The 57,671-nt window shown below is 43.2% G+C and carries 52 protein-coding genes and 1 tRNA gene (1 of these 53 running past the window's edge); 29 read left to right on the forward strand and 24 right to left on the reverse strand.

Annotated features, from left to right (window positions below):
* Positions 1–345: 345 nt before the first annotated feature.
* The 3 genes from FKN05_RS12750 to FKN05_RS12760 form a co-directional block, all read right to left on the reverse strand.
* The gene (locus FKN05_RS12750; protein ID WP_170887706.1) at positions 346–1,608 is read right to left on the reverse strand and encodes a DUF3391 domain-containing protein; all 1,263 of its coding nucleotides are present in this window, start codon (positions 1,606–1,608) and stop codon (positions 346–348) included.
* An 80-nt stretch (positions 1,609–1,688) separates the two neighbouring features.
* A complete protein-coding gene (locus tag FKN05_RS12755) occupies positions 1,689–4,151 on the reverse strand; it encodes an EAL domain-containing protein (protein WP_170887707.1) in 2,463 nt (820 codons plus the stop codon).
* Positions 4,152–4,368: 217 nt separating this feature from the next.
* Positions 4,369–6,273 carry an ATP phosphoribosyltransferase regulatory subunit gene (locus FKN05_RS12760; protein WP_170887708.1) on the reverse strand — a complete coding sequence of 635 codons (1,905 nt, stop codon included), beginning with the start codon at positions 6,271–6,273 and terminating at the stop codon, positions 4,369–4,371.
* Between the two features lie 336 nt (positions 6,274–6,609).
* Between FKN05_RS12760 and hdcC the strand changes: the two genes are divergently transcribed.
* From hdcC to hisS, 4 genes are all read left to right on the forward strand, one after another.
* Positions 6,610–7,953 carry a histidine-histamine antiporter gene (gene hdcC / locus FKN05_RS12765; protein ID WP_099610400.1) on the forward strand — a complete coding sequence of 448 codons (1,344 nt, stop codon included), beginning with the start codon at positions 6,610–6,612 and terminating at the stop codon, positions 7,951–7,953.
* Positions 7,954–8,001: 48 nt separating this feature from the next.
* Positions 8,002–9,138, forward strand: a complete 1,137-nt coding sequence (locus tag FKN05_RS12770; RefSeq protein WP_099610401.1) for a histidine decarboxylase — start codon at positions 8,002–8,004, stop codon at positions 9,136–9,138.
* Positions 9,139–9,287: 149 nt separating this feature from the next.
* Positions 9,288–10,637, forward strand: coding sequence for an amino acid permease (locus FKN05_RS12775; protein WP_212752290.1), 1,350 nt, complete (start codon positions 9,288–9,290; stop codon positions 10,635–10,637).
* 72 nt (positions 10,638–10,709) lie between these two features.
* A complete protein-coding gene (hisS, locus tag FKN05_RS12780; protein ID WP_170887709.1) occupies positions 10,710–11,966 on the forward strand; it encodes a histidine--tRNA ligase in 1,257 nt (418 codons plus the stop codon).
* A gap of 620 nt (positions 11,967–12,586) precedes the next feature.
* On the opposite strand, the gene FKN05_RS12785 is transcribed toward hisS, so the two are convergent.
* A tRNA-Leu gene (locus FKN05_RS12785) sits at positions 12,587–12,671 on the reverse strand.
* 188 nt (positions 12,672–12,859) lie between these two features.
* On the opposite strand from FKN05_RS12785, the gene FKN05_RS12790 reads away from it, so the two are divergent.
* Positions 12,860–13,333 (forward strand): RDD family protein, encoded by a 474-nt coding sequence (locus FKN05_RS12790; protein WP_099610403.1) that lies wholly within the window; start codon positions 12,860–12,862, stop codon positions 13,331–13,333.
* 70 nt (positions 13,334–13,403) lie between these two features.
* On the opposite strand, the gene lptG is transcribed toward FKN05_RS12790, so the two are convergent.
* Together lptG and lptF are read right to left on the reverse strand one after the other, a co-directional pair.
* Positions 13,404–14,474: an LPS export ABC transporter permease LptG gene (gene lptG, locus FKN05_RS12795; protein WP_161426967.1), complete on the reverse strand. Its 1,071-nt coding sequence runs from the start codon at positions 14,472–14,474 to the stop codon at positions 13,404–13,406.
* Positions 14,475–14,477: 3 nt separating this feature from the next.
* Complete coding sequence (gene lptF / locus FKN05_RS12800; RefSeq protein ID WP_161426966.1) at positions 14,478–15,581, reverse strand: LPS export ABC transporter permease LptF; 1,104 nt, start codon at positions 15,579–15,581, stop codon at positions 14,478–14,480.
* Between the two features lie 192 nt (positions 15,582–15,773).
* Between lptF and pepA the strand changes: the two genes are divergently transcribed.
* The 3 genes from pepA to FKN05_RS12815 all read left to right on the forward strand — a co-directional run bounded on the left by pepA (position 15,774) and on the right by FKN05_RS12815 (position 20,744).
* On the forward strand, positions 15,774–17,282 hold the full coding sequence (gene pepA, locus FKN05_RS12805) for a leucyl aminopeptidase (RefSeq protein WP_099610405.1): 1,509 nt from the start codon (positions 15,774–15,776) through the stop codon (positions 17,280–17,282).
* A gap of 51 nt (positions 17,283–17,333) precedes the next feature.
* Positions 17,334–17,783: a DNA polymerase III subunit chi gene (locus FKN05_RS12810; protein ID WP_099610406.1), complete on the forward strand. Its 450-nt coding sequence runs from the start codon at positions 17,334–17,336 to the stop codon at positions 17,781–17,783.
* 99 nt (positions 17,784–17,882) lie between these two features.
* A complete protein-coding gene (locus tag FKN05_RS12815; protein ID WP_170887710.1) occupies positions 17,883–20,744 on the forward strand; it encodes a valine--tRNA ligase in 2,862 nt (953 codons plus the stop codon).
* A 112-nt stretch (positions 20,745–20,856) separates the two neighbouring features.
* Here FKN05_RS12815 and rluA read toward each other — a convergent pair whose 3' ends face one another.
* A complete protein-coding gene (gene rluA, locus FKN05_RS12820) occupies positions 20,857–21,594 on the reverse strand; it encodes a bifunctional tRNA pseudouridine(32) synthase/23S rRNA pseudouridine(746) synthase RluA (protein WP_170887711.1) in 738 nt (245 codons plus the stop codon).
* A gap of 433 nt (positions 21,595–22,027) precedes the next feature.
* On the opposite strand from rluA, the gene FKN05_RS12825 reads away from it, so the two are divergent.
* Positions 22,028–23,299 (forward strand): Nramp family divalent metal transporter, encoded by a 1,272-nt coding sequence (locus FKN05_RS12825; protein WP_099610409.1) that lies wholly within the window; start codon positions 22,028–22,030, stop codon positions 23,297–23,299.
* 71 nt (positions 23,300–23,370) lie between these two features.
* On the opposite strand, the gene rapA is transcribed toward FKN05_RS12825, so the two are convergent.
* Positions 23,371–26,280: an RNA polymerase-associated protein RapA gene (rapA, locus tag FKN05_RS12830; RefSeq protein WP_170887712.1), complete on the reverse strand. Its 2,910-nt coding sequence runs from the start codon at positions 26,278–26,280 to the stop codon at positions 23,371–23,373.
* Between the two features lie 266 nt (positions 26,281–26,546).
* Between rapA and FKN05_RS12835 the strand changes: the two genes are divergently transcribed.
* The 5 genes from FKN05_RS12835 to FKN05_RS12855 all read left to right on the forward strand — a co-directional run bounded on the left by FKN05_RS12835 (position 26,547) and on the right by FKN05_RS12855 (position 31,260).
* Positions 26,547–27,923: a PhoH family protein gene (locus FKN05_RS12835; RefSeq protein WP_170887713.1), complete on the forward strand. Its 1,377-nt coding sequence runs from the start codon at positions 26,547–26,549 to the stop codon at positions 27,921–27,923.
* Positions 27,924–28,039: 116 nt separating this feature from the next.
* On the forward strand, positions 28,040–29,044 hold the full coding sequence (locus FKN05_RS12840) for an ornithine carbamoyltransferase (protein ID WP_170887714.1): 1,005 nt from the start codon (positions 28,040–28,042) through the stop codon (positions 29,042–29,044).
* 279 nt (positions 29,045–29,323) lie between these two features.
* Positions 29,324–30,253 (forward strand): aspartate carbamoyltransferase, encoded by a 930-nt coding sequence (gene pyrB / locus FKN05_RS12845; RefSeq protein ID WP_161426959.1) that lies wholly within the window; start codon positions 29,324–29,326, stop codon positions 30,251–30,253.
* 12 nt (positions 30,254–30,265) lie between these two features.
* Positions 30,266–30,733, forward strand: a complete 468-nt coding sequence (gene pyrI / locus FKN05_RS12850; protein ID WP_099610413.1) for an aspartate carbamoyltransferase regulatory subunit — start codon at positions 30,266–30,268, stop codon at positions 30,731–30,733.
* Between the two features lie 137 nt (positions 30,734–30,870).
* Positions 30,871–31,260: a RidA family protein gene (locus FKN05_RS12855; RefSeq protein ID WP_170887715.1), complete on the forward strand. Its 390-nt coding sequence runs from the start codon at positions 30,871–30,873 to the stop codon at positions 31,258–31,260.
* Between the two features lie 72 nt (positions 31,261–31,332).
* Here FKN05_RS12855 and FKN05_RS12860 read toward each other — a convergent pair whose 3' ends face one another.
* From FKN05_RS12860 to mlaF, 8 genes are all read right to left on the reverse strand, one after another.
* Entirely contained in the window at positions 31,333–32,076 is a 744-nt protein-coding gene (locus tag FKN05_RS12860) for a 1-acylglycerol-3-phosphate O-acyltransferase (RefSeq protein ID WP_170887716.1), read from the reverse strand.
* A 71-nt stretch (positions 32,077–32,147) separates the two neighbouring features.
* Positions 32,148–33,413 (reverse strand): UDP-N-acetylglucosamine 1-carboxyvinyltransferase, encoded by a 1,266-nt coding sequence (gene murA / locus FKN05_RS12865; protein WP_170887717.1) that lies wholly within the window; start codon positions 33,411–33,413, stop codon positions 32,148–32,150.
* A gap of 9 nt (positions 33,414–33,422) precedes the next feature.
* Positions 33,423–33,677: a BolA family iron metabolism protein IbaG gene (ibaG, locus tag FKN05_RS12870; RefSeq protein ID WP_099610417.1), complete on the reverse strand. Its 255-nt coding sequence runs from the start codon at positions 33,675–33,677 to the stop codon at positions 33,423–33,425.
* A gap of 3 nt (positions 33,678–33,680) precedes the next feature.
* Positions 33,681–33,998 (reverse strand): STAS domain-containing protein, encoded by a 318-nt coding sequence (locus tag FKN05_RS12875; RefSeq protein WP_170887718.1) that lies wholly within the window; start codon positions 33,996–33,998, stop codon positions 33,681–33,683.
* Positions 33,998–34,636, reverse strand: coding sequence for an MlaC/ttg2D family ABC transporter substrate-binding protein (locus FKN05_RS12880; protein WP_099610419.1), 639 nt, complete (start codon positions 34,634–34,636; stop codon positions 33,998–34,000). The genes FKN05_RS12875 and FKN05_RS12880 overlap by 1 nt, the downstream gene beginning before the upstream one ends.
* Before the next feature lie 2 nt (positions 34,637–34,638).
* Complete coding sequence (mlaD, locus tag FKN05_RS12885) at positions 34,639–35,133, reverse strand: outer membrane lipid asymmetry maintenance protein MlaD (RefSeq protein WP_099610420.1); 495 nt, start codon at positions 35,131–35,133, stop codon at positions 34,639–34,641.
* A gap of 2 nt (positions 35,134–35,135) precedes the next feature.
* On the reverse strand, positions 35,136–35,927 hold the full coding sequence (gene mlaE, locus FKN05_RS12890; protein WP_099610421.1) for a lipid asymmetry maintenance ABC transporter permease subunit MlaE: 792 nt from the start codon (positions 35,925–35,927) through the stop codon (positions 35,136–35,138).
* Positions 35,917–36,720 (reverse strand): phospholipid ABC transporter ATP-binding protein MlaF, encoded by an 804-nt coding sequence (gene mlaF / locus FKN05_RS12895; RefSeq protein WP_161427717.1) that lies wholly within the window; start codon positions 36,718–36,720, stop codon positions 35,917–35,919. Before mlaF ends, mlaE begins: the two co-directional genes overlap by 11 nt.
* A gap of 347 nt (positions 36,721–37,067) precedes the next feature.
* Between mlaF and FKN05_RS12900 the strand changes: the two genes are divergently transcribed.
* From FKN05_RS12900 to mgtE, 12 genes are all read left to right on the forward strand, one after another.
* Complete coding sequence (locus tag FKN05_RS12900; protein ID WP_099610422.1) at positions 37,068–38,033, forward strand: calcium/sodium antiporter; 966 nt, start codon at positions 37,068–37,070, stop codon at positions 38,031–38,033.
* Positions 38,034–38,050: 17 nt separating this feature from the next.
* The gene (locus tag FKN05_RS12905) at positions 38,051–39,025 is read left to right on the forward strand and encodes a KpsF/GutQ family sugar-phosphate isomerase (protein ID WP_170887719.1); all 975 of its coding nucleotides are present in this window, start codon (positions 38,051–38,053) and stop codon (positions 39,023–39,025) included.
* Positions 39,025–39,582: a 3-deoxy-manno-octulosonate-8-phosphatase KdsC gene (kdsC, locus tag FKN05_RS12910; protein ID WP_099610423.1), complete on the forward strand. Its 558-nt coding sequence runs from the start codon at positions 39,025–39,027 to the stop codon at positions 39,580–39,582. The genes FKN05_RS12905 and kdsC overlap by 1 nt, the downstream gene beginning before the upstream one ends.
* Complete coding sequence (gene lptC, locus FKN05_RS12915) at positions 39,579–40,142, forward strand: LPS export ABC transporter periplasmic protein LptC (RefSeq protein WP_099610424.1); 564 nt, start codon at positions 39,579–39,581, stop codon at positions 40,140–40,142. Before kdsC ends, lptC begins: the two co-directional genes overlap by 4 nt.
* Positions 40,123–40,620: a lipopolysaccharide transport periplasmic protein LptA gene (lptA, locus tag FKN05_RS12920; RefSeq protein ID WP_170887720.1), complete on the forward strand. Its 498-nt coding sequence runs from the start codon at positions 40,123–40,125 to the stop codon at positions 40,618–40,620. The genes lptC and lptA overlap by 20 nt, the downstream gene beginning before the upstream one ends.
* Before the next feature lie 2 nt (positions 40,621–40,622).
* The gene (gene lptB / locus FKN05_RS12925; RefSeq protein ID WP_099610426.1) at positions 40,623–41,348 is read left to right on the forward strand and encodes an LPS export ABC transporter ATP-binding protein; all 726 of its coding nucleotides are present in this window, start codon (positions 40,623–40,625) and stop codon (positions 41,346–41,348) included.
* 160 nt (positions 41,349–41,508) lie between these two features.
* On the forward strand, positions 41,509–42,969 hold the full coding sequence (locus FKN05_RS12930; RefSeq protein ID WP_170887721.1) for an RNA polymerase factor sigma-54: 1,461 nt from the start codon (positions 41,509–41,511) through the stop codon (positions 42,967–42,969).
* 23 nt (positions 42,970–42,992) lie between these two features.
* Positions 42,993–43,280, forward strand: coding sequence for a ribosome hibernation promoting factor (gene hpf / locus FKN05_RS12935; RefSeq protein WP_099610428.1), 288 nt, complete (start codon positions 42,993–42,995; stop codon positions 43,278–43,280).
* 1 nt (position 43,281) lies between these two features.
* Positions 43,282–43,734 carry a PTS IIA-like nitrogen regulatory protein PtsN gene (gene ptsN, locus FKN05_RS12940; RefSeq protein ID WP_099610429.1) on the forward strand — a complete coding sequence of 151 codons (453 nt, stop codon included), beginning with the start codon at positions 43,282–43,284 and terminating at the stop codon, positions 43,732–43,734.
* Positions 43,735–43,742: 8 nt separating this feature from the next.
* A complete protein-coding gene (rapZ, locus tag FKN05_RS12945; RefSeq protein ID WP_099610430.1) occupies positions 43,743–44,600 on the forward strand; it encodes an RNase adapter RapZ in 858 nt (285 codons plus the stop codon).
* A gap of 8 nt (positions 44,601–44,608) precedes the next feature.
* Positions 44,609–44,887: an HPr family phosphocarrier protein gene (locus tag FKN05_RS12950; RefSeq protein WP_170887722.1), complete on the forward strand. Its 279-nt coding sequence runs from the start codon at positions 44,609–44,611 to the stop codon at positions 44,885–44,887.
* Positions 44,888–45,043: 156 nt separating this feature from the next.
* Positions 45,044–46,399 carry a magnesium transporter gene (mgtE, locus tag FKN05_RS12955; RefSeq protein WP_170887723.1) on the forward strand — a complete coding sequence of 452 codons (1,356 nt, stop codon included), beginning with the start codon at positions 45,044–45,046 and terminating at the stop codon, positions 46,397–46,399.
* 89 nt (positions 46,400–46,488) lie between these two features.
* Here the strand turns inward: mgtE and pmbA are convergent, their stop codons facing one another.
* The gene (gene pmbA, locus FKN05_RS12960) at positions 46,489–47,832 is read right to left on the reverse strand and encodes a metalloprotease PmbA (protein WP_170887724.1); all 1,344 of its coding nucleotides are present in this window, start codon (positions 47,830–47,832) and stop codon (positions 46,489–46,491) included.
* A gap of 109 nt (positions 47,833–47,941) precedes the next feature.
* Here pmbA and yjgA point away from each other — a divergent pair, with 109 nt between their 5' ends.
* Positions 47,942–48,469, forward strand: coding sequence for a ribosome biogenesis factor YjgA (yjgA, locus tag FKN05_RS12965; protein ID WP_099610432.1), 528 nt, complete (start codon positions 47,942–47,944; stop codon positions 48,467–48,469).
* A gap of 110 nt (positions 48,470–48,579) precedes the next feature.
* Here yjgA and thiQ read toward each other — a convergent pair whose 3' ends face one another.
* From thiQ to mpl, 5 genes are all read right to left on the reverse strand, one after another.
* Entirely contained in the window at positions 48,580–49,284 is a 705-nt protein-coding gene (gene thiQ / locus FKN05_RS12970; protein ID WP_170887778.1) for a thiamine ABC transporter ATP-binding protein, read from the reverse strand.
* Positions 49,284–50,876: a thiamine/thiamine pyrophosphate ABC transporter permease ThiP gene (gene thiP / locus FKN05_RS12975; RefSeq protein ID WP_170887725.1), complete on the reverse strand. Its 1,593-nt coding sequence runs from the start codon at positions 50,874–50,876 to the stop codon at positions 49,284–49,286. Before thiP ends, thiQ begins: the two co-directional genes overlap by 1 nt.
* Positions 50,877–50,882: 6 nt before the next feature.
* Complete coding sequence (gene thiB / locus FKN05_RS12980) at positions 50,883–51,935, reverse strand: thiamine ABC transporter substrate binding subunit (RefSeq protein ID WP_099610435.1); 1,053 nt, start codon at positions 51,933–51,935, stop codon at positions 50,883–50,885.
* A gap of 167 nt (positions 51,936–52,102) precedes the next feature.
* Positions 52,103–52,735, reverse strand: a complete 633-nt coding sequence (locus tag FKN05_RS12985) for a flavin prenyltransferase UbiX (protein ID WP_170887726.1) — start codon at positions 52,733–52,735, stop codon at positions 52,103–52,105.
* Complete coding sequence (mpl, locus tag FKN05_RS12990) at positions 52,732–54,120, reverse strand: UDP-N-acetylmuramate:L-alanyl-gamma-D-glutamyl-meso-diaminopimelate ligase (RefSeq protein WP_170887727.1); 1,389 nt, start codon at positions 54,118–54,120, stop codon at positions 52,732–52,734. The genes FKN05_RS12985 and mpl overlap by 4 nt, the downstream gene beginning before the upstream one ends.
* Before the next feature lie 263 nt (positions 54,121–54,383).
* Between mpl and fbp the strand changes: the two genes are divergently transcribed.
* The gene (gene fbp, locus FKN05_RS12995) at positions 54,384–55,397 is read left to right on the forward strand and encodes a class 1 fructose-bisphosphatase (protein ID WP_099610438.1); all 1,014 of its coding nucleotides are present in this window, start codon (positions 54,384–54,386) and stop codon (positions 55,395–55,397) included.
* Between the two features lie 253 nt (positions 55,398–55,650).
* A complete protein-coding gene (gene ppa, locus FKN05_RS13000) occupies positions 55,651–56,181 on the forward strand; it encodes an inorganic diphosphatase (protein ID WP_099610439.1) in 531 nt (176 codons plus the stop codon).
* Positions 56,182–56,249: 68 nt separating this feature from the next.
* Here the strand turns inward: ppa and FKN05_RS13005 are convergent, their stop codons facing one another.
* A complete protein-coding gene (locus FKN05_RS13005) occupies positions 56,250–56,594 on the reverse strand; it encodes a gamma-glutamylcyclotransferase family protein (protein WP_099610440.1) in 345 nt (114 codons plus the stop codon).
* Positions 56,595–56,604: 10 nt separating this feature from the next.
* Positions 56,605–57,671, reverse strand: the final stretch of a protein-coding gene (tamB, locus tag FKN05_RS13010; RefSeq protein WP_170887728.1) for an autotransporter assembly complex protein TamB. 2,689 nt of this gene lie beyond the right edge of the window; only the last 1,067 of its 3,756 coding nucleotides appear in the window; its start codon lies beyond the right edge, outside the window; its stop codon occupies positions 56,605–56,607.

Raw genomic sequence — 57,671 nt, forward strand, 5'->3', positions numbered from 1 at the left:
ACGAGTGCCCACACAGATTGATTGGTTTAAATTGTTAAAGAGCGTTGCTTGGAAGGCTCATTGAGCTTCAAAGCGGAGGTGAATTCTAACGAGTTAATTTGAAGAGTCAAACACTTTTTCAAATTTTATTTTTTAGAAGCTTTCCCTCCACTAACACTGTCTGAAGCCTTGCGGCGTCTGCCGTGTCAGTGAGGCGGCATTATAGGGAGTTGAACTTTTTTGGCAAGTCGAATTTGCATTTTTTCTCAAAAAAAAACTCGTTAGACCAAATTATCAGCATCTTTTATTTTACCCATAGGTTTTCAGTATTCAGCTAACAGATTACTCACAAAACACTGTGGATAACTAATCATCGCTATCAAAGAAATAGCTAATTCTTGCTCTAGGATTAAGATAGTCTCGAACTTTATCCGGCAATTTAGTCGGTAAAATAGCGCTGACGATTTTTATCTCTTTATCTGCTAAGTCAATGATTGGTGCTTGTGTTCTGGGCACAGCTGGATCGTAGATCAGTACATTAGGAGAAAGTAAGTGTTCAGCATTAACAGAAATAACTAATCCAACAGTATTGTTAGAAAGTTGCACGACCGTGCCAGGAGGGAAAACCCCCATAAATTTCACTAAAATACTCAAGTTCTGATGGTTATAAAGATGCTTGCAATTCTTGTACAAATGAGAGAGTGCTATGTAAGGTATTTTTTGTTCTTCCGCTATCGCGGGATGACATAAATTATCAAAAGCATTGGCAACAGAGACAACTTGAGTAATCTCATCAATATCTTGCTCTTTCAATCCAAGAGGATACCCAGAACCATCATTAAGTTCGTGGTGCTGCTCAATCACTATTTTAGCACTCTCAGGAAACCCATCGATATCACTGACAAGATCAATGCCATAGCGAGTGTGCAATTTTAGATAATTATTTTCCGGCTCAGTCAATGGCGTTACTTTACGTACAATTGCACTCGGCACTCGCATTTTACCAATGTCGTGAAATAAGGAGGCGAAAGCAACCTCTTTAATTTGCTGTTCCGTGAATCCTCTTGCTTTCGCAATCATCATCGCCAGAACGGATACATTTAAAGAATGAAAATAAACATCCTCAAACTCACTTTTGCTATTAATCAGATGTAAGGTAACACTTTCATTACTGAGTAATTTTTCAACAACGTCATCGATAAGCTGTAAAGCTTCTTCAACCGCATCCGCAGGGCGACTACGAATTTTATTCATTACCGCCCTCATACGAGCTAACGATCGTTCGAATTCTTTTTCACAATGCATCACCCGCCGCCGATAGCGGTTAAGTTTTTCTATCCGATGTTGTTTTTCTTGCCAAAGCTGATTAACTTCGTCTTCTAATTGCTGAGAGTCAGCCGTTTCTTCTGTGTCTTGGTTTTCTATTTGGCGAACAGGTAGCGGCGCGGTATCACTTTGTGCTGGGTTGAGAAAAACATGTTGGATGCCAAGATGTTTGATCAATTGAATTTGATCGGTCGATTTGATCTTAAAACTATTAAACAAAAAGGGATGCTCATTCCATTTCAGCGGTAATCGAATATGCAATCCTGGTTGCAACCTATCTACGGTTATCTTAATGTTTGCCACAGTTAGCTCAATATTTCACTCGTCATGCTATTATTTTAGAAGAACTCCTTTTCGAGATCTCCTTCCATTACCATTACCATTCATTGCTCTGATGAAGCACCAAACTGAGTTTGCGATATTAACGCTGTTTGTCGCTGTGCAAGGTAGCTAATGATAATTTGTTGGGTCAAAATCCCCTTAAACTTGTTACCATCAACCAACACCCAAGGAAAAGTTAATTTCTGCTCACAAATTAGCTCGGTCACTAGCCGAACATCAGTGTATGCATCTAACTTAGTAAAAGAAAGCATCATGATCTGATTGACGGGTCGGTGCCATCGTTCAGCTTCTCTCATCGTTTCTAATTCTGTCCCCATTGTTGGGGTTAAATACAGGTTCAACGTTTGACGATCGATAATTCCTACACATTCATGCTGGTTAATCACCGGCAAAACGTCTATATCAGATACTTGAAAATATTGAAAAGCCAATGAAAGCGGATCACCAGGATCAAGACGCGGTGCATAAGCATGATGAAGCCCTACTAAATGAGCCGGTTGCTTGCTTTCATGATGGTTCTTCAACAATGGTTTTATTTTTTGAGCAATTTGACGATTAACGATTTTTAAATGAGCAGCCGAGGATGGCGCTGAAAAGAGCAAGCCTTGCATAAAATCAACGCCTGTATCAGTCAATAAAGAGGCTTCTTCTAATGACTCAACGCCATCAGCTATCACTTTTACGCCTAAAGAATGACAAAGCTCAACTAGCATTTTGATCACTTTATAACGGTTGATCTTGCTTTTTATCGCATCCAAGCAATGTCGACTAATTTTTAGATAATCAAACTCAGATAAAGGTAAATGCTCTAATAAAGAGTAATCCAACCCCATGTCATCAATCGTGACTTGCACACCCTTGGCCCGTAGCACTTTCAATTCAGCTGATTGAACAATCCCAGTGACATGAGCATTGGCTTGAATCAGATCAATAATAAGATGCTCTGCCCCGAACGACTTCTGTTGAATCAATGTAATTAAATAACCAAGTAACTCAGAGAAGCCTTGTTTAGTATCCGCTGACACATTAACCGCTAAGCGAACCGGGTAATCATGTAATGCTTGTAATTTAGAAAGTTGTTCCAGCGCTGAATGTAGAATGTGTAGATCGAGCTCAGACACTAATCCGAGATCTTCCGCGATAGCTATCAACTCACGATTATCGGCTTGTAATGAAGTGGGGAGAGAAAAACGACAGCAGGCTTCGTAACCAATCACTTGCCAGGTTTGTGTTTCAATAATTGGCTGATAAAACACAGATAAAGACTGGTTTTTAATCGCGTCATGCACAAACTCTTCTAACAATCGCCGCCTTTGAATCTGTCGATGAAGCTGTGAATCAAAAAAACGGATTTTCTGAAAACCAGATTCGGATTCTTGTTCTAAAATCGCTTGAACAGAATGAGTAACCGCTATTTTTGTACTGCGTGCGTCTAAACCTAGGATAGAGACGCCCACTTTTCCTGACGTACAAAGTTTATGCAGGTGACGATCCATCTGACGCAACTCATGAAAAAAAGCTCGAATACTGGCGTGAACATACCGATATGACTCTCCAGAAGATGGTAAAGGGCAAGTCACACAAACCAAGTATAAGCCTTCTTTTATTTGCCCAAATAAACGGCTCTCCTTCAAACGCATCATCACATCATGTAATACAATCTGCTGCTTTGCAGACAGCGATTGCTCGATACTTAACGTCATCACGATATAAAGTTGCTCAACCAGCCGCTGCTGATATAGCCGTTCAAACTGTTCAAGAAACCATTGTTTATTAGCAATAGAACTATTTATTCTTTGCTCATATTCCTCTAACTGGGGTGAATAAAAACTAAGGTAGATCGCCTGCCCCTCAACCGGCATCAATGATACACAGCACTGATAATGATGCTGCTGACCACTTGCGCAAATAATGGTTACTTTTTGTGGCGTATTATCGACATAATCATTTAAAGGTAAGGCTTCATCTGTAAACAAAAACTCACTATGAAGCCCCTGTAAATCAGTAGAATGAAAGCCTGTAAGCTGCTCAAAAGTATGATTACAACCCAAAATTTTATTATTCTGATCAGAAATAAGTATTCCCCATGGTGCACAACTTAACAAATGCTCTAGCCAGATCGCCTGTTGAGCGGTTTTAGCTAATTGAACAATAGGTCGGATTTCACCTTGTAAAACATAGTTAGAGAATTGTTCCACAGAAAAGAGCGCGTAACAAAAACGTCTGGAATTTACTAGCAAAATATTAATCGAACGCTTATCGCCACTGCGAAGCAACTCCTGAAGCAACTTTTCAACCTTTTGCTGACTCGTCACATTCATTAATGCAAGCCAATCATCTAACGTTTGAGCGCAAAATGAAGCAGTATGCTTATCCGAAAATGACTCAGTGACGCAAGTAAATCGTTGACTCTTAATATCTAGAGTCCACCGAACAGGCACAAATACGCTTGACGCTGTCAATTCTAACTCTCGAGTACCTAGGGGCTGATAACTATCTTGCATTTAATCACCTTCGGCGATAGAGCACTCTATCAATCAATGAAAAATTTCACCTAAACCTAGATTATCAAAGAGAAGAGCAAGCAGAGATCCTTTTTCAAAGGAGGAAAACAAAAGAGAGAGTTTGGTCACGTATTGTGTCCAAGACAAAACAGCAGCACTCATTTGATCTACAGCGCTGCTGTCACTATTATGATATTAATGATGAAATAGCTGATAATTACATCATTATTTGTTCAAAAGATGATTGGCTATAACGTACTAAATGATTAACTAACTTCGATAACGTCAAGGTGGATTGTACATTTTGAGTTCCGTCATACAGAGTTAACACCTCTTCACTTTCTGTATCGACAATAATGGTAAATCTACAACCATATTTAATAGCATCTTTCTTTGCTCTAGCCGTTGAAAAACACGAGCCTTCATATATTACTTTAAAATCTGGGAAAACCATCCTCAAATGACGGCAGCAACTTAGGGCCGAGTAAGTTGATATTTTATTTTTAGGTATAACCAATATATTAACTGATTCAAAAGACCAAGATTTAACGTTAACCGTTTTTAATAATTTTAAAATAGGTTCTAACATAAGAGCAAAACCACAAGCGGGTATTAAATTAGAATTATTCTGGGATAGGAATCTATAGCATCCACCTCGGCATATGACTTGTTCTGAATTTAATCTTTCCGAACTCCATTCAAAAACGGTTTGTTCATATTCCCTACTGGGAAATAATCCTTGCTGTATTGAAAAAGGGACGTTAAAACGTTCTAATAAATTGGTTATATTTTTAAACCTAAGTATAGATTCTTCAGAAAGATATTGATGTAATCTAGGGGCACCACTAACTAATCCTTCAAGAAATGGAGGATAAGAATATAATATTCTCTCTGGCGTTTTCGTTAACCACTTCTTAGATCGTTCATCCAAAATAACATTGAAAGGCTCAAAATATTCCTGCAACTTTCTTCGATATAAACAAAACTCAGCACTACTACCTAAGTTGTTGATTTTTAATTCAACAAATGGTAACACGCCTAATGAAGAGAAAAAGTCTTTCTGAAGCATTATTTGCTCCAACAATATATCAATATTGCTAAACCCGAACGATTCCACTCCTATTTGATGGCTCTGTTTTATAGCATATGCATTATCTTTTGATATTTTAAATATTGGCCCTTGATACCATAATCGGCTATAAGATTGAAGTTCTTTATACTTAGCTATTGTTTTAATACAACTTGATGTCCCATCATTTCTTAATGAAACATTTTTATCTAAACATTTTATATTTTTGCTAGTAAGTGAGCATTGATAATCAGATATAGCTGGCGTGTCAGATTCTAAAATAGGAAATCTTATTTCTTGATATCCATAAGAACTAAGACTAGCTCTTGCTTTTCTTTCTAACCAAACCCAATCATTAATAACATTATAATATTTTTTCCTCGGCCGACCACAACATCTAGGCCTAACATTTCTATTAATCTTTTCTTCAACTTTATTACAATAAGCCAAAGTCCCTAATATACAGTTTTGATTTAGGCACTTTTCTATTTTTTCAATTGTAATACTATTGATTGGACTTTGAAAAAAACGGTTATATTCATGAAGTCTACTTTCTAATGTATTACCTAACATTGTGTATTCATGATGTTCGGATATTATTTCTTGAAATTCTTTACTTACATGATGTAAGTAACTAGACCAAGGATATTGATAATGTGGAATGTTAAGTTTACTTTGCACAAGCTTTTCAACATACTTCTGACAGATTAAAAAGTAACTACTAGGCTCAATTAAGCAACTATTATAACGCCCCTCCCATAAAGAACCTGTTCTTTGGTATTTTTTATTGTAATAAAAAACATACCGACGACCAATATGTTGAACCAGTTTTCCAATGCTTTCTTTGGTACTTGGTGTTAACAACAAAAACAATTCATTATCAAGCAAGCAATAAGCATGCAACCTTATGACATGACGTTTGATGGCCTGTTCAAGACAACCAAGGAAAGTTCTGTAATCGTCCTCATCACGGAAAATAAGTTCTTTATTATGGCCCTTAAGTTTTATTAATTGTGGAAGACTTTCAATAAACAAACGTTCTTTTCTGGGCATAGCCTAACCTTTACATTCAAAACAATAAGTAAATTTATTGGCATATCAACAAACCAAACATATATAAATCACAAATACATATCAACATAATAAATCTTAAATTTTTATATCAAAAATTCATGATTTAACTATTCTTCATCAAAAAAAAGGGGACGGAGTCAATATGTATAGGATTGTATTTTTTTTAACCACAAAAAGTAAAGTAAAAAATATATATCTGGAAAAACTTGATTAAGATCTAATTTTCATTACTTCACCCTTTTAGAATCAGCGACGAATACTTTTGACGTCATACCTATGACAATTCAATGTAATTAACTCAACAGGAATAAAAATATGGAGACTGTAAGTGCAAGCTCTGCCCATAAGATGGGTGTTGTCGCTCTTACATTGGTAACCGCATCAAATATGATGGGTTCCGGTGTGTTTATGCTACCGACGAATTTGGCGGGTGTCGGTTATATTTCTCTTTGGGGTTGGTTGTTTACAATTATTGGAGTCATTGCTATTGCTCTCGTATTTGCAAAAACAAGCTTATTAACTCCTCGTAATGGAGGAATCGTTGCTTATGCTTCTGATGCCTTCGGTCCATTTATTGGTTTTCAAACAACAGTATGCTATTGGATTAGTGCTTGGGTTGGTAACGTTGCCCTGTTAGTGGCAGGGGTTGGTTATCTAAGTTATTTCTTTCCTGAATTAACAAATCCGAGTTTTGGTTGCATTGCCGCGATTGCTATTTTATGGGGGTTTGTTTTATTAGCTAGCTTCGGAGCTAGAGTTGCAGGTCGCGCTCAATCTTTTACCGCTTCTTGTATGTTATTGGTCGTATTAGGTGTTGGGGTTATTGGCTGGTTCTGGTTTGATCCTCATATGTTTACCCAAGTTTATAATGGTACAGGAAAAAGTGACAGTTCCGCTATTATGGCTGCCGCATCTATCGCACTTTGGGGCTTTCTGGGGGTTGAATCCGCAGTAGTATCAAGTGGTCAGGTAAAAGATCCTGAGCGTACAGTTCCTAAAGCAACGGTTTATGGTTTGCTGATTGCCTCTGTTTGCTATGTAGGTAGCTGCTCAGTCATCATGGGATTAGTACCTCATGAAGAGCTGATTCACTCTGCCGCGCCATTTGCAGACGCAGCACGCTACATGTTCGGTGAAACTGCAGGTAATATCGCTTCAGCATTAAGTATTATTGCTTGCTTTGGTTCTATTTCTGGTTGGTTAATTCTACAATCAGAGGGGCCTCGTGCCGGTGCCGCTCAAGGTCTATTCCCTCAATTCTTCGCCGATGTAAATAAAAACGACGTTCCGATGAAAAGCCTGATTTTCACCGGTGTACTCATGAGCATCGTGTTAATGATGACCGCATCACCTAACTTAGCCAAGCAATTTGAAATTATTATTTTAATGTCTGTCTTTGCCTCTTTGCTTCCTTATATGTATGCCCTTATTTCTCTGCCAATTATTATGGTATCAAAGAAACTAAACAGAGGCCGTACCTTTATGTTCTATAGCGTGATGGTTGTGCTTGGTATGGTGTATAGCATATTTGCCCTATTAGGCTCAGGCAGTGATTCTATTTTCTGGGGCATTGTGATGATGATGATAACAATTCCAATGTTTAGTTTTGTTGCTGCAGGTAAAAGTAATAAGGGAGAAAAGGTTCTTTATTTGAAATAAGCAACCTTATTCATTTATTAAAAAATCAATAAATTTAGAGAATATATTATGACTTTATCTATACAAGATCAAAATCGCTTAGACGAGTTCTGGGCATACTGTGTTAAAAACCAATATTTTAATATTGGCTACCCAGAATCAGCCGACTTTGATTACACGAGCTTAGAACGTTTTATGCGTTTTTCAATTAATAACTGTGGTGACTGGTCAGAGTATTGTAACTACCTTTTGAACTCTTTTGATTTTGAAAAAGAAGTAATGGAGTATTTTGCAGATCTATTCAAAATTCCTTTTGAAAAAAGCTGGGGGTATGTTACAAATGGCGGTACAGAAGGAAACATGTTCGGTTGCTATCTAGCTCGTGAAATTTTTCCAGATAGCACTTTGTATTACTCAAAAGATACCCATTATTCTGTTGCTAAAATTGTCAAACTCCTAAGAATTAAATCTCAGGTGGTTGAATCATTACCTAATGGTGAAATTGACTACGACGATCTGATGAGTAAAATTCAGGCTGATAATGAAAAACACCCTATTATTTTCGCCAATATTGGTACAACAGTCCGTGGCGCGGTAGATAATATTGAGTTAATTCAGCAACGTTTAAAAGATATGGGCCTAGCACGCGAAGAATATTATATTCATGCTGATGCAGCACTCAGCGGTATGATTCTTCCATTCGTTGATCATCCTCAAGCATTTAACTTTGCTGATGGTATTGACTCTATCGGTGTTTCTGGACACAAAATGATTGGCTCACCAATTCCATGCGGTATTGTAGTGGCGAAAAAAGAAAATGTTGATCGTATTTCAGTTGAAATTGATTACATTTCAGCACACGATAAAACAATTACAGGCTCACGTAACGGCCATACTCCACTAATGATGTGGGAAGCCATTCGTTCTCATTCGTTTGTTGAATGGAAACGTCGCATCGATAGAAGTTTATCTATGGCACAATATGCTGTTGATCGCTTACAAGCTGCAGGCATTGATGCTTGGCGCAATCCAAACTCAATTACCGTTGTATTCCCTTGCCCTTCAGAAGCGGTATGGAAAAAACACTGCCTAGCCACTTCCGGTGGTGTGGCTCATCTCATCACAACCGCACATCACATTGAAACAAGCAAAATTGATGCACTCATCGATGATGTAATTGCTGACGCTCAAGATAAAGCAGCATAAAAAAAGGCAGTGAAAAACACTGCCAGTGAACTCATTGTTGCCAGTTTGGTTTGGGGCCGACTGGCAACAATTCTGAATCATTCATGGTTTTGCTTCAGAATGCAACTTATTTTCAAACCGAGTTATTAAATGTGAAAAGATAAAATGATATGGACAAAACAAAATCAACCACCTGCCGTATGGGAGTGAGTGCATTAACACTCATGACAGCTTCAAACATGATGGGCAGCGGAGTGTTCATGCTGCCTAGTTCACTGGCCGGGATCGGTTCAATCTCAGTCTGGGGATGGGCGCTAACCTTTTTTGGAGTACTCGCACTCGCACTCACGTTTTCAAAAATTAGTATGCTTTCCCCTTGTAAAGGCGGAATTGTTGCTAACATTAACCATACTTTCGGCCCTTATATAGGCTTTCAATCATCTCTCTTTTATTGGATTGCAACTTGGATAGGAAATTGCGCACTACTGATTGCTGGTGTTGGTTACTTATCGGTTTTCTTTCCTCTTCTTCATACTCCCCTTTACGCTACCATTACCGCTATTAGTATACTTTGGGCTTTTGTACTGCTTGGTTTACAAGGTGCAAAAGTCGTTGGATATGCACAAATTTTTACTGGACTATGTATGCTCGCTGTCGTATTGAGCATCGGAATTTTTGGTTGGGGAGGTTTTTCTCCACAACGCTATACTATGATATATAACGTATCCGGACAAAATGATATCCATGCCATCATGGCGGCAGCCTCTATCTCGTTGTGGGGATTTTTAGGCGTTGAATCGGCCTCTGTATCAAGCGATCAAGTGAGTAATCCAACGCGCAATGTCCCATTAGCAACCATTTTAGGCCTAAGCTTGGCAGCCTTATGCTATGTCAGTTCAAGTAATGTCATCATGGGTATAATGCCTCATGCTGAACTTATTGTATCAAGTTCGCCATTTGCAGATACCGCTCGTATTTTATGGGGAAATCAAGTTGCTTTACTGATATCGGCACTCGCTATTATTGCCTGCTTCGGAGCTATGCCTGGTTGGCAAATTTTACAAACCGAAGTTCCGAAAGCCGCTTCTGATGCTGGATTATTTCCACGTTTTTTTGCCGAAACAAATCGAAATAATGTACCTTATAAAGGTTTGCTGTGCACCGCGCTACTCATGACAGCAATGCTACTGCTCACTATCTCCCCCAATCTTGAAAAACAATTCCATTGTATTATTTTACTTGCTGTTGCAGCTGGGTTAATTCCTTATGCATTTGCAGTGATCTCTCTACCCATTATGCTAAGCCGACGCCCAACTCAAAATAGACTTATCCAATTCAAAGATTTTTTATTAAGCTTCATCGGTTTAACATTCGTGATCTTTGCATTAATCGGGACTGGGTTTAAATTTTTTATATTATTAATAGCTATACAAATATTATGTCTTATTTTTTATCGTTTAAGCTTATTACAAAAAAACAAAATGCTTAAAGATAACAGAAAGCCATACCTTGATTTTTAGAAATAGCGTAATAAATACGCTATGAAATAAATATCCACCTTGTATACCTTATTTATGGAGAATGAAGAAAAAATGAACAATATTCAATCAATACGTGGAATGAAAGATATTCTTCCTGATGAAACACCGATATGGCAGTGGCTTGAAAATATTATTAGGAAAGCAACCCATCGCTATGGCTATCAAGAGATACGTCTGCCGATACTAGAGCCTGTCGCTCTATTCCAACGCGCAGTAGGAGAAGCTACCGACATTGTATCGAAGGAAATGTATAACTTTTATGATAAAAGTGGTGAACACATTACTTTGCGTCCAGAAGGTACTAGTGGTTGCGTTCGCGCAGTAATAGAGCAAAACATGTGCTATCAAACAACTCAACGTCTATGGTATCAAGGCCCAATGTTCCGTTATGAACGTCCACAAAAAGGCCGCTTACGTCAATTTACTCAGTTGGGTGTTGAAACGTTTGGTATGCCTGATGCAGATATAGATGCTGAATTAATCTTCATGGCTTATGATATTTTCAAACAGCTCGGTATTACAAAACATATAAGACTCGAAATTAACTCTCTTGGCACATTAGATGAAAGAAAAAAACACCGAGAACAATTAATAAAATACTTTTCAGACAACTTAGATCAACTTGATAATGATAGTCTAAATCGTCTTGAAAAAAATCCACTGAGAATTCTTGATAGTAAAAATCCAGATATGCAAGAATTATTAAACAATGCTCCAAAATTATTAGATCATCTCGGTGAAGAGTCACAAAGACATTTCAAAAACTTATGTTACTTATTAGATAAATCAGGCATTGAATATATAATCAATCCACGTCTGGTGCGTGGATTAGATTATTATACACGCACCGTGTTTGAATGGATAACGGATGAACTAGGCTCACAAGGAACTATCTGTGGCGGTGGACGATATGATGGACTAGTCGAATTATTTGGCAATAAAAGCATTCCGGCATCTGGATTTGCCATTGGAATTGAGCGTTTATTACTGCTTCTTGAAACTTTAAATCTCAATAAAAACATCAATAACAGTCCAGATATTGTAATTACTTATGAAGAGTCTTCAAAAAATATTGATGCGTTATTATTAGCCAATGAAATCAGAAAGGGAAATCAGCAGATTAAAATCTTAAATGACTTTAGCGGGGTGAAACTTAAACGTCAACATGCTAGAGCGTTAAAAATGGGGTGTAAATTAATTATCACGCTAAACAAAGAAGATATTCGTATTTGGAATATTAAAACAAACCAAACAACAACGACATCCGTTGAAACAATCAATCAAGATATAAAGCATCACTTTCTTTAAACAACACCTTCCCACCACTTAGAGAAATCGGTAGGTGGTTGCTATACCCAAACAACTTGGAGTTGCAGGTCGGCGGCAAGTGAGTGACAAATTTGTTTGGAATAAATTTGAACAGCCGTAGTCTGGCCTTTGGTGAGAGCCACGGATGGTTCTCATAATCCCCAAGAGCATAGACAGACTATGTGATTGAGATGAAAGAACGTAGCCAATTTTAGTTGACCACTCAAATATCCCCGCAGATTCAAGTAGGAAGGGTATAAATGAATATCGATCAGGATACATAGTCTCGGTAATTAAATGAGCAAACCGAACCAACCGCTATAGCTTCAAGTCGTAAAGCGAGTTTTATTTTTTATGCTAGCTACAACGCAGTCTCGCTAAAATCAAAGTTTGACCTTTAAACAAGGCCGAACTGTAATCGATACCGAAGCAACATAAATAAACCTAAACTAAGATAAATAAACCCTAGATGAACCATGAAAGCGTTTTTAAGGCGGATAAAGTGAGTCTATTTTGGGAAGAAAAGAGGCGATAGCAGAAAAGGAAAACTGCGGTAAGCGTTTGATTATCCTAGAAACAACAAAGCCCCGACTGTCGTCGAGGCTTTGTTGTATAAATAATGGTACCGATGGGCGGACTTGAACCGCCACTCCCGAAGGAAACGGATTTTGAATCCGTCGTGTCTACCAATTTCACCACATCGGCATCTAGGCTACTGCCTTTTGATGGTTGGCATTATACGTAAGAAAGTGAGCGGTGCAATAAAAAATATCAAAAAACCAATTGTTTGCTGATAATTTAGCCATAAGACGAAATGCTGTGCTCTGACTCTCTTTTCAGCGAGAGAAACTCCCGATATGCTGGCGACTATGAATGATTAACTCTGGTCTACCATGAATACTTCCAACTTACCTCCAGCAGGGCTTTTTCGACGTCTTGGCGCTCTTTTATATGATTCGTTGATTATAATGGCGATTTTAATGATCGCTGGAGGTGTCGTTATTGCGGCCTTAGAAGCGCTCGTTGCGCTCAACGTCATGAGCTACTCACCTTATCAAGATGCTGGTGAACTACTTAGCCACGATCCGATTTGGAGCCCGCTCTATACACTTTACCTTGCTACCACTTGGATCTACTTTTTTGTTTTCTTTTGGACAAGAGCTGGACAAACACTTGGTATGAGGGCGTGGAAAATTATGCTACGCAATGCTGACGGTTCATTAATCAGCTCAACCCAAGCGCTGATTCGCCTAGCCACTTCAGTTTTTGGATTAGGTAACCTAACCGTTCTTATTGACCCACAAAAGCGCAGCTTTCAAGATATGTGGGCGAAGACAGAAGTCGTGAGATTAGATACCACTCGTTAAGCCATCAGCGATAAAAGCCCAGTGAGGTATTCAGCTTCCCCTGGGCTTTTATTGGCTAAGATTCACACCCTTATAATTTTCGACGTAATAGCATCACGGCAATGGTTAAAAACACTAGGCTTGGTGCAATAGCCCCGAACACAGGAGGAATACCATACACTAAACTTAAAGGGCCAAAAAACTCACTAGAGATATAAAAGGTAAAGCCCGCCACAACACCAGAGAGAATCCTTGCTCCCATCGTCACACTACGTAACGGGCCAAAGATAAAGGACAATGCCATCAGCATCATCACCGCAATAGAAAAAGGCTGAGTGATCTTGCGCCATAATGCCAGTTCATAACGTGAAGCATCCTGCTCTGAGGCTTTTAAGTAATGCACATAATCGTACAAGCCACTGAGCGCTAACTCTTCTGGCTTCACGGTAACAACCGCCAACTTATCAGGAGCTAAAGAGGTTTTCCATAAATATTCATCCAGTGTTTGCTTCGTTATCATGATGTCGTTTTGAAAATCGGTTAATTCTACCTTCTTCATCAGCCACTGATTGTCTCCGAGATAATCCACTTGCTCAGCAAACACGACATGACGTAATTTTTTATGCTCATCGAAACGCCACATGTTTAGCCCATACAAGTGTTCGTTATCAATTTTGGCAACGAAGATGAAGTCATTGACATCGCGAGCCCATACCCCAGTTCTCACCGACAAAATATTGCCGCCAGAGGTCGCGAAAGCTCGCAAATCACGCGCCATTTTCTGAGCTTGAGGTGCCCCCCACTCGCCTAATAGCGTGACAATAATCATCAACGGGACTGCGGTTTTCAGTACCGATAAACCGATATCTAACTTCGAAAAGCCAGACGCTTGCATCACCACAAGTTCAGAACTTGCCGCTAATGCGCCCAAGCCTATCAACGCCCCCAACAGTGCCGCCATAGGGAAAAACATCTCTATATCTCTTGGCACACTTAGCACAACAAATAATAAAGCTTGTAGCAGATCGTAAGTCCCATCACCCACTTTTCTGAGCTGTTCGACATATTTAATGATGCCGGACAAGCCAACGAAGGTCACCAAAACCAATGTTGTGGTGGCAATAATGGTTCTACCGATATACCAATCCAATATTTTAAACACCCGTTAAGCCACCTTTCTCTTTTGTTTTAATCTATCTTTGAGCCTTCTCACTATCACACTATCTAGTGTGTTCGCAATGATAGCGGCGAACAGCAATGCGGCATTAATTGGCCACATGCCGACCGCAACCGGAATGGAACCATCTTCTAATGCCGATTTTGTTGCACTAATTGCTAAGAAATAGGTGAGATAAATAAGAATAGCGGGCCCCATTTTGGCAAAACGTCCTTGCCTTGGATTGACTGAAGATAAAGGCACGACCAACATGGTCAGTAACGGAATACAAACAACTAAAGAAATTCGCCATTGTAGCTCAGCCTGAGCGCGTTGATCGGCATTACGAATTAAATCTAGGGTCGGAATTTCTTCCCAATCTCGCCCCTTACTTTTCACTTCGCGTTGACCGATTAACCCTTCATATTGTTCAAAACGAGTAATCATATAATCGACTCGAGTCGGCACGCCTTCATAACGCACCCCATTATGCATGGTAATCACTTGTCGGCCATCACTGAGCTCTTGGACATCACCAGAGTCGGAAAACATCACACTCGGTAAAATGGACTGACGTGGCGAAAGTTGAGCGACAAACACATTACTTAGTTTTTTATTTTCTATATTATCAATAAAAACGACCGACGACCCATCTGGCGAACGCTGAAATTGGCCTTTTTGTAATAGATCGACACTATTTTCCGCCGCAAGCTGCTCAATTAATTGCGCTTCTTTGTTTTGACTCCAAGGCGATAACCAAAAAGCGTTAAATGCAGCAACACTCGAGGTAATGATCGCCAAATACAGCGCAGCTCGGATTAAAAACTTGTTACCAATCCCTGTCGCATTCATCACCGTAATTTCACTTTCGGCATAGAGACGTCCGAAAGTTAATAGAATACCAATGTACAAGCTCAGCGGTAGCATCAGCAGCCCCATGGCTGGCATATTTAAACCGACAATGGATAAAATCATCCGCGCAGGAATTTCACCGTCCGAAGCATCAGCCAGAACTCGGATAAATTTTTGGCTTAAAAACACCAAAAAAAGGACGAAAAAAATCGCAAATTGGCTTTTTAGTGTCTCTCGGATCAAATATCTAACAATAATCACGCTGAAATAACCTATGCAAAACTTGTTTTTTTGATTGAATCACTATAATTTCCTGTTGAACTGTTTGTTTTTTTAAATTTTCACTATTTGTTAGAACACCAACACTCAAAGGCGATTCCCAAAAGGATTCATCAAGTAAGAATGCATTATCTAACATTTAGTTCTATTTGTCTTTAAGATGTAGGAGTACGCATGGAGTTCAGTGTTAAAAGTGGTAGCCCTGAAAAACAACGTAGTGCATGTATCGTTGTTGGAGTCTTTGAACCGCGCCGCCTTTCTCCAGTAGCAGAGCAACTTGATAAAATCAGTGATGGTTACCTAAGTTCACTACTTCGTCGAGGTGATCTCGAAGGAAAACCGGGGCAGATGCTACTGCTGCATCAAGTACCCGGCGTGCTTTCAGAGCGAGTATTGCTGGTCGGGTGCGGTAAAGAACGTGAGTTAGGTGAACGTCAATATAAAGAGATCATTCAGAAAACGATCAGCACACTTAACGAAACTGGCTCAATGGAAGCGGTCTGCTTTTTAACCGAGTTACATGTTAAAGGACGTGACACTTATTGGAAAGTTCGCCAAGCCATAGAGGCGACCAAAGATGGTTTATACACCTTTGATCAGTTCAAGAGTGTTAAGCCAGAAACTCGCCGTCCACTGCGTAAATTGGTTTTCAATGTGCCAACCCGACGAGAACTCAGCTTAGGTGAGCGTGCCATTAATCATGGTTTAGCCATTGCTTCTGGCGTTAAAGCCTGTAAAGACTTAGGCAATATGCCACCGAACATCGCCAATCCAGCTTATCTTGCCTCTCAAGCTCGTCGCTTAGCTGATGATTATGCGACGGTGACCAGCAAAATTATTGGCGAAGAAGAGATGGAAAAACTGGGCATGACCTCCTACCTTGCTGTTGGTCGTGGGTCTAAAAATGAATCGATGATGTCGATCATTGAGTACAAAGGGCATCCAGATCCTGATGCCAAACCTATCGTCTTAGTCGGTAAAGGGCTGACTTTCGACTCCGGGGGTATTTCATTAAAACCGGGTGAAGGGATGGATGAAATGAAATACGACATGTGTGGAGCCGCATCGGTCTTTGGCACCATGAAAGCATTGGCGAAATTAAATCTGCCTCTGAATGTCGTGGGTGTACTGGCTGGATGTGAGAATATGCCGGGAAGTCAGGCTTACCGTCCGGGTGATATCCTAACGACCATGTCAGGACAAACAGTCGAGGTTCTTAATACCGATGCAGAGGGCCGACTTGTGCTATGCGATGCACTGACCTACGTCGAACGCTTTGAACCAGACTGTGTGGTGGATATCGCCACCTTGACTGGCGCTTGTGTTATCGCACTGGGTCACCATATTAGTGGTGTGATGGCCAATCACAATCCGTTAGCTCATGAGTTAGTTAATGCCTCCGAACAAGCCAGTGATCGTGCATGGCGCTTGCCGCTCACAGACGAGTACCATGAACAGCTAAAAAGCCCTTTTGCTGATATGGCAAATATCGGGGGAAGGCCAGGAGGAGCTATCACTGCCGGTTGTTTCTTGGCTAAATTTACTAAAAAATATAACTGGGCACATCTTGATATTGCAGGCACGGCTTGGAAGTCTGGCGTCGCGAAAGGTTCAACAGGACGTCCCGTCTCTATGTTAGTTCAGTTCCTACTCAATCGCTGTGGTCAAGAGACAGAGGAATAAACCTCATACTAAAAGGGCCAATTGGCCCTTTTTATCATCTGAGTAACTCTTATGACAACCGCTACCTTCTATCTCATTTCTGCCGATAGCCCGCAAGCAACGCCAACAGGGTTTAAAGACTATGTGGTTTATCTCGCACAATATTTTGCTCGGCAAGGAGCAAAAATCTATATACAGTGTCGTGATAAAAAGCAGGCAGAACAACTTGCTGAACAATTTTGGCAAGTCAAACCTGAGGATTTTCTTGCACATAATTTAGTTGGTGAAGGGCCCAAATATGGAACTCATATTGAAATTGGCTACCCAGAAGTCCGCCCTTCTCGTAATCGACAACTGGTAATAAATTTGGCCGATAATCATACAACCTTTGCGAACGCCTTCACAGAGGTGGTAGACTTCGTTCCTAGTGAAGAAAAAGCCAAGCAACAAGCTCGAGAACGGTATAAACAATACCGCCAAGCAGGATACCAACTGCAAACCATCGAGATAAATTACCCTTGAATCATTTATCCTTATAGTTAAGCTCTCTTACTTACCAAGAGAGAACTCACTTATAGTGATAAACCCAATTAACCATCAAAGTATCCATTTAAGAGCACTATGGAAAAGACATATAACCCAACATCCATCGAACAAGATCTATATCAGACTTGGGAAAAGCAAGGCTACTTTAAGCCTCACGGCGATACAAGCAACGACGCGTACAGCATCATGATTCCACCGCCAAACGTCACTGGTAGCCTACATATGGGGCACGCATTCCAAGACACCATCATGGATACCTTGATTCGCTGCCAGCGTATGAAAGGCAAAAATACCTTATGGCAAGTCGGTACAGACCATGCAGGAATTGCAACACAAATGGTTGTTGAACGTAAAATTGCCGCAGAAGAAGGGAAAACCAAACACGATTACGGTCGAGATGCCTTTATCGATAAAATTTGGGAATGGAAAAAAGAATCCGGTGGCACAATCACCCAACAATTACGTCGGCTCGGTGCCTCTGTTGACTGGGATCGCGAGCGCTTCACCATGGATGATGGTTTTTATAAAGCAGTACAAGAAGTGTTTGTGCGCCTTTATAAAGAAGATTTGATCTATCGCGGCAAACGATTAGTCAACTGGGATCCTAAACTGCATACCGCCATTTCTGATCTTGAAGTAGAAAACAAAGACACCAAAGGCCATATGTGGCATTTCCGCTATCCATTAGCCGATGGTGCAAAAACCGCCGAGGGCAAAGACTATATCGTGGTTGCGACCACGCGCCCAGAAACCATGCTTGGTGATACTGGCGTTGCCGTAAATCCAGAAGATCCTCGCTATCGCGATCTGATTGGTAAAGCGATCATTCTGCCTATCGTGGGTCGTCGTATTCCTATTGTCGGCGATGAACATGCCGATATGGAGAAAGGCACTGGCTGTGTGAAAATTACCCCAGCGCACGATTTCAACGACTATGAAGTCGGTAAGCGCCATCAGCTCCCCATGATCAACATTCTAACCCTTGATGCGAACATCCGTGATGCAGCCGAAGTTTTTAACTCAAACGGCGAAGCAAGTCATGCTTATAGCACAGAAATCCCAGCAAAATATCAAGGTATGGAACGTTTTGCTGCGCGTAAAGCGATCATCGCTGAATTTGAAGCGTTAGGTCTTTTGGAAGAAATCAAAGATCACGATTTAACCGTTCCTTACGGTGATCGTGGTGGCGTTGTGATTGAACCAATGCTGACCGACCAATGGTACGTGCGTACAGCACCTCTAGCAAAACCAGCGGTTGAAGCCGTTGAAAATGGTGATATCCAGTTTGTTCCAAAGCAATATGAAAATATGTATTTTGCTTGGATGCGAGACGTACAAGATTGGTGCATCTCTCGCCAATTATGGTGGGGGCACCGTATCCCGGCTTGGTATGACGAGCAAGGCAATGTATTTGTCGGTCGTAACGAAGCTGAAGTCCGGGCAGAAAACAATCTGGCAGCGGATATGGTACTGCGTCAAGATGATGACGTGCTGGATACTTGGTTCTCTTCCGCTTTGTGGACTTTTGGTACACAAGGGTGGCCGGAAAATACAGAAGCACTGAAGACATTCCATCCATCAGATGTATTGGTGTCTGGTTTCGACATTATCTTCTTCTGGGTGGCGCGCATGATCATGATGACGCTGCATTTTGTCAAAGATGAAAATGGCAAACCTCAGGTGCCTTTTAAGACCGTGTATATGACAGGCCTGATTCGCGATGAAAATGGCGATAAGATGTCAAAATCAAAAGGTAACGTACTCGATCCAATCGATATGATTGATGGCATTGATCTCGAATCGCTAGTCGCTAAACGCACTGGAAACATGATGCAGCCTCAGCTGGCTGCAAAAATAGAGGAAAATACCCGTAAAACATTCGAAAATGGTATTGAAGCATATGGCACCGATGCTTTGCGTTTCACACTTGCAGCCATGGCTTCAACGGGCCGTGATATCAACTGGGACATGAAACGCTTAGAAGGCTACCGTAATTTCTGTAACAAGCTGTGGAACGCGAGTCGCTATGTTTTGATGAACACTCAAGAGCAAGATTGCGGCTTTGCCGCTGGTGCTGAGCTTGAATATTCATTGGCTGATAAATGGATCGAGTCACAATTCGAATTGGCTGCTCAAGAGTTCAATAATCACATTGATAACTACCGGCTAGATATGGCAGCTAATACGCTGTATGAGTTTATCTGGAACCAATTCTGTGACTGGTATTTAGAGCTGACTAAACCGATCCTTTGGAAAGGCAGTGAAGCGCAACAACGAGCCACTCGTCGCACCTTGATTACCGTACTAGAAAAAACGCTACGCTTGGCACACCCTGTTATCCCTTACATCACAGAAACGATTTGGCAAAGTGTTAAACCTATCGTCGAAGGGGTCGAAGGTGACACCATCATGCTGCAAACACTGCCACAATATAATGATGCGAACTTCCATCAAGAAGCTCTGAATGATATTGAGTGGGTAAAAGCCTTTATCACCAGCATTCGTAACTTGCGAGCGGAATATGACATTAATCCGGGTAAACCATTGGAAGTAATGCTTAAAGCTGCCAATGAACAAGACGCCGCTCGCCTTGCAGCGAATCAACCAGTACTGATAGCTCTAGCTAAGTTAGAAAGCGTTCGCGTGCTGACCGACGAAGAAATCACTCCAGCCTGTGCGACCGCCTTAGTCGGTAAATCAGAGTTGATGATTCCCATGGCTGGCTTGATTGATAAAGAAGCTGAGCTGGAACGTTTAAGTAAAGAAATCGCAAAAACGGAAGGGGAAATTAAACGTATCGAAGGCAAATTGGGTAACCAAGGCTTCGTCGCTAAAGCTCCTGAAGCGGTTGTGGCCAAAGAGCGTGAAAAACTCGAAGGCTATCAAGAAACGCTAGTAAAATTAGCTGAGCAAAAAGCAACGATTGCCGCACTTTAATCAACGGTATAGTCACTCATCATCATTATAAGGCAGCGATTCGCTGCCTTATTGCTTGCTGCCGATAAAACTAAACGGTGACGCGACTCACCAACGATAAATCCGCTTCACATTATGGTCGAGGAAGCGTTTTATAGTCTGGTAATTTTCGCTCAGGATCAAAGTGGTGCAAAATTTCTTCCTGAGCCTCAGGATAAAAATCACAAGGTACGAACAGAGTACGTAGCCAATGACTGCGCGGATGATAAAAACTGAGTTCTGCTGCATGTAGTTGTAAACGATTAGCAAAAGCTAACGCTTCAGGAGAAGCATAAAACTCATCGCCGACAATAGGATGACCAATCGCAAGTAGATGTACGCGAAGTTGATGTGAGCGCCCTGTGATCGGAAATAAGCGCACAATGCTTGTTTGCTCTTCTTGTTTGACGACCTGATAAAGGGTTGTTGAGGCTTTGCCGTGCTCAAAACAAACTTTTTGTTTCGGACGATTAGGCCAGTCACAAATCAATGGCAGCTCGATGACCCCTTGCGACTGCTCGATATTTCCCCATACCCGCGCGTAATACACTTTATGGGTTAAGCGATATTGAAACTGCTTTTTTAACGCCGCTTCCATGTATTTATTTTTGGCAAATAACATTAATCCTGATGTCGACATGTCGAGTCGATGAACCACTTGAATCTCAGGGTAACGCTCCACTAAGCGGCTCCACATGCTGTCGTAATGTTCTGCATGCTTACCCGGAACCGAAAGCAGCCCTGACGGCTTATTGACCGCTAAAATATAGTCATCTTCGTACACGACATCAATCCACGGTTCAGTTGGTGGATGATACTCAGTCATTGCCATCAATTACATCTCATTTACTCAAAACGCTGCATTATATACCCAAAACTGACAAAGTTGCAGCGCCATCAAGCTCAGCATAAATCGGTATTTTTGCCTCATTTTCACGACGAATGATACTGAGCATAGAAGCGATGGAGCCGTTCAATTGAGATGATAAAGCTCAGCATCACCGTCCAATTTAAATGACAACAATGTAAATAATGATTGACATACTAATTAGAAGTGATATTAATCATGGGTATTGACAATAAAGAACACCAAAGAAAGTTGTCTCGTTTTTCGCATAATAACAACCCACAGAACGATGAATACCGCTATTGAAAGAAATCACCCTAATTGGCCTCGATTACCGGCTTATTAAGATGCACTAGACCAATCGGTTTAAACATCAGCAACATCGAGTATCAATAGCTCAGATATATAAGGAACAAGCATGGAAAACACCGTCCCTTACTCATCCTCGGCCAAGCTTTCTTTCGCTCAGCTGATTCGGGCACTTGGCCCTGGCATTATGATGGCAGCTGCTGCGGTAGGCGGGTCACATCTGGTTGCCTCAACTAAAGCGGGGGCTATCTATGGCTGGCAGTTGGCGGCTTTGATCTTACTGGTTAATCTCTTTAAGTACCCCTTCTTTAAAGCCAGTGTGCAATACACCATGGGAACCGGGAATAGTCTCGTCGAAGGTTATGCGAAACTCGGTAAACCTTACCTATGGATTTTTGCCATTCTCAGCGTCTTCTCTGGCATCGTCAATACCGCAGCACTGCTGATGTTCAGTGCCAGTTTACTGGGATACTTTATTCCTTTTCAGTTATCTATGCCGACACTCAGTGCGCTGATTCTCATCACTTGTTTGGTGATTCTATTGACGGGACACTATCGAGCATTAGATCTGTTGTCCAAAACCATTATGGCGGTGCTCACTCTTGCGACATTAACAGCAGTATTCATTGCAGCAACCAACCCTGCGCCTGTTACCATGGCAACACAAGCACCTTCCCCTTGGAATATTGCCGCCATCGGTTTTATTGTTGTCACCATGGGATGGATGCCAGCCCCCATTGAAATTTCTAGTCTCACTTCAATGTGGTTAAAAAGTCAGTGCAAACAACGATCCGTTACCCCTCAATCCGCCTTATTTGATTTCAATGTCGGCTACATAGGGACAGCCATTTTAGCGATTGTCTTTCTTGCATTGGGCAGCTTAGTGCTGCATGGCACCGGTGTCGAATTATCTAAATCCGGAGTCGGATTTTCTCATCAATTGGTTGGATTGTATGCCTCGACCATTGGTGAATGGTCAAGATACTTGATTGCTGTCATCGCTTTTTTCTGTATTTTTGGCAGTACCATTACCGTGATTGATGGCTATTCCCGAGTGATTGCTGAATCTCAACGGCTCCTAAGCCATCAAGCACAACCATCCCCACGAGTTTTTCAGTCATGGATGTTTGTGGTTTCAGCATTAGCCTTAGCGATCATTATCTTCTGGGCATCCGCATTAATGCCAATGCTAGACTTTGCCATGGTGATGGCTTTTATGACCACTCCGATTTTTGCGCTGCTAAATTATGTTCTGGTCACCCGAACACCGCTGCCTAAAGCACTACAAGTTGGGCCAAAATTAAAAGCCTTATCTCTTGTTGGATTACTCTATTTATTCGGCTTCTTAGCACTATTTATTTGGTGGAAATGGTTAATGTAACTAACCATGTTGTTCGGCTATCGAAAATAAAGGCCTTCATTTTGAAGGCCTTTATTACAAATAATCATTGATTAGTTATGAGTGACGACGATCAACCGTAGCGAATCTAACTGATATTGCGCTTGGGAAATATAGCCTGTTAATAATGTAATTTGCTCCTCCAAGACGCTAATTTCTTCGTCTCGAATATTAGGATTGACCGCTTTCAAAGCCAACAACCGCTGCAACTCTGCATTCAGGCTATGCTGCATCTCATTTTCAGCCCGCTCACGAATCGCCATGACTTTTTCGCTGACCAATAGGTCACTTTCGGTGATCAAACGGTGAATTTCCGCTTGTACTGAGCTGACTAATTTGCTCGCTAAATGACGATTCACGGGGCTTAGTTGGCGATTAAATGCTTCAAAATCTACTTGCGAAGATAAATCGTGACCACGTGCATCTAGCAACATGCGGATCGGAGTCGGCGGTAAAAACCGGCTGATACCACTACTTTTCGGTGCTTGAGCGTCAACCAAATAAACCATTTCTAACAAAATGGTTCCTACAGGGAGTGCTTTATTTTTCAGTAACGATACCGCACAAACGCCGACACCTTCACTCATCAGTAAGTCAATTCCCCCTTGGATCATCGGGTGTTCCCAACTGATAAAGTGCATATCCTCCCGCGCAAGAGCGGTATTTCGATCAAAGGTAATTGTCGCACCTTCATAAGGTAGACCAGGATAACTAGGCACCATCATATGCTCAGAAGGCGTCACTACTAGCGCATTTTCACCACGATCATCTTGGTTAAGGCCAATCGTATCAAATAGACTCAAGGCAAAAGTGACTAAGTTGGTATCACCATCTGTCTCGGCAATAGACTGGGCGATTTGCTGTGCTTTTTCACCCCCATTGGAATGCATTTCTAACAGTCGGTCACGCCCTTGCTCTAGTTGGCTTTTTAATAATTTATTCAGTTTTGCTGACTCGTCAATCACCGCATCCAGTTCACTACTCTCTCTGCTCGCCAGCATGGCGATCAAACGTTCAGCAAATTGGTCATACACTGCGCGTCCTGTTGGGCAGGTTTCAGCAAAAGCATTCAAGCCTTCATGGTACCAACGGGCTAGAATCGCTTGCGATGTCCCCTGCAAGTAAGGGACATAAATATCAATATCATTGTGTTGCCCAATTCGATCCAAGCGGCCAATACGTTGTTCAAGTAGATCTGGGTTAAATGGTAAATCAAACATCACCAACTGATGCGCGAATTGGAAGTTTCGCCCCTCCGATCCAATTTCACTACAAATAAGAACCTGCGCCCCCCCTTCTTCCTGAGCAAAATAGGCCGCTGCTTTGTCCCGTTCTAAGATTGACATACCTTCATGGAAGACTGTTGCCCGAATGCCTTCCCGTTCACGCAGCGCTTGCTCTAGCTGCAAAGCCGTGCTTGCCCTTGAAGCTATCACTAAAATCTTTTCACCGCGCTTCGCTTTTACCTTTTCAATCAACCAGTTAACACGAGAGTCAAACTGCCACCAACTCGCATCATCCCCTTCAAACTCTTGGAAGATCTCTTCTGGGTAAAGCATTTTCATGGCCCGAGCCTCAGGGCTTAACTTACCGCCAATCATGCCTGCGACTCGCATAGATGTACTGTACTGTTCAGGAATCACCATCGGTAATAAATGGACATTGCGTACTGGAAACCCTTTGATAGCAGCTCGAGTATTTCTAAATAACACCCGCCCGGTACCGTGGCGGTCCATCAAGTTACTGATTAATTCATCTCGAGCGGCCCTCTTTTCCAAGTCATCTGCTTGACTTTCCAAGACATTTAGCAATGGCTCGATATCTTGCTCACTCAGTAACTCACCAATTTGATTCTTCGCTTCATTACTCAAAGCCATACCAGAAAATAATGCACTCACCGCATCAGCGACTGGCGCATATTGTTCTTCTTCTTTAATGAAAGCATCATAATCATAGAATCGGTCAGCATCGAGTAAACGTAAACGAGCGAAATGGCTTTCTCGCCCCAATTGTTCAGGCGTTGCCGTTAACAATAAGACGGCAGGGGTACGTTCAGCCAATGCCTCAATCACTTGATATGCACGGCTGGGTTTATCTTGGCTCCACTGCAAATGGTGGGCTTCATCCACCACCAGTAGATCCCAATCTGCATCTAATGCTTGCTCAAAGCGTTGTCGACGTTTGCGCAGAAAATCAAGTGAACAGAGTACATATTGCTGGGTATCAAACGGATTATCCGCTTCGCTAATGGCTTCTTCGCAACGCTCTTCATCAAATACCGAAAAGTGCAAGTTAAACCGGCGTAACATTTCCACTAGCCATTGGTGCTGAAGGGTTTCAGGCACCACAATTAAAATTCGCTCAGCCCGTCCAGATAACACTTGCTGATGAATGATCATGCCCGCTTCAATGGTTTTACCTAAGCCAACTTCATCGGCTAATAATACTCGTGGGGCGTAACGACGCCCGACTTCATGGGCAATATATAATTGATGAGGGATCAAACCAGCACGCATACCACATAAACCTCGCATTGGGCTTTTATGCTGTTGATATTGATTGCTTAACGCTCGGTAACGTAAAACAAAGTTGTCCATCCGATCAATTTGACCGGCAAACAACTTATCTTGAGGCTTGTTAAAACGAATTTGGTTACTCAGGAAAATTTCCCGAAGTGCGATGCCCGATTCTTGCGTGTCTTCGCGGGTTCCTAGGTAAGTGAATACACCTTGCTCTTCGACGACTTGCTCAACATGCAGTGACCATCCTTCTTGGCTATCAATGGTATCTCCTACATTAAATGTCACTCGTGTCACTGGCGCATCATGCCGAGCATAGACTCGGTTTTCTTCTGATGCAGCAAACATTAACGTCACCGTGCGAGCATCCATGCCGACCACAGTGCCTAAACCTAAATCACTTTCCGTATCACTTATCCAGCGTTGCCCCAAAGCAAAAGTCATTAATCGACTACCTCATCAATTTGGATTAGACATAAAGTTATTGAGAACTCTGCGCCTTGTACAAAAAAAGTCTAATCGCTCTATTATTCCGGCGCAGAAAAAGACCGCTAATCTTACTTGAAGCTATGAAGTAGGTCACGTTCATTCCCTGCTTTTTTTCCTAGCCTCTTCACTGACATCAAATCGTCATATTTCTATGTCATGAGTGAAGAAGAACTTCGCGATGCTTTGTCAAATGATAGCCACTGAGTAGCAAGGAGACGCTTATGGGCGATAACAACCGGAAACTGTTTGTACTAGATACCAATATTCTACTTCATGAACCACTCGCTATATACTCCTTCCAAGAACATGATGTGGTCATTCCAATGACCGTACTCGAAGAACTTGACCGAATTAAAGACAGTAAACGCGACGTCGCTCGCGATGCCCGAATCGCGATTCGAGCGTTAGAAACGGTGTTTCATGATGCAACCCCTGATGCGATTTCCGATGGAATCCCACTAACGCAACAGGGTCTGCAAGGGGGCACGATTGCTATCTTAGCCGACTACGATGTCCATGAAACCATCAAAGCATTTACCGATAAAGAAGGCGATAATCGAATTCTCAATGCGGTACTACACCTACAAAACAAGCGCGCGCCTCGTGCTGTCGTACTGATCACCAAAGACATCAACATGCGCTTACGGGCAAAGGGGGCCGGGGTACGTTTTGTAGAAGATTACCGCACCGATCAATTGATTGATGACGTGCAATACCTCACCAAGGGGTTTCAAACTCGTCCTGGTAATTTCTGGGCTGGGGTGGAAAATGTCGAAAGTTATACTTTAACTGGCAAAACGTTCCACAAGCTCGCTCGTCAACCTTTCGAACCCACTTATTTAAACCAATATGTTCTCGATGAAGAAAGTGACTTTGCCGCTCGAGTCGAGCATTTAACACCAGACTCGGTCACCCTGCGCGATCTCAGTCGAGAACGGATGATGCATCGCAAAGTATGGGACATCACACCCAAAAATATTTATCAAGCGATGGCGCTCGATGCTTTGCTGGATCCCGATATTGATTTAGTGATTCTCACCGGAGCAGCCGGGAGTGGTAAAACATTATTAGCCATGGCGGCGGCTTTAGAACAAACCATCGAACGAAAACAGTTCGACAAAATCATTGTCACGCGCAACACCCCTGATATTGGAGAATCCATCGGTTTTTTACCGGGTAGCGAAGAAGAAAAAATGATGCCTTGGCTCGCCGCCATTACCGATACTCTAGAAGCGCTACATAAACACGATCACTGTACGGAAAGTTCACTCAAATACATCTGCGATAAAGCCAATATTCAGTTTAAGTCGATTAACTTTATGCGCGGCCGATCGATTCAAAATGCTTTTGTGTTACTCGACGAGTGTCAAAACCTTACCGCTTCACAAATCAAAACCATTATTACTCGCTGCGGTGAAGGCACCAAAATAGTCTGCTCGGGTAACTTAGCGCAAATTGATTCTCACTATCTCACTCCAGTTACCTCAGGGCTCACTTACATGGTTGAGCGGTTCAAAAACTTTGAAGGCAGTGCCAACATCCACCTTAATGGGGTGGTGCGTAGCCGATTAGCTCAATTTGCTGAAGAGAATTTATAATCAATTATGGTGAGTTAATCAGTTGACTCACCATAAATTAAAAAATAATTATTCACTTTATGTGTATTTTTATGCTTTACTAGTCTCTCTATTGATTGACGACTAAAGGACTGGGTATGGCTTTTAATTTACATCACCGTAATTTTCTTAAACTCTTGGATTTTACCACCAAAGAAATCCAGTTTCTGTTAGACCTCTCTGCCGAATTAAAAAAAGCAAAGTATGCAGGAACTGAACAGCAAAAATTATTGGGTAAAAATATCGCCCTGATTTTTGAAAAATCCTCGACAAGAACTCGCTGTGCATTTGAAGTTGCCGCGTTTGATCAAGGTGCTCAAGTCACGTACCTTGGGCCATCCGGCTCACAAATTGGTCATAAAGAGTCGATGAAAGATACCGCTCGTGTCCTTGGCCGAATGTATGATGGTATTGAGTATCGTGGCTATGGACAAAGCATTGTTGAAGAACTTGGCCAATACGCTGGTGTACCGGTTTGGAATGGATTGACGGATGAATTTCATCCGACTCAAATCTTAGCTGACTTCCTAACGATGCAAGAATACTCTTCCGGCAAACCGTTGAACCAAGTCAGCTTCGCCTACCTTGGTGATGCTCGTAATAATATGGGAAATTCATTGATGGTAGGGGCAGCTAAAATGGGGATGGATATCCGTTTAGTGGCACCCAAAGCTTTCTGGCCTGAAGCTCAATTAGTCGAGACCTGTCAAACCATTGCAAATACAACAGGGGCAAAAATTACGTTAACCGAAGACATCACACAAGGAGTTACTGGGTGTGATTTCCTCTATACCGATGTATGGGTGTCAATGGGAGAAGATGCCGCAGCTTGGGATGAGCGAGTGGCTTTAATGAAGCCATATCAAATTAATATGGACGTTATCCAAGCCACCGGTAACCCTCAAGTTAAATTTATGCACTGCTTACCCGCTTTTCACAATGATGAAACCACCGTAGGTCAGCAAATCGCAGAAAAATATGACATGAATGGTTTAGAGGTCACAGAAGAGGTCTTTGAATCCGATTACTCGATTGTTTTTGATCAAGCAGAGAATCGGCTGCATACCATCAAAGCGGTCATGGTTGCTACACTAGGCGCATAACACAATACTAACGAGACAAAGTACCAACGAGACACAGTACCAACGAGCAAAAACTCAAGCAAACGCTTGCCTTGGTCAAAGTTCAGCGTATAATGCGCAGCAATTTGTCTGAGGGGTAGCCAATGAAAAGAAGCCACATTGTTCATGTTGCTAAGATTCATTTCAGAGAGCAAGTATGCTTACTCTGTATGGCGTTATTTCCCCCTTATTAGATATGACATAGCCTCCCAGATCGGGAGGCTTTTTTATGGCTGAAAGAAAAATATAGGGAAGAAGATCATGGCGAATTCGCTTTACCAAAAGCACATTATCTCCATTTCTGAGCTTTCACGAGCAGAGCTGGAATTAATTGTTAAAACCGCAAGTCAGTTGAAAGCAGAGCCAAAACCGGAGCTGATAAAAAATAAAGTCGTCGCAAGCTGCTTCTTTGAACCGTCTACCCGCACTCGCCTCTCATTTGAAACCGCAATTCAACGCATTGGTGGCAGTGTAATTGGCTTTGATAGTGCTGGTAATACCTCGCTAGCCAAAAAAGGAGAAACGCTTGCCGACTCCGTTCAAGTGATCACCACTTATGTTGATGCCTTTGTAATTCGTCATCCACAAGAAGGCGCGGCGCGCTTGGCTGCCGAATTTTCTCATGGTGTCCCTGTTATTAATGCAGGCGATGGTTCTAATCAGCATCCCACACAAACGTTGCTTGATCTTTTTACTTTATTTGAAACCCAAGGTCGATTAGATAACCTCAATATCGCCTTTGTCGGGGATCTAAAATATGGCCGTACCGTTCATTCTTTAACTCAAGCTTTAGCTAAATTTGATAATAACCGTTTCTTCTTCATTGCTCCTGAAGCACTAGCTATGCCTGATTATATTTGTGAAGAACTCGATGAAGCCGGTATGCAATATAGCTTTCATACTGATATGGAAAGCGTCATTCCTGAACTCGACATCCTCTATATGACCCGAGTACAAAAAGAGCGTTTTGATGAGTCTGAATATGCTCATATCAAATCGGCCTATGTCCTGACCGCTTCCTTACTTGAAGGGGCACGCGATAATATGAAAGTGCTCCATCCTCTGCCTCGTGTTGATGAAATCACTACCGATGTTGATAAAACACCACATGCTTATTTCTTTCAACAAGCAGAAAATGGCGTTTATGCGCGTGAAGCCTTACTTGCCCTTGTGTTAAACGAGTCACTGTAATTGGAGCCCATCATGAATAAAGAAACCAAACTGCAAGTTGAAGCCATTAAAAACGGCACCGTTATTGACCACATTCCGGCTAAAGTCGGTATTAAGGTGTTAAGGCTCTTTGACATGCATAACACCAATCAACGCGTCACCATTGGCTTAAATCTCCCGTCATCTGCACTGGGACACAAAGACTTACTAAAAATTGAAAATGTCTTTATCAATGAAGAGCAGGCCAATAAATTAGCTTTGTATGCTCCCCATGCCACAGTGAATCAAATTGAAGATTATCAAGTCGTTAAAAAACTTGCACTTGAGTTGCCACCACAAATCAACAGTGTCTTTGCGTGCCCAAATAGCAATTGTATTTCCCATAATGAACCGGTAGAAAGTAGCTTCCGTATCCTAGAAAAAAACCACGATATTCGCCTCAAGTGTAAATATTGCGAGAAAGTTTTTTCACGTGAAGTCGTCACAGAGCGCGACGCATAAATCGCTCTTCACTCCTTATGTTCTCTGACATCGGGAGTGAAAACAACGCCCGCTTCTCATGCGATTGCCTCTTTACCTAACACATCTTTAAGGGCACACTAAAAGTTCTTTTTAATCACCAAGATGGAATCCCTAGCATGACAAAAGTTCTGCATACTGACTCAGCTCCAGCCGCCATAGGCCCTTACGTTCAAGGGGTCGATTTAGGTAATATGGTTCTAACTTCAGGTCAGATCCCTGTCAATTCAGAGACAGGTGACATACCTACCGGTATTGCCGCTCAAGCCCGCCAGTCGTTAGATAATGTAAAAGCCGTCATTGAGTCATCCGGCTTAACAGTGGGTGATATTGTGAAAATGACGGTCTTTGTTAAAGATTTAAATGATTTTTCAACCGTCAACCAAGTTTACGGGCAGTTTTTTGATGAGCATAATGTTGTCCATTACCCGGCCCGCTCTTGTGTTGAAGTGGCACGTTTACCCAAAGACGTTGGTATTGAAATCGAAGCAATTGCCGTTCGTCATTAATTGACAGGCCAGAGAGTCCAATAAAAAGGTTGCTTTTAAAGCAACCTTTTTATTTATTGAGGTGAATGTTATTTATTGAGGTGAATGAATATTGGCTCCATTAAGCTGAGCGACTTCAGCATCCAATTCAGTCAATTTTGCTAACATGTCCTGATGACACTGCTGAGAAAGCATTCGAACCTGCTCTTTATTTAAGCCAGCCGTACTGACCGGAGGCAACATTTCAACGATCACATGGCCGTTATTCCAACGGTTAAGTTTTAGATGATCTGTTGAGCTGCAGACAATTGGAATAATCGGCACTTGAGCGCCTATCGCCGCATGGAAAGCTCCCGCTTTAAAAGGTAGCAATCCTCGACCGCGAGAGCGTGTCCCCTCTGGAAACATCCAAACAGAAACGTCGCTATTTTTCATGCTGTCGACCACTTGATCAATGGTTCCTTTCGCTTTGGATTTATTCGCTCGATCAATCAAAATGTTGCCCGTTAGCCAATATAGCTGCCCAAATAAGGGCATCCAAGCTAAGCTTTTCTTGCCCACGGTCACCACTTTCGGCGTTACTGCCGCAGACACGGTGAAAAGATCCCAAGTATTTTGGTGGTTCGCAATATAAATGGCTTGACCCCGTTGGTATGCGTTATCTGGTATACGCAACTCTAAAGTAATACCAAAAACTTTCGACATTGCAGCAAACATGCGGCCAAAAGTAAAAACATGCTTGGGGTTACGCGGGCTAAATAAACAATACCCACAGCCAAATATAAACATCACCACCGCAAACAACGCGACGGCTAAAATTCGCAATAAAGCAATCATCCAGGTTCTCCAAAGGAGCTTGAATAAAAAACCGAAACCCTTGGATTTCGGCCCATTAACAGACAAACCGTTTAGCTTGACTCGTGAATGCGCTCAATATGAGCGCCCAACGCAGAAAGCTTATTTTCGATACGCTCATAGCCACGATCAATATGATAAATACGATCGACGATGGTTTCCCCTTTGGCAATACAGCCAGCAATCACCAGGCTAGCAGAGGCACGTAAGTCGGTTGCCATCACCTGTGCACCACTGAGTGAATCAACATCACCACAAATCACCGTGTTGCCCTCAATTTCCGCTTTTGCCCCCATACGCATTAACTCAGGCACATGCATAAAACGGTTTTCAAAGATGGTTTCCGTGATTACGCCCCCCCCTTTGGCAATCATATTTAATAAAGTAAACTGAGCCTGCATATCGGTTGGGAAACCAGGATGGGGAGCAGTACGAATCGAAACGGCTTTGAGTTCTCGATCGGTCATATCGAGACTGATCCAATCATCTCCCGTTTCAATCACGGCCCCAGCTTCTTCAAGTTTAGCAAGTACCGCTTCTAATAAACTGGCTTTGGTATTACGACAAATTACTTTGCCATGAGAAACCGCCGCAGCCACTAGAAAAGTCCCAGTTTCAATGCGATCCGCCACAACAGCATGTCGACCACCGCCAAGCCGTTCAACGCCTTCAATCGTGATGGTATCGGTGCCTGCGCCTGAAATTTTTGCTCCTAACGTATTTAAGAACATGGCCGTATCAACAATTTCCGGCTCACGCGCAGCATTATCTAAAATGGTTGTCCCTTCGGCCAATGTTGCCGCGCACATAATTGTAATGGTCGCGCCTACGCTGACTTTGTCCATGACGATATGTGCACCTTTTAAACGTCCATCAACCTGTGCTTTAACATAGCCGTCTTCAAGGGTAATGGTCGCCCCTAACTGCTCCAATCCGTGAATGTGCAAATCGACTGGACGAGCACCAATAGCACACCCTCCAGGTAGGGAAACTTGCCCTTGTCCAAAACGAGCCACTAGTGGGCCCAAAGCCCAAATAGAAGCCCGCATGGTTTTGACCAAATCATAAGGAGCGCAATATTGATCGATTTGACTCGCATCCACGTGTACTGAGCCATTACGCTCAACGTTTGCACCTAAACGTTTAAGCAGTTCCATCGTGGTATTGATATCGCGTAGATGAGGAACATTAGCAACTTCAACGGGCTCTTCAGCTAAAATAGAAGCAAATAAAATTGGCAGTGCCGCATTTTTTGCACCAGAAATAGTCACTTCACCTTGTAGTGGTAAATCAGACCCAATAACTCGAAATTTTTCCATTAAAAAACCTTACAGCGACATCAACTTTTTATTGCGCGCCCACTCTTGCGGGGTAAACGTTTTGATTGAAACAGCATGAATATCATTACGTTGGATATACTGCATCAGCGGTGCATAGATCAGTTGCTGTTTCTTTACACGGCTCATACTTTCGAAACTTTCATCAACCGCGATGACATCGTAGTGGCTTCCTTCACCTTTGACGTGAAGCTCTTGAAGGTTGAGTGCTTGTTCTAATATTTGTTGTACTTGTGCGCTATCCACAGTTCACTCCTGCTGATGGTTGATATGCTGAGCCAGCATCGTTTCAATATTGCTCAACTGAAATAATGTGCGCAGTTGTTCGGGCACAAAACTGAGTATTATATGGCAATTTTGGTTTTTTGCATGCTCTATTAAGTGAATTAACATCACCATCCCTGCTGAATCAATTCGTTCAACGTCGGCTAAAGACACATCACATTGCGAGGCACCGGCTCGCCATGATTGAATTTCAGACCATAAATGAGGAACAGTCTCTCGGTCTAACGCACCACGCAGCAATATCCGTTCTGCGTTGACAACCTGCCATTGAGGGTGACTCATTAATTATTACTCTCAAAACGGATGGGTTGATCTGCCAGAGTTTGTAGCTCTTTGGCTACCGCCAAAATCCCTTCTTGACGAATTTTACCACTCCATTCTGACTGTTTACTCGAAAGTAAACTGATACCTTCGGCAACCATATCAAAGGCTTTCCAATTTCCGTCTTTTTCTTTACGTAATTTAAATTCCAAATTGATATTCGGGCGTGGGGTATCAATAATCTCGACTTTTATACTGGCAATGCGCCGATCATCAGGAATGGCGGTCTCTGGCCCAAAAACAATCTCTTGATCGCTATATTGGGTAAGCACTTGCGCATAACTGCTAACTAAATAGGCACGAAAAGCATGGATGAAAGTACCCACATCTTCTCGCTTCGCTCCTTTCAGGTGAGGTCCGAGTAACTTTAAGGCGGCATATTGCTCATTCACATAAGGCATCAGTTCTTGTTCAACAATCACCTTCAAATGCTCAGGATTATCATGAATAAGCTTTTGGTCAGCTTTGAGCCGGTCAAAGGAAACTTGGGCCACTTCTTTCATCATTAGATATGGATCGGCTTGATCAATCACCACTTGTGCCACGCTGGCCCAAGAGCACAAAAGAGTCATTAACACCGTGAGTGAACGTTTCAGCATAATTATTTCCCGTCTTTATCGCTACTTGAACCACCACCGACACTGTACAAAACTTGACCAATCAAGTCTTCCAAGACTAACGCTGATTTAGTGTCTTCAATACGGTCGCCATCTCGTAACATCTGCTCATCATCAAACACAAACCCAGGGATTAGGCCAATATATTGCTCACCGATAAGCCCTGAGGTGAGGATTTGTACGCTTGACGTTTCAGGAAATTGATCATAGCGGCTATCAATCGCTAACGTGACTTGAGGTAAAAGACGATGCTGATCTAAGCTGATCGCAGCAACTCGTCCAACCACGACACCACCAACTTTAACTGGGGAACGAACTTTTAAATTCCCAATATTATCAAACTCTGCAGTAAGTGAATAAGTATCGTTCGCTCCAAGCCCTTTCACGTCAGCGACTTGAAAAATAATGACTAGAATTGCGCAAATTCCTGCTAGCACAAAACTGCCTACCCAAAATTCTAGTTTACGTGTTTGTTGCATGTTTAGTTCCCAAACATCAGTGCGGTCAGTACAAAATCTAGCGCTAATACTGCCAGAGAAGAATGAACCACGGTGCGCGTGGTTGCTCGGCTAATGCCTTCCGAAGTCGGAATGGCATCATAACCATTAAATAGTGCAATCCAAGTGACGGTAATGGCAAACACCACACACTTGATTAAGCTATTACCAATATCAGCTCCCAGCTCGACCGAGGCCTGCATGGTTGACCAAAAACTGCCATAATCAATTCCCTTCCAGTCAACGCCAACTAATTGTCCGCCCCAAATACCAACCGCCATAAATATCATTGCCAACAGTGGCATTGAGATAAGGCCAGCCCATAGGCGAGGAGCAATAATACGTTTTAGTGGATCGACCGCCATCATTTCTAAACTGGAAATTTGTTCAGTCGCCTTCATTAAACCAATTTCAGCCGTCAAGGCAGACCCAGCACGTCCAGCAAATAATAAAGCCGTCACGACCGGCCCTAATTCACGTAGCAATGATAACGCCACCATCTGGCCTAAGCTGGTTTCCGCGCCATAATCGACTAAAATCACATACCCTTGTAGGCTTAATACCATACCGATAAACAAACCAGACACCACAATAATGGCTAAAGATTGCACTCCCACGCTGTATAACTGTTTAATCAATAAAGGCAAATGCTGAATCGGTCTAGGCCGTCCGGTCATTGCTCCTACCAGCATGAGGCTAGCTCGACCAAACGATTCGCTCACGCCAAGACAGCGTCGGCCAAAATGCGTCACCCACTGCTTTGCATTATTCAACATCAAACAGATCCTTTTCTATCGACTGAGCAGGAAAACGGAAAGGAACCGGCCCATCCGCTTCACCACACAAAAATTGTTGCACTCGTGGATCGCGATTTTTTTCAAGCTCTTGTGGCGTACCAAAGGCAATCACTTTACCATCAGCCAATAAATATACCCAATCGGCAATACTCATCACTTCCGGCACATCGTGCGACACCACCACAGAAGTGAGCCCTAAGGCCTGATTAAGATTACGAATTAACTCAACCAAAACCCCCATAGTGATAGGATCTTGTCCAACAAAAGGTTCATCGTACATGATTAATTCAGGATCGAGTGCTATCGCTCGAGCCAATGCAGCACGGCGAGCCATCCCACCGGATAATTCACTTGGCATGAGGTGAGCCGCCCCACGCAGCCCGACTGCTTCCAATTTAAGCATGACTAAGGTTTTAATAAAGGCATCATTAAGTTGCGTGTGCTCACGCAAAGGAAAGGCAACGTTATCAAACACGTTAAGATCGGTAAAAAGCGCGCCCGATTGGAAAAGCATGCTCATTTTCTTACGTGCTTGATATAACTCCCGCCGACTGAGACGCGGAATGTTTTCACCATCAAACCAAATTTCTCCTTGCTCAGGAAATAATTGTCCACCAATCAGACGCAGTAAGGTGGTTTTCCCAATCCCTGAAGGCCCCATAATCGCGGTAATTTTCCCCTTCGGCATATGCAAGCTAATATCATCGAAGATCACTCGATTTGCTCGAGAAAAGGTTAAGTTATTAATGGTTACGAGATTGGTTTCAGGCATACTCACCATTCGCTGTTGTCGATTTCCATCTAGAAGATGAGCAATCATAAGCAGATTAACCCCAAATTAAAAGCACTGTTCGATTACTTAATCGTCTGATCCACTGTTATTCACCTCACAAGCTACCTTTTATTGGGGCTTTCTCGCTCATCATCTGCCACTTTTGATGACGATATATACGTAACAAAGTGTAAGAGAAAACGGTGAGACACTCGATTTTTGCCTTAGTATAAAAACGATGCATGAAAATGAGACAATAAATACCATCTTCAGCTTCCCTTTTAGTGATCAACACGTCAAAATTAACGGTTACTTATTCTGTTTTTTTCATCAAACTAGGAATTGTCATGCTCGAAGCTGTTGGATTACTGATCGTCGGCCTCATTTTACTCGTTTGGAGTGCAGATAAACTGGTTTTTGGCGCTGCTGCTATTGCAAGAAATGTCGGCATTTCACCTCTAGTCATAGGGATGACGATTCTCGCAATGGGCTCTTCTGCGCCAGAAATGATGGTTTCAGCAACTGCGGCTTTGAGTGGAAAAACCGATACCGCGGTCGGCAATGTGCTGGGATCCAATATCGCTAATATCGCGCTAATTTTAGGTATTACGGCACTGATCAAGCCTCTCTCAATCAGTTCAACGGTACTACGCCGTGAACTGCCCTTGATGATTATCGTTACCCTAATTGCTGGTGCCTTATTGTGGAATAATCACCTGGGTTTCTATGAAGGTATTTTACTTTTAGCCTTGTTTGTGGTTTTTTTGCTAGCGATGTTACACATCAGCCGAAAAGAACAGCAAAAAGGTGACCTTTTATTAGCCGAAAGAGAGTCTGAAATTCCCCACGATGTCAGCAACTCAAAAGCCGCTATGTGGGTGGTTTTCGGCTTAATCCTGCTACCTTTCGCAGCCAATATGCTCGTCAATAATTCGGTTATCATTGCCAAATACTTCGGCATGAGCGATTTAGTGATCGGGCTGACCATCATCGCAGTCGGTACCAGCCTGCCTGAACTCGCGGCCTCCTTAGCGGGTGTGCTGAAGGGAGAAGATGATATGGCGGTCGGCAATATTATCGGTTCTAACGTATTTAATATCCTAGCCGTGATGGGGCTGCCGGGGCTCTTAAATCCATCGATACTCAGTGAAAATGCGATGGGAAGGGATTTTTGGGTCATGTTAGGCGTCTCATTATTATTGGTGATTATGGCATTGGGTAAGTCTCGCAGTATTAATCGCCTAGAAGGTGCCATTCTATTTATCGTGTTCCTCGGTTATCAAGGATATTTACTGATGAATATGGCCGCTTAATTATTGAGGAGTTAAAGATGTTTGATAACTTTGACTATCGAGGTGTTGCCCAACAAGTGCTCGCCACCGAGATCGCCGCGCTACAACAACTAGAACAATATTTTAATGATGATTTTTGCCAAGCTTGCCAAATGATTTTGGCCAATCAAACCGGTAAAGTGGTGGTGATGGGCATTGGTAAATCTGGGCATATTGGTAAAAAAATAGCCGCCACCTTGGCCAGCACCGGAACATCCGCGTTTTTTGTTCATCCTGGTGAGGCGTCACACGGCGACTTAGGCATGATTGATGCTGGAGATATCGTTTTAGCCATTTCCAACTCTGGCGAGTCGTCTGAAATTCTAGCGCTCTTCCCCGTGCTTAAGCGTCTAAATAATCGCATCATCAGCATGACCGGTAACCCACTATCGAACATGGCTAAACTGGCGGATCTTCATCTGCAGATCACGGTGCCTAAAGAAGCCTGTCCACTTGGTTTAGCACCGACGAGTAGTACCACGGCCACATTAGTGATGGGGGATGCCTTGGCGGTTGCCTTACTACAAGCAAGAGGGTTTACCGCAGAAGATTTTGCACTCTCACACCCTGGCGGTGCACTCGGGCGCAAATTATTACTTAAACTCTCTGACATCATGCATCAGGGAGAAGATTTACCCAAGGTATCACCAACAACGCTCATCCGAGATGCTCTACTTGAAATTAGCCACAAAGGGCTGGGAATGACAGCCGTCGTCGATGAAGAAAATCACCTACTCGGCATTTTTACTGATGGTGACTTACGACGCATTTTAGACAAACGAATTGATATTCATACCGCTAAGATACAAGACGTGATGACACACAAGCCTGTCGTTGCCTCTCCTCATCTCCTAGCGGTAGAAGGACTAAACTTAATGCAAGAAAAGCGCATTAGTGGTTTGATGTTGGTCGACAACCATACATTAGTCGGTGCATTAAATATGCATGATTTACTCAAAGCAGGAGTCATGTAATGTCCCAACTGGTTAACACACTTTATGGCCCGGTTGAAGCATCGGTCGTTGCGATTGCACAATCGATTCAATTGTTGGTCTGCGATGTAGATGGTGTTTTCTCTGATGGCCTGATCTACATGGGGAATCAAGGCGAAGAATTAAAAACCTTTCATACTCGAGATGGATATGGCGTAAAGGCACTCATGAATGCAGGTATCCAGATCGCCATTATTACTGGACGCCAATCTCAAATTGTCGAAAATCGCATGAAAGCATTAGGTATTTCACTGATTTATCAAGGTCAGGATGACAAACTGAGCGCTTATCACGATATTTGTCAAAAGCTAGCGATCAAACCGGAACAGACAGGGTATATTGGTGATGATTTAATTGACTGGCCAGTGATGGAACAAGTTGCACTCAAAGTCTGTGTCGCCGATGGCCATCCCTTGTTAGTTCAACGAGCCAACTATGTGACTCGAACGAAAGGCGGACACGGCGCAGTACGAGAAGTATGTGATTTGATTTTGCAAGCACGCGATGAATTGGATCAACATAAAGGCCTGAGTATATGAGTTTCACTCGTATCCTTTATCTGTGCCTTTTTTTTATTGCGGCTTGGTCTGGCTACTATTTATTAGACAAAAACCAAAACACAGCCGTTCAAATTGCACCTAACTTCGAACTTCCGTTGTTTAGTGGCCAATTGCTCGATAACGTCTCTTACAACCAACAAGGTGTACGCAGTTATGTGATTACCTCACAACACCTTGATTATTATGCCAACAGTGGAAGCACCACCTTTGAATATCCGGTGCTAAAAGTGTTTCGTGATGGAACTACACAAGAATGGGAACTGACCGCTAAACGAGGCATCCTAACCAAGGATCAAGTTTTAATTCTTTATGACCAAGTTATCGTAAATAATCTACTCGTAGATTCAGCGTTTAAACAGATGACAACCACGAAGCTAAGCATTCAACTTGATAGCCGTGATTTTTGGGCTGATAGTCAAGTTGAACTCGTTGGCCCACAATTTCAAACATTAGGGCAGGCAATGAAGGGAAATTTATCCGATCATTCGGCTGTTCTTTATAACCATGTACAAGGTAGATATGAAACTCTCACACCTTAGTCTTATGGCTTGTCTGTTCACATCAGGAGCGGCGTTGGCGCTCTCAACAGACACTCAACAACCGGTTTATATTGATTCGGTTAGTCAGCAACTGGATATGAAAAGCAATCGCGTCACCTTTGTGGGTGACGTGAAACTAAAGCAAGGTAGCATTAATATTAATGCCGATAAGTTAATTGTGATCCGTAACTCACAAACCGGAAAAATAGAAAAGATCGAAGGTTACGGAAATCCTACCACTTTTTCTCAGCTCACAGACGAAGGTAAAACCTTATACGGTGAAGCCAAACAGCTCCACTATGCCATGGCAGAGGATGAATTGATTATGATGGAGCAAGCCATGTTGTCACAAGACGATAGTCAAATTCGTGGCAATAAAATTCGTTATAAGATCTCTTCACAAAAATTGATCGCTGACAGCAAAGGCAGTGGGCGCGTATCCACCGTACTTCAACCTCAAGCCGCACAGCAAGAATAATTATGGCCATACTTAAAGCAGAGCACTTAGCAAAAAGCTATAAAAAACGTAAAGTCGTATCCGATGTCAGTTTACAAGTTGAATCAGGACAAATCGTTGGTTTACTTGGCCCCAATGGTGCAGGGAAAACCACCTCATTTTATATGATCGTCGGCTTAGTCGCACGAGATGAGGGAACCATCAGCATCGATGATAAAGACATCAGTATTTTACCGATGCATAGCCGATCACGGCTAGGAATAGGCTACCTCCCTCAAGAAGCCTCTATCTTTCGTAAGTTATCCGTTGAGGATAACATTATGGCAGTGCTACAAACCCGTGAAGAAATGACGCGTGAAGAACGACAAGATAAACTAGAAGATCTACTCGAAGAGTTTCATATCCAACATATTCGCCACAGTGCGGGAATGGCACTTTCTGGTGGCGAACGTCGGCGCGTCGAAATTGCTCGCGCATTAGCCGCCAACCCTCAATTTATTTTGCTCGATGAGCCGTTTGCTGGGGTTGATCCCATCTCGGTCATTGATATAAAAAAAATAATTGAACATCTACGCGATCGCGGTTTAGGTGTCCTCATCACGGACCATAATGTACGCGAAACATTAGACGTTTGTGAAAAAGCTTACATTGTTAGCCAAGGCCGTTTGATTGCTGAAGGAACACCACATGATGTTCTTAACAACGCACAAGTAAAACAGGTTTATCTTGGCGAACAATTCCGTCTATGATTAAAGTAACTCATTAATTATCGTTCGCTTCATTGCACAGCGATAAATGGAGGTATCCTGAAAACTGCCCCACCATTAGGTGGTAGCAGCAAACCGAATGATCACTTCAGTACGATAAATGTTAGGCACGGTATCACTAAAACAAGGTAGTTAATACTGAATGAAACCCTCATTACAGCTTAAACTTGGTCAACAGTTAGCGATGACTCCACAGTTGCAACAGGCGATTCGCTTATTGCAACTGTCTACATTAGATCTTCAGCAAGAGATTCAAGAAGCACTAGAATCCAACCCATTACTGGATGTTGAAGAATCGACTGATGATTTACCAACGCTAGACGATGCGTCACCGAGCAATAACACTTCCGAACTCAGTGCTGATATCAGTGAGCCTGAGTCGCCAGATAGCTCAGATTTAATTGAAAAATCCGAGATCAGTGCGGAGTTAGAAATCGATACCACTTGGGACGATGTCTACAGTGCGAATACCGGTAGTACTGGTATTAGCCTTGATGATGAACTGCCCGTTTATCAGGGAGAAACGACCCAAACACTGCACGATTACTTATTATGGCAACTCGATTTAACCCCCTTTAGTGATACAGATCGTAGTATTGCTTATGCAATCATTGACGCCATTGATGATTATGGCTACCTCACCACCTCACTAGAAGAACTACTAGAAAACTTTAATAGCGACGTTGAACTCGATGAAATAGAAGCGGTAAGAAAACGTATCCAGCAATTTGATCCGCTAGGGGTTGGCTCTTTACATCTCCAAGATTGCCTATTACTCCAATTAGCGACTTATCCAGAGCACACACCTTGGCTTGCTGAAGCTAAAATGCTGTTAACAGACTATATTGATTTACTCGGCAACCGTGATTTTAAGCAAATTATCAAAGAGAGTAAGCTCAAAGAAGAAGCGTTACGTAACACACTGCAGTTGATCCAGCAGCTCGACCCAAGGCCTGGCAATCAAATTTCTCAAGAGCATGCCGAATATGTCGTCCCCGATGTCTCGGTATATAAAGAGCGAGGGAAGTGGCAAGTGAGTATCAACCCCGATGGTGTTCCACGTTTAAAAATCAATCAGCAATATGCCAGTCTCGCACGAGGCAATAACGCAGATAGCAATTATATTCGCTCTAATTTGCAAGAAGCAAAATGGCTAATCAAGAGCTTAGAAAGTCGAAACGAGACCTTGCTCAAAGTTGCCAAGTGCATAGTTGAACATCAACACGATTTCTTTGAATATGGTGAAGAAGCCATGAAGCCGATGGTGCTCAATGACGTTGCACAAGCGGTGGAAATGCATGAATCAACGATCTCTCGAGTCACGACTCAGAAATATATGCATACCCCACGTGGCATTTTTGAATTGAAGTACTTTTTCTCAAGCCATGTTAGTACAGATAATGGTGGAGAATGTTCATCAACCGCAATTCGAGCCTTAATCAAAAAACTGGTCGCCGCAGAAAATCCGGCAAAACCATTAAGTGATAGCAAAATTGCGGCCCTACTCGCTGATCAAGGGATTCAAGTGGCAAGACGGACGATTGCCAAGTACCGTGAGTCGTTGGCCATTGCGCCATCCAGTCAGCGTAAACGCCTGTTATAAGGCCCAACAGAGAAGGAAAGTCTATGCAAATCAATATTCAAGGCCATCACATTGATCTTACCGATTCAATGCAAGACTATGTTCATTCGAAATTTCAAAAACTTGAGCGCTTTTTCGAACATATTAATACCATTCATGTGATTTTACGTGTTGAAAAATTACGTCAGATCGCCGAAGCTACGCTCCACGTTAATCAAGGCGAAATCCACGCCACTGCGGACAACGATAATATGTACGCAGCGATAGATGGCCTAGTGGATAAACTCACTCGTCAACTCAACAAGCATAAAGAAAAGCTAAGTAGCCACTAACATGCAATTAAGCGAAGTCCTCTCATTGGATTGCACCAAAAGTGCAGTCCAATGTTCTAGCAAAAAACGAGCACTGGAAATTATCAGTGAAATAGCCGCCCAACATACTGGGCAAAATGCCACCGAACTGTTTGAAAGCATGCTCAACCGAGAAAAAATGGGCAGTACTGGTATTGGGAATGGTATAGCGATTCCTCATGCACGAATGGCAGCAAGCGAACACGCTGTTGCCGTATTAGTACAATGTGAAGAGCCGATTGAGTTTGAGTCTATAGATAACCGCCCAGTCGATCTTCTCTTTGCGCTACTGGTTCCAGAAGATCAATGTAAAGAGCATCTCACAACCCTATCTTGCATGGCTGAACGTTTGAACGATAAACAGACGCTCAAACAACTGCGCAGCGCACAAAGCGATCAAGAGTTGTACGATATTATGGTTCACTCACCTCAATAGGCCTTCCGATGCGTTTAATTGTAGTCAGTGGTCAATCCGGTGCTGGTAAAAGTGTCGCGTTACGAGTCTTGGAAGACTTGGGTTATTATTGCGTGGATAACTTACCCGTCAGCCTACTGGAGGCATTTATTCAATCTGTACAAGGCAGTAAACAGAATATTGCTGTCAGTATTGATATCCGTAACTTGCCGAAAGAACCTAGTTTAGTGGAAGATGTTCTCGCTCAGCTTAAACAAAATAACGATGTCAGTGTGTTATTTTTAGATGCCAGCAAAGAGACGTTACTCAAGCGTTACAGTGAAACTCGTCGCATCCATCCGCTCTCTTTAAACGAAGACAAACCCACCCTAGCTCAAGCGATTGAACGAGAAAGGTATCTACTCGAACCCTTGAAAGAACAAGCCGACTTACTACTCGATAGTAGCAACCAATCGTTGCATGAATTGAGTGAAACCGTTCGTATGCGAATTGAAGGTCGGGAGCGTAAAGATTTGGTGATGGTCTTTCAATCGTTCGGTTTCAAATATGGTCTCCCAAGTGATGCTGATTACGTCTTTGATGTTCGTTTCCTACCTAACCCTCACTGGGAGCCCGATTTACGCCCTTTGACTGGCCTAGACGCACCGATCAAATCTTTTCTAGAAAGCCATAGCGAAGTGATGGAACTTAAGCAACAGATTCAAAAGTTCATCGAATATTGGTTACCCATGCTGGAAAAAAACAATCGCAGTTATTTAACCATTGCGATTGGCTGTACCGGAGGCAAACACCGCTCAGTCTACCTCACACAACAAATTGGTGAATATTTTGCAGAACTTGGTCACCAAGTACAAATTCGCCATCATTCGCTAGAGAAACTCGAATAGGCGCTATCATGTCACAGATCAGTCGTCAGGTATTGATTCAAAATCGCTTGGGTTTGCATGCTCGAGCGGCAGTCAAATTGGTTGAACTTGCTCAATCTTTTGATGCCATTATCACCATCCAAGGCCAAGAGGGTAAACAAGCCACCGCCGATAGCGTCATGGGCTTACTGATGCTTGATTCAGCTCAAGGTCAGATGATTACTATTTCAGCACAGGGCCCTCAAGCCGCCATTGCTCTTGATGCGGTTTGTCACTTAATTGAAGTGAAATTTGATGAGGATGACTAGGGGTTGTTGACCTGTCGAGTATGACGGAGAGGTTAACATTAATCTTTGATTAATAAATCAGCAAGCTTCGCTCGAGCCACTATCTTCTGGTTACTTGCCCCTAAAATTAAGTTACTATTCAATTCATTGTCTAAATTCAAGCATTAGGAGGAAGCTATGGCCGAGCAAATCGAGTTTGACCAAGCTCACCACACCCTCCAAGAAATTACCGAAGCCTTAGAAAATGGCCGATTCGTCCATGTCCGTCGTCAATTACAGGATATGGAACCGGAGGATATTGCTCATCTGTTAGAAGCCTCTCCTCGTAAGGCGCGTTATGTCCTATGGCAACTCACTGATCCTGAAGATTACGGCGAGATCCTTGAAGAACTCAACGAAGACGTTAAAGATGCGCTCGTTTCGAAAATGGCTCCCGAGAAACTGGCCGAAGCCACTGAGGGGATGGACAGTGACGATGTTGCCTATGTCTTACGAAGTTTACCCGATGACTTGTCCCGTGAAGTGCTTGCCCAAATGGATGCAGCAGAGCGGCTACGTGTAGAAACAGCTCTCTCCTATCCAGAAGACACTGCTGGTGGATTAATGAACACTGATGTCATCACGATTCGTGGTGATGTCGATGTGGATGTCGTACTGCGTTACCTGCGTATGAAAGGTCAACTTCCTTATGCCACAGACTCTTTATATGTCATTGATGCTGAGAGTAAGCTCATTGGTTACTTACCATTATCGACCTTAATCACAACACAGCCGGACATTCCAGTCAGTGAAGTGATGGAAGACGCAGATGAAGCGATCAATGTCGATGCTAAAGACTCCGATGTCGCGAGCCTATTTGAGCGGCGAAATTGGGTTTCAGCTCCTGTGGTTGATGAAAACCAGCACCTCGTCGGACGTATCACTATTGATGATGTGGTGGACGTGATTCGAGAAGATGCCGAGCACTCAATGATGAGTATGGCGGGGATGAACGATGATGAAGATACCTTTGCCCCCGTTTTCAAATCGGCACGTAAGCGCAGCATTTGGCTTGGTGCGAATGTTCTAGCCGCTTTAACCGCCGCTTCTGTATCCAATATGTTTGAAGCAACTTTAGAGCAAATGGCGGCCATTGCAGTATTAATGACCATTGTGCCGTCAATGGGCGGCGTGGCTGGCAACCAAACCGTTGCTTTGGTCATTCGAGGGCTTGCACTTGGACATATCGGCGACAGTAATAAACGAGAATTACTATTGAAAGAAGCCTCTATTGGCCTTCTCAACGGCATACTTTGGGCATTGACGATTGGTGCAATTGTGGTGGTTTGGAAGGGAGAATGGCTACTAGGTGGCATTATCTCTGCGGCAATGATGACCAACCTCTTTATCGCTGGCGTGGCTGGTGTGATGATTCCAATCTTACTCAAAAAAATGAATATCGACCCCGCGCTCGCTGGCGGTATGGCATTAACCACCGTTACCGATGTGGTGGGATTATCGGTTTTCTTAGGTTTAGCAACCTTATTTATCTAATTTATCTAACGTTTAGCCTCATCTCATTTAACGACTGCAAAAGCGCTGATTATATTCAGCGCTTTTGTGGTACCAGGGAGTGGCAAAGGTTATTCGCCTGCCACTTTCATGGATTCTAACAGCATTGAGCCGGTTTGAATTTGAGAGCGAGTTTCTACATCGCTACCCACCGCAATAATTTGCTTAAACATGGTTTTTAAGTTGCCCGCAATTGTCACCCCAGATACCGGGTATTGGATTTGTCCATTTTCTACCCAAAACCCTGCTGCACCACGCGAATAATCACCCGTTACAGTATTCACACCTTGCCCCATCACTTCCGTGACCAACAATCCGCGATCCATCGTTTTGAGTAGTTGAGCAAAATCTTGCCCTGTTGTTTGCACAAACCAGTTATGAATACCGCCCGCATGTCCCGTTGGCTGCATCTTCATTTTACGTGCGGCATAGCTAGTCAGTAGATAAGTATCTAGTATACCGTTGGTAATAATTTCACGATCTACGGTCTGTACCCCTTCACTATCAAAAGGACTAGAAGCTAAACCTCGTAAAATATGAGGGCGCTCGCTGATATTAAACCAATCAGGTAAAATTTGTTGTCCAAGATGATCGAGTAAGAAGGAAGATTTTCGGTACAAATTGCCACCGCTGATCGCCATGACTAAATGCCCTATCAAGCCGGTCGCCACATCCGCCGCAAATATCACTGGGTATTGCCCAGTTTTCAGTTGTTGGGCATCTAAGCGTTGGACAGTTTTTTCTGCCGCTTGTCGGCCAACCTCTTCTGGGGTCCATAAATCACCGCTATGGCGTGCAACGGTATAACTGTAGTCGCGCTCCATCTCACCATTTTGCCCTTCACCAATCACACAGCAACTGATGCTATGACGGCTAGAAGCATAACTGGCCAATAAACCATGACTGTTGCCATACACCTTAATACCATAGTGGCTATCGTAACTAGCACCGTCGCTTTGCTTGATTTTACGGCTAGAGTTCAATGCTTCTCGCTCTGCGGCAATAGCAATCGTGGCAGCACGATCAGGATCAGGTTCATCAGGATGAAACAGATCCAGATCAGGAATCGTCTGCACCATTAATGCTTTCGGTGCAGGGCCTGCATAAGGATCTTCAGACGTGTAATGAGCGATATCTAACGCCGCTAACACCGTTTGCTGAATGGCTTTTTCACTCAAATCAGAGGTGGATGCACTCCCCTTACGCTGCCCTCGATACACGGTGATGCCCAACGCCCCATCGCTGTTAAATTCGACATTTTCAACCTCACACATCCGGGTTGATACACTCAGTCCAGTGCTTTTGCTAATAGCGACTTCGGCCGCCTCCGCTTGAGCTGAGGCCATATCAAGAGCTTTGGCTACCGCCGCTTCCAATTCACTGCGCTGCATTGCGACTTGCTGTCTTATATCCATCTCTCATCCAACTAATTGAGCTTTTATCCGGTTAGGATAACAAGAATTTCGCTTTCTCCCCACGATTCTTGCTAAAATAGCTAAGATAAATAACTTATTAGTGAAGACTATGGCGCGTAAAAACCAAAAAGCTCCTTGGGAAGAGGAAGAAGAGATCATCTGGGTTAGTAAAACCGAGTTGAAAAACGATATGATTGAGCTACAAAAGCTCGGAGAAGAGCTGGTTGATTTAAAACCATCAGCGCTGCAAAAAATCCCGATGCCGGAAGATTTGCTGGACGCAATTAAAGATGCCCAGCGTTTCAAAAATGAAGCTCGCCGCCGCCAATTGCAATACATTGGCCGAGTCATGCGCAATATTGATCCGGAGCCGATTCAAGCCGCATTAGATAAACTGCGTAATAAACATTCGCAGTCAACCGCTGTTCTGCATAAGCTAGAACAGTGGCGAGATCGCATTGTGGCCGACGGTGACAGTGCGATTGAAGAGTTGATGCAACAATATCCAGCAGCTGATCGTCAGCGGCTGCGTCAATTAGCCCGTCAAGCAAGCAAAGAGAAAAAGGCGGAAAAAGCCCCAAAAGCCTCACGAGAAATTTTCCAAATTCTCAAAACACTCAATGATGAAGCAATCTAATTCATAATGGTGTTCAAAACTCGGCCAAAAAATACACACCAAGCGAACGTATTAACCTCGTTTGGTGTGCTATCTTGCGCCATTTCGTTTGGTGTCAAGCTTGAAGCCTATTAACTACCCGCGCGAATAAAATCGGCAAAAGCCGGATGATTTTGAGGCTCAGACAAAGTAGAAACGTCCCCTACCACTTCTACTTTTCCTTGATCCATAAAGGCAAAATGGCTGGCAATCGTTTTGGCATCATTCAAATGGTGTGTCACCATCAATACCGTAATATTTCGTGCTTGAGCCAGCGATTTCACCAATTGCAGCATTTCTTCTCTCAGTAGCGGATCTAAGGCAGAGAAAGGCTCATCCAACAACCAAATGGGATGAGACTGAACAAAGCAGCGTGCCAACGCTACACGTTGTCGCTGCCCGCCTGAAAGCTGTTCCGGTAATCGATCAAGAAATGGTTCAATACCGACTTGCTGGGCCGTCCATTGTACTTGATCTTTTTGCTGCACATTCAATTTCAGCCCAGGATGCAGTCCCAGCGCAATATTCTCTCGCACGGACAAATGACTAAATAGATTATGTTCCTGAAAGAGCATAGAGAAAGGACGCTGATAAGGCACTTTAGCCAATATGGACTGACCATCAACCCATATGTCACCGCTGTGTGGGGCAATAAATCCAGCCAACAAACTTAATAGGGTCGATTTTCCCGCGCCACTCGGCCCCATTAATGCAGTAATACTGCCTCGTTCAACTTGAAGATCAAACGAAAACCAGGCTTGTTGATACTGATAAGTCAATTGGTTAATTGCGAGCATCATACATCCTTATGATAGTGATGAAAGAGGCGCTCAACGCCGTAATAAACACCGACGCTAAGCACAAGCAAAGCCAAAGACACCACCGCAGCAGCCGTCATCTGATAACTGCCCAATAACTGGTAGAGATAAAGAGGCAAGGTGGTCAATTGCTGGCTACCAAATAAGGCAATGGCACTGAGATCCCCCATCGACAACAAGAAACTGATCGATAAAGCATGTGCAAAAGGCTTTTGTAATGCGCGCCACTCTATCAGCTTCAATCTTGCCCAGCCACGAATCCCCAAGCTGGCACATAAAAACTGATATTGCTGCTCAAGATGCAGCATAGGTTGAGCTAAGGTTTTAATAACATAAGGAAGCGCCATTAAGCTATTCACCACCACCACTAACCAGTAACCAATACTAAACACATCCATCGCTTGGCGAAGCAATAAGAACAGCCCGGTACTAATCACTAACCCCGGTGTCACCAGAATAATAGCGCCAATCAGTTCGATACTATTGGCTTTTTTAGGTTGATGCTGTATCCGCCAATAACGGCTGGTCAGCACAATCGCGCAGCCAATCCCAACGGCGATAGTTCCCGCTAAGCTGGCAATTTGCAATGAGGCGATGACAGCTGACCAAAATTCTTGGCGACGCAATATGGTAAAGAGTTGTACGTTCAGCCCACTAATGATCACCATCAGTAAAGGGGGCAAAACCAACAACAGCACCATTCCAATCCAGAATCCATCCCAAAGCCGATTAGCGAATGTCTCTTTGCCTAATCTAAACCATTCTCCAGCATGCCCTTGGCTAGCAGGCAATGGACGTGCAAAGCGCTGCATCGTGAGATAAAGTAAAGCGCATAACACCATTTGCCACAGAGCGAGCAAAGCTCCAGTAGCTAAATCAAAATCAAATTTAATCGCTTGATAAATCGCCAACTCAATCGTGGTCGATTTGGGGCCGCCCCCCAATGCCATGACGGTGGCAAAACTGGTAAAGCACAGCATAAAGACTAAACTTCCCACCGAAGGGAGCTGCTGGCGTAAGCGAGGCCACTCGACCGATTTAAACTTTTGCCATTGATTCATCCCCAAATGAGCACACAGTTTATGCTGTTCTACTGGAATACCTTCTAGGCTTTGCAGTAAAAGGCGACTGGCATAAGGCAGATTAAAAAACACATGAGCCAGCAAAATGCCATTTAAACCATAAATGGAGAAAGGTAACGGTTGCTGCCACTGGCTCAGCAGCTTGGCTAATAATCCGCTATTACCATAAATCGCCAATAGGCCAAACACCCCGACCAATACCGGTAATACTAGGGTCATGGCAAACAGTTTTAGCAGCAGATCTCGCCCTTTGAATCGTCGTCGATGCAAAGCATGAGCAACTGGGATCGCCAATCCGACACTGAGCAGGGTAGAAAGCAACGCTTGATAAAAACTAAACCAGGTGACATGACGAAAATAAGCATCACGCCAGATTTCTCCAAGCGCTAATGAAGGGGAATACCAAAATAGAGCGCCAATCGTAGCAAAAATAAAGAGCGCAACGAGACTTGCTAGCACAATTCCCCATTTCGGGGCTACCGTATTCATATCGTCTTAAAACGTTAACGCATGCTGCCATTCACGAATCCAACTCCGTCGCTGCTTAGCCACTTCGTGCTCTGAAAACGAGAGCGCTTTATTCGGAATCGATAAATTTGTATAACCTTGGGGCAGGGGAACATCGGTGACGGGATACATCCAGTTTGTAGTCGGGATCACCGACTGAAAATCATCGCTTAACATAAACTGCATAAAGCTGTCCGCGAGTCGCGAATGTTGACTACTAGCAACCTTTGCCGCCACCTCAATCTGTAGATAATGTCCTTCCTTAAAACTGGCCGCAGCATAGCGCTGATCTTTTTCCGCTATCGCATGATAAGCCGGAGAGGTCGTATACGAGAGCACCATATCCGCCTCGCCTTTTAAAAACATGGAGTAAGACTCTGACCAGCCTTTTGTCACCGTGACCGTCTTGTTCGATAACTGTTTCCACGCTTCACTGGCTTTGTCACCATACACAGACTTCATCCACAGCAATAAGCCTTGCCCTGGAGTTGAGGTGCGAGGATCTTGATAAATCACCTTAATATCGGAACGCTGCTCCACTAATTCTCGTAGGCTAGCTGGCGGATTTAATAGTTTTTCCCGATTGTAGATAAAAGCAAAATAGCCATAATCATAAGGAATAAAGGTCTTATCATCCCAGCCATTGGGTAACTGTATCGCGGCGGTATTGACTTGATGCTCGGTCAATAATCCGGTTTGTTTGGCCTCAGCCATTAAGTTATGGTCTAACCCCAGCACCACATCAGCTTGACTATTACGCCCCTCAAGACGTAAGCGATTAAGAATGGACACCCCATCATCCAATGCGACAAAATTAAGCTGGCAGTCACATTGCGCTTCAAACGCTTGTTTAATGGCCGGCCCCGGCCCCCAGTCCGCGACAAATGAGTCATAAGTATAAACAGTCAAGGTTTCATTACCTGCCCATGCCAGTGATGAGCAAAATAGACTAGCAACCACAGTAGCAGTAAGTTGATTATTCAAGGCTTGCGCTCCTTTATGAGCGGCACAGGCTTGAGAAAGAATGGATAAGTGCCTCATTCTGCTCAATTCCTACGCCAGCATTATCTGGTTCAGGTGTTTAACCACACAAAGTGTGACTAATGCGGGTCCCAAGCTTGGCTTGATCTCAGCGCCATCACTTTTAGCAATGGTAAGCTCCCCGATGAGTGAAGAAGATTGTAATCGTAAATGAGTAAAGAAGCTACTTACCGACGTTGATCATAACCCCAACGAGGCACAAGTCCTTGCTCAATACCCAAGTGATCCAAAATACGCGCAACCATAAAATCGACCAAGTCCTCAATCGAGGTTGGCTGATGATAAAATCCCGGCGCAGCGGGCATAATGGTGACCCCTAGTTGTGACAGCTTATGCATATTTTCTAAATGCAGTGTTGAGAATGGCGTTTCACGTACCACCAACAAAAGCTGACCACGCTCTTTGATCACCACATCGGCAGCACGTTCAATCAAATTGTCCGACATACCATGCGCGATGGCAGCGACACTCCCCGCCGAACATGGGCACACCACCATCTGTTTTGGCGCAGCCGATCCAGAGGCTACCGGTGAAAACCACTCCTCTTTCCCACACACCACCAACTGATTCGGATCACAATCAAAATGGGCAATTAACTGCTGTTTTGCGGCCTCGGGTTGACTAGATAACTGCAAACCGTGTTCGGTTGCCAGCACCACACGGGCCGCTGAGGAAATCAGTAAGTAAACCGTGTAATCGGCCGCCAGTAAACACTCTAAAAGACGCAGCCCATAAGGTGCGCCAGAAGCGCCTGTCCAAGCCAAAGTAATGGCTTGTTTTTTTTTGGTTAATGGTGTCATCGAATTAAATCGTCCTTCTTTTCATTCTCAGCCTGTTCACGCAACGTTGCCAACAGCTTGCTATGAATACCACCAAATCCACCGTTACTCATCACTAAAATATGATCGCCGGGCTGCGCTTCTGCACAAATTTCACTCACCAACACGTCCAGCTGATCGGAAGTATAAGCCGGAGCTTGGCATTGCTTAGCGACATCAGCCACTGACCACTCAATATTGTCCGGTTGATAGAGGTAAACCGAATCAGCTTGCTGTAAGGAAGCCGCTAACGTGGTTTTGTGTACCCCTAATTTCATCGTTGCAGAGCGAGGCTCTAACACCGCGATAATTTTTTGCTTACCAACTTTGTTGCGTAGCCCACCGAGAGTCAACTCAATCGCCGTTGGGTGGTGAGCAAAATCATCATAAACGGTCACCCCATTTTCTTGGCCTTTCAGCTCTAAGCGACGCTTCGTATTAATGAAACTGGCCAAGGCTTGGCAAGCTAACTCCGGCGTTACCCCGACATGTCGCGCCGCGGCAATCGCCATGAGGGCATTATTGACATTATGATCGCCAATCAGTGCCCAATCGACCTCACCCACAACTTCTCCATGGAAGTACACGGTAAAATGGGAACCTTCTGGATTTTGTTTTTCTGCCTGCCATTCACCTTGCTGGCCAGTAAACTCAGTTTCACTCCAACAACCTCGGGTTAAAACATCGGCTAAAGCGCTATCTTGCTTCGGTACCAGGAGTCGACCATTCCCCGGCACCGTTCGAACTAAATGATGGAATTGTCGTTTAATCGCTTCTAGATCATCAAAAATATCCGCATGATCAAACTCTAAGTTATTCATCACCAAGGTACGTGGATGGTAGTGTACAAACTTAGAACGCTTATCAAAAAAAGCACTGTCATATTCATCAGCTTCCACCACGAAAAACATGCTGTCTCCTAACCAAGCGGAAAGACCAAAGTTACCAAGTACGCCACCCACCAAAAATCCGGGTTGATAGCCACAATGCTCGAGAATCCAAGCCAACATGCTGGATGTGGTGGTTTTACCATGAGTACCCGCCACAGCCAGTACCCAGCGATCATGAAGCAAAAAATCATGCAGCCACTGAGGGCCAGAGGTGTAACGAAGGTTATGATTGAGCACATACTCCACACACGGATTTCCGCGGCTCATGGCGTTGCCTATCACCACTAAATCTGGTTTAGGTTCTAATTGCACAGGGTCAAATCCTTCAATAATTTCAATCCCTTGTGTCTCTAGCATCGTGCTCATCGGCGGATAAACATTAGCATCACTCCCTGTTACTTTATGACCAAGTTGACGAGCCAGCATAGCCACGCCGCCCATAAAGGTGCCACAAATCCCCAAAATATGAATGTGCATCCAACTAACCTCATCAATGCGGTGTTATCTAACAAGCATTATCCTGATTCAAGTCATAAAAGCGAGCATCGAAAATCAACGTAATGTAATTTTAAAATAGTCGACAACTAAATTGAGATCTCAAACAGTTAGTTTATTACCCGTAAAAAGATCTAAGCCCTAAAATCCTCGCAAGGCGCGTGTGAATACCGTTCTAAAGACTCAACCAACATCCATCACCGCGTTGATAATCCCCCCATGATAAAAAATGTTAAGGAAATTACATGTCGAAGATGCGCACCCTTGGCGAGTTTATTGTTGAAAAACAACATGACTTCCCTCATGCAAGTGGTGAACTCTCCTCACTGCTCGCCTCTATTCGCCTCGCTGCCAAAATTGTTAACCGTGAAATTAATAAAGCGGGACTGGCTGATATCACAGGCGCTTCCGGTCAAGATAATATTCAAGGTGAAGAACAACAAAAGCTCGACCTCTACGCAAATGAAAAATTCAAAGCGGCACTGGAAGCTCGCGATCAAGTCTGTGGCGTGGCAAGTGAAGAAGAAGATGAAGCAGTTGCTTTTAATAAAGATCTCAACAAAAATGCAAAATATGTCGTCCTTATGGACCCTCTAGATGGTTCATCTAACATTGATGTCAATGTCTCGGTAGGCACGATCTTTTCCATTTATCGCCGAATTTCTCCCGTCGGAGCGCCCCCTACCGCTGAAGACTTTTTACAACCCGGTCATAAACAAGTCGCGGCGGGATACGTTATTTACGGTTCTTCTACCATGCTAGTTTATACCACGGGTCATGGTGTCAATGGCTTTACTTACGACCCCTCCATTGGTTCATTCTGTTTATCTCATGAAAATATGCGTATTCCAGAACAAGGGAAAATTTATTCCATCAACGAAGGCAACTATATTCGCTTTCCCACTGGGGTAAAAAAATACATTAAGTACTGTCAAGAAAGTGTCCCTGAAGAGAATCGCCCTTACACGTCACGCTATATTGGCTCTTTAGTGGCTGACTTTCACCGTAACCTACTTAAAGGGGGCATTTACCTTTATCCAAGCACCCAAAGTCATCCAAACGGAAAGTTACGTTTGCTATACGAATGCAATCCGATGGCATTCTTAATTGAACAAGCGGGTGGTTTAGCCTCTGATGGTGTTGATCGTATTCTTGATATCAAACCAACCGAGCTACATCAGCGAGTGCCATTTTTTGTCGGCTCAAAAACCATGGTTGAGAAAGTCGAAAGCTTCCTCGCCAACCATCCTGATGAATAACGCGATTCCGATCCTTTGTATTCCAATCATTGGTTAAAACATTCCCCAACACGATCACATAGATAGGGTTGGGGAATCGACTTTTCTCATGCATTTAAAAACGGGTTGACACTCTCTGCCAACATCCTCTTGGGGATCGGAATATTTACAGGTAAACTTTGCCCTTTATTGTGTATCGGTTTTGCACCTTTACTCAGTTTGCATAATAATTAATGACGTTTTTTGAAGTCCGGTTAACAAAAAGGAAACCTTAATGAGTTTAAATCATGTGCCAGCAGGCAAATCACTGCCTGACGATATCTATGTTGTGATTGAAATCCCAGCCAATGCTGATCCTATCAAGTACGAAGTCGATAAAGACTCTGGCGCGGTATTTGTTGACCGCTTCATGTCAGCACCTATGTTTTACCCATGCAACTACGGCTATGTCAACCATACACTATCGTTAGATGGTGATCCTGTGGATGTACTTGTCCCAACGCCATTCCCGCTAATGCCTGGTTCAGTGATTCGTTGCCGCCCTGTGGGTGTGTTGAAAATGACCGATGAGTCCGGTGAAGATGCGAAAGTGATCGCGGTGCCACACTCAAAACTTTCCAAAGAGTATGATCACATTCAAGATATCAATGATGTGCCAGAGCTGCTTAAAGCGCAAATTACTCACTTTTTTGAGCATTACAAAGAATTAGAAAGTGGTAAATGGGTAAAAGTAGAGGGTTGGGAAGATGCCGCCTCTGCTCGCGCAGAAATTTTGTCTTCTTACGAGCGTGCTCAGCAGAAATAGACTTTCATTTCCGCCACGTCAACAGCCAGCTCTCATGAGTTGGCTGTTTTACCATTGGCGACGAAAATTTAAATACGTTGGCACCAATCTCCAGACTCAATCAAGTTGGTTAATCCACTGGTATCTTGATAGATATAGATCCAAGCAAGTCCATAGGGCGTGTCGATCGTTTCTCGCCGATATTCAACGGGAACATCTTCTAATACATCCAGCTTGATCAAGGTTTTCTCATCGACTTGATATACCTCCCCTTTAATGGACTGCTGGCCAGCAATCAACCCTGGATAAGGGCCAAGATCATGTAACGCATAGCTCGGTGGCGTTTCAAAATAACCTAACAGCTTACTTCCATTTAAATAATCATGGTGGCTTTCCCCCTGTCGCAGGGTGCCATAAACAAAAACCAGATGCATGGTTTTCTCCTCAGTTAAATTCAAACCGATAAAGCAGATCGATTGCGCTGTCTAGTCCAGAAACCGCTTCTAGATAAAGATCTTTCATCAATCGGTAACGCACAGTAAATTGGCCAACTGAATTAAAGATACCAACACCATACTTTACTTGCAGTCCAGGTAAAATATAGCCACTTACGGTAATTTGCGCCTCCTCTCCCGAGCCCGTTGTATCTAATTGTAGATCTTGCACACCAAATTCTTCACCAATTCGCCCCACCAATTTACCACTTTGCGCTAAGCTTAGCCCGATAAGGGTCATGGTCATCGCATTACCGCCCGCTTCACCATCAATATCTTGTCCACGCAGTAAGTAAGATAACGCATTCGCTTGTGGTTTCGCTGGCTCAGAGAAAATAGAGATCATGGGCTCATCTGCAGGCCCTGTGACTTGAATCCCGGCGATGACACCATCTTGGGTGTTATTCGGATTACGAATCGCTTTAATGGAAACAAAGGGCTGATCCACAGGGCCATTCATTAAAATTTTCCCTTCTTGAATCTGCAGATCTTGGCCAAATGATCGATACTGACCTTGCAAAATATTAACCTCACCGATCACCAATGGCCCACGATCACGCTGAGTAAAATTCAATCGCCCTCGTAGCCCCCCTTCTAAGCCAAAGGCACTCAGACGAACATCCTCACCAATCACGATCTGTAAATCTGTTTCAAACCGTAACGGTAAACGACTTTGCTCACTTAAAGGCTGCAAATCTTTACTCAATATAATTTGATCCTTAGACACTTCGATGGCGCTCGAAGGTAGCTCTTCGACCGTAATCCGCCCCCAAGGGAGGTTTATCGACCCCGTAACTTGTGCCAGATTCGGTTGCATGGTTAAAGTTAAATCAGGAACTACCTTCATTTTCACAATCGGTGGTATATCCAGCAGTAATGAATCTGCAAACACTCGACTATTGACCTGCCATTGATCCATATCATGCCAATCGGCATCACCGGTAATATTCAGTAAGCCATCTTGCGTACCAATCTGCGCGTGTAGCGTCGCTTGATAACCCAAAAAGTCTATTGATG

This window comes from Vibrio sp. 1-1(7), from assembly GCF_013048485.1.
In the GTDB taxonomy this organism is placed as follows: domain Bacteria; phylum Pseudomonadota; class Gammaproteobacteria; order Enterobacterales; family Vibrionaceae; genus Vibrio; species Vibrio fujianensis.

Coding starts and splice junctions, on each gene's coding strand:
- FKN05_RS12755 (WP_170887707.1), bottom strand. CDS start 4,151: ATGCAAGATAGTTATCAGCCCCTAGGTACTCGAGAGTTAGAATTGACA.
- FKN05_RS12760 (WP_170887708.1), bottom strand. CDS start 6,273: ATGCCCAGAAAAGAACGTTTGTTTATTGAAAGTCTTCCACAATTAATA.
- hdcC (WP_099610400.1), top strand. CDS start 6,610: ATGGAGACTGTAAGTGCAAGCTCTGCCCATAAGATGGGTGTTGTCGCT.
- FKN05_RS12770 (WP_099610401.1), top strand. CDS start 8,002: ATGACTTTATCTATACAAGATCAAAATCGCTTAGACGAGTTCTGGGCA.
- FKN05_RS12775 (WP_212752290.1), top strand. CDS start 9,288: ATGGACAAAACAAAATCAACCACCTGCCGTATGGGAGTGAGTGCATTA.
- hisS (WP_170887709.1), top strand. CDS start 10,710: ATGAACAATATTCAATCAATACGTGGAATGAAAGATATTCTTCCTGAT.
- FKN05_RS12790 (WP_099610403.1), top strand. CDS start 12,860: ATGAATACTTCCAACTTACCTCCAGCAGGGCTTTTTCGACGTCTTGGC.
- pepA (WP_099610405.1), top strand. CDS start 15,774: ATGGAGTTCAGTGTTAAAAGTGGTAGCCCTGAAAAACAACGTAGTGCA.
- FKN05_RS12810 (WP_099610406.1), top strand. CDS start 17,334: ATGACAACCGCTACCTTCTATCTCATTTCTGCCGATAGCCCGCAAGCA.
- FKN05_RS12815 (WP_170887710.1), top strand. CDS start 17,883: ATGGAAAAGACATATAACCCAACATCCATCGAACAAGATCTATATCAG.
- rluA (WP_170887711.1), bottom strand. CDS start 21,594: ATGGCAATGACTGAGTATCATCCACCAACTGAACCGTGGATTGATGTC.
- FKN05_RS12825 (WP_099610409.1), top strand. CDS start 22,028: ATGGAAAACACCGTCCCTTACTCATCCTCGGCCAAGCTTTCTTTCGCT.
- rapA (WP_170887712.1), bottom strand. CDS start 26,280: ATGACTTTTGCTTTGGGGCAACGCTGGATAAGTGATACGGAAAGTGAT.
- FKN05_RS12835 (WP_170887713.1), top strand. CDS start 26,547: ATGGGCGATAACAACCGGAAACTGTTTGTACTAGATACCAATATTCTA.
- FKN05_RS12840 (WP_170887714.1), top strand. CDS start 28,040: ATGGCTTTTAATTTACATCACCGTAATTTTCTTAAACTCTTGGATTTT.
- pyrB (WP_161426959.1), top strand. CDS start 29,324: ATGGCGAATTCGCTTTACCAAAAGCACATTATCTCCATTTCTGAGCTT.
- pyrI (WP_099610413.1), top strand. CDS start 30,266: ATGAATAAAGAAACCAAACTGCAAGTTGAAGCCATTAAAAACGGCACC.
- FKN05_RS12855 (WP_170887715.1), top strand. CDS start 30,871: ATGACAAAAGTTCTGCATACTGACTCAGCTCCAGCCGCCATAGGCCCT.
- FKN05_RS12860 (WP_170887716.1), bottom strand. CDS start 32,076: ATGATTGCTTTATTGCGAATTTTAGCCGTCGCGTTGTTTGCGGTGGTG.
- murA (WP_170887717.1), bottom strand. CDS start 33,413: ATGGAAAAATTTCGAGTTATTGGGTCTGATTTACCACTACAAGGTGAA.
- FKN05_RS12875 (WP_170887718.1), bottom strand. CDS start 33,998: ATGAGTCACCCTCAATGGCAGGTTGTCAACGCAGAACGGATATTGCTG.
- FKN05_RS12880 (WP_099610419.1), bottom strand. CDS start 34,636: ATGCTGAAACGTTCACTCACGGTGTTAATGACTCTTTTGTGCTCTTGG.
- mlaD (WP_099610420.1), bottom strand. CDS start 35,133: ATGCAACAAACACGTAAACTAGAATTTTGGGTAGGCAGTTTTGTGCTA.
- mlaE (WP_099610421.1), bottom strand. CDS start 35,927: ATGTTGAATAATGCAAAGCAGTGGGTGACGCATTTTGGCCGACGCTGT.
- mlaF (WP_161427717.1), bottom strand. CDS start 36,720: ATGCCTGAAACCAATCTCGTAACCATTAATAACTTAACCTTTTCTCGA.
- FKN05_RS12900 (WP_099610422.1), top strand. CDS start 37,068: ATGCTCGAAGCTGTTGGATTACTGATCGTCGGCCTCATTTTACTCGTT.
- FKN05_RS12905 (WP_170887719.1), top strand. CDS start 38,051: ATGTTTGATAACTTTGACTATCGAGGTGTTGCCCAACAAGTGCTCGCC.
- kdsC (WP_099610423.1), top strand. CDS start 39,025: ATGTCCCAACTGGTTAACACACTTTATGGCCCGGTTGAAGCATCGGTC.
- lptC (WP_099610424.1), top strand. CDS start 39,579: ATGAGTTTCACTCGTATCCTTTATCTGTGCCTTTTTTTTATTGCGGCT.
- lptA (WP_170887720.1), top strand. CDS start 40,123: ATGAAACTCTCACACCTTAGTCTTATGGCTTGTCTGTTCACATCAGGA.
- lptB (WP_099610426.1), top strand. CDS start 40,623: ATGGCCATACTTAAAGCAGAGCACTTAGCAAAAAGCTATAAAAAACGT.
- FKN05_RS12930 (WP_170887721.1), top strand. CDS start 41,509: ATGAAACCCTCATTACAGCTTAAACTTGGTCAACAGTTAGCGATGACT.
- hpf (WP_099610428.1), top strand. CDS start 42,993: ATGCAAATCAATATTCAAGGCCATCACATTGATCTTACCGATTCAATG.
- ptsN (WP_099610429.1), top strand. CDS start 43,282: ATGCAATTAAGCGAAGTCCTCTCATTGGATTGCACCAAAAGTGCAGTC.
- rapZ (WP_099610430.1), top strand. CDS start 43,743: ATGCGTTTAATTGTAGTCAGTGGTCAATCCGGTGCTGGTAAAAGTGTC.
- FKN05_RS12950 (WP_170887722.1), top strand. CDS start 44,609: ATGTCACAGATCAGTCGTCAGGTATTGATTCAAAATCGCTTGGGTTTG.
- mgtE (WP_170887723.1), top strand. CDS start 45,044: ATGGCCGAGCAAATCGAGTTTGACCAAGCTCACCACACCCTCCAAGAA.
- pmbA (WP_170887724.1), bottom strand. CDS start 47,832: ATGGATATAAGACAGCAAGTCGCAATGCAGCGCAGTGAATTGGAAGCG.
- yjgA (WP_099610432.1), top strand. CDS start 47,942: ATGGCGCGTAAAAACCAAAAAGCTCCTTGGGAAGAGGAAGAAGAGATC.
- thiQ (WP_170887778.1), bottom strand. CDS start 49,284: ATGCTCGCAATTAACCAATTGACTTATCAGTATCAACAAGCCTGGTTT.
- thiP (WP_170887725.1), bottom strand. CDS start 50,876: ATGAATACGGTAGCCCCGAAATGGGGAATTGTGCTAGCAAGTCTCGTT.
- thiB (WP_099610435.1), bottom strand. CDS start 51,935: ATGAGGCACTTATCCATTCTTTCTCAAGCCTGTGCCGCTCATAAAGGA.
- FKN05_RS12985 (WP_170887726.1), bottom strand. CDS start 52,735: ATGACACCATTAACCAAAAAAAAACAAGCCATTACTTTGGCTTGGACA.
- mpl (WP_170887727.1), bottom strand. CDS start 54,120: ATGCACATTCATATTTTGGGGATTTGTGGCACCTTTATGGGCGGCGTG.
- fbp (WP_099610438.1), top strand. CDS start 54,384: ATGTCGAAGATGCGCACCCTTGGCGAGTTTATTGTTGAAAAACAACAT.
- ppa (WP_099610439.1), top strand. CDS start 55,651: ATGAGTTTAAATCATGTGCCAGCAGGCAAATCACTGCCTGACGATATC.
- FKN05_RS13005 (WP_099610440.1), bottom strand. CDS start 56,594: ATGCATCTGGTTTTTGTTTATGGCACCCTGCGACAGGGGGAAAGCCAC.